Annotated in this window: 34 protein-coding genes (2 of these 34 cut by a window edge); 25 read left to right on the forward strand and 9 right to left on the reverse strand. The window is 57.2% G+C overall.

The window, feature by feature from the left end; all coding sequences use genetic code 11:
- Nucleotides 1-1,563, forward strand: the 3' portion of a protein-coding gene (locus P8T57_RS00525) for an ABC transporter ATP-binding protein/permease (RefSeq protein WP_063093459.1). It extends 147 nt beyond the left edge of the window; 1,563 of the gene's 1,710 nt are visible here — the last part of the coding sequence; the start codon falls outside the window, past its left edge; the stop codon is at nt 1,561-1,563.
- Nucleotides 1,564-1,633: 70 nt separating this feature from the next.
- Here P8T57_RS00525 and P8T57_RS00530 read toward each other — a convergent pair whose 3' ends face one another.
- Nucleotides 1,634-3,133, reverse strand: a complete 1,500-nt coding sequence (locus P8T57_RS00530) for a CoA-acylating methylmalonate-semialdehyde dehydrogenase (RefSeq protein ID WP_341364253.1) — start codon at nt 3,131-3,133, stop codon at nt 1,634-1,636.
- Between the two features lie 147 nt (nt 3,134-3,280).
- Here P8T57_RS00530 and P8T57_RS00535 point away from each other — a divergent pair, with 147 nt between their 5' ends.
- From P8T57_RS00535 to P8T57_RS00550, 4 genes are all read left to right on the forward strand, one after another.
- Nucleotides 3,281-4,168, forward strand: coding sequence for a LysR family transcriptional regulator (locus tag P8T57_RS00535; RefSeq protein ID WP_341364254.1), 888 nt, complete (start codon nt 3,281-3,283; stop codon nt 4,166-4,168).
- A 359-nt stretch (nt 4,169-4,527) separates the two neighbouring features.
- A complete protein-coding gene (locus P8T57_RS00540) occupies nt 4,528-10,935 on the forward strand; it encodes an amino acid adenylation domain-containing protein (RefSeq protein WP_341364255.1) in 6,408 nt (2,135 codons plus the stop codon).
- Nucleotides 10,935-26,504 carry an amino acid adenylation domain-containing protein gene (locus P8T57_RS00545; protein ID WP_341364256.1) on the forward strand — a complete coding sequence of 5,190 codons (15,570 nt, stop codon included), beginning with the start codon at nt 10,935-10,937 and terminating at the stop codon, nt 26,502-26,504. Before P8T57_RS00540 ends, P8T57_RS00545 begins: the two co-directional genes overlap by 1 nt.
- On the forward strand, nt 26,504-30,025 hold the full coding sequence (locus P8T57_RS00550; RefSeq protein WP_341364257.1) for an alpha/beta fold hydrolase: 3,522 nt from the start codon (nt 26,504-26,506) through the stop codon (nt 30,023-30,025). The genes P8T57_RS00545 and P8T57_RS00550 overlap by 1 nt, the downstream gene beginning before the upstream one ends.
- On the opposite strand, the gene P8T57_RS00555 is transcribed toward P8T57_RS00550, so the two are convergent.
- The 5 genes from P8T57_RS00555 to P8T57_RS00575 all read right to left on the reverse strand — a co-directional run bounded on the left by P8T57_RS00555 (nt 30,022) and on the right by P8T57_RS00575 (nt 33,740).
- Nucleotides 30,022-30,795 (reverse strand): hypothetical protein, encoded by a 774-nt coding sequence (locus P8T57_RS00555; RefSeq protein ID WP_341364258.1) that lies wholly within the window; start codon nt 30,793-30,795, stop codon nt 30,022-30,024. The two genes, P8T57_RS00550 and P8T57_RS00555, sit on opposite strands and share 4 nt — an antisense overlap.
- Nucleotides 30,796-30,894: 99 nt before the next feature.
- Nucleotides 30,895-31,455: a DUF697 domain-containing protein gene (locus P8T57_RS00560; RefSeq protein WP_114094871.1), complete on the reverse strand. Its 561-nt coding sequence runs from the start codon at nt 31,453-31,455 to the stop codon at nt 30,895-30,897.
- A 101-nt stretch (nt 31,456-31,556) separates the two neighbouring features.
- Nucleotides 31,557-32,810, reverse strand: a complete 1,254-nt coding sequence (locus P8T57_RS00565) for an SPFH domain-containing protein (protein WP_341364259.1) — start codon at nt 32,808-32,810, stop codon at nt 31,557-31,559.
- A 181-nt stretch (nt 32,811-32,991) separates the two neighbouring features.
- Nucleotides 32,992-33,189 (reverse strand): hypothetical protein, encoded by a 198-nt coding sequence (locus P8T57_RS00570; protein WP_037992693.1) that lies wholly within the window; start codon nt 33,187-33,189, stop codon nt 32,992-32,994.
- A gap of 44 nt (nt 33,190-33,233) precedes the next feature.
- A complete protein-coding gene (locus P8T57_RS00575; protein ID WP_063094787.1) occupies nt 33,234-33,740 on the reverse strand; it encodes a DUF697 domain-containing protein in 507 nt (168 codons plus the stop codon).
- Nucleotides 33,741-33,946: 206 nt separating this feature from the next.
- Between P8T57_RS00575 and P8T57_RS00580 the strand changes: the two genes are divergently transcribed.
- The 4 genes from P8T57_RS00580 to P8T57_RS00595 are packed head-to-tail and all read left to right on the forward strand — an operon-like array spanning nt 33,947 to nt 38,458.
- Nucleotides 33,947-34,741: a hypothetical protein gene (locus P8T57_RS00580; protein ID WP_341364260.1), complete on the forward strand. Its 795-nt coding sequence runs from the start codon at nt 33,947-33,949 to the stop codon at nt 34,739-34,741.
- On the forward strand, nt 34,738-36,768 hold the full coding sequence (locus tag P8T57_RS00585) for an MFS transporter (protein ID WP_341364261.1): 2,031 nt from the start codon (nt 34,738-34,740) through the stop codon (nt 36,766-36,768). Before P8T57_RS00580 ends, P8T57_RS00585 begins: the two co-directional genes overlap by 4 nt.
- Nucleotides 36,765-37,790, forward strand: coding sequence for an ABC transporter substrate-binding protein (locus P8T57_RS00590; protein WP_341364262.1), 1,026 nt, complete (start codon nt 36,765-36,767; stop codon nt 37,788-37,790). The genes P8T57_RS00585 and P8T57_RS00590 overlap by 4 nt, the downstream gene beginning before the upstream one ends.
- A complete protein-coding gene (locus P8T57_RS00595; RefSeq protein WP_341364263.1) occupies nt 37,787-38,458 on the forward strand; it encodes a GNAT family N-acetyltransferase in 672 nt (223 codons plus the stop codon). The genes P8T57_RS00590 and P8T57_RS00595 overlap by 4 nt, the downstream gene beginning before the upstream one ends.
- Before the next feature lie 9 nt (nt 38,459-38,467).
- Here P8T57_RS00595 and P8T57_RS00600 read toward each other — a convergent pair whose 3' ends face one another.
- The gene (locus P8T57_RS00600) at nt 38,468-39,733 is read right to left on the reverse strand and encodes a TAXI family TRAP transporter solute-binding subunit (RefSeq protein WP_341364264.1); all 1,266 of its coding nucleotides are present in this window, start codon (nt 39,731-39,733) and stop codon (nt 38,468-38,470) included.
- A gap of 271 nt (nt 39,734-40,004) precedes the next feature.
- Between P8T57_RS00600 and P8T57_RS00605 the strand changes: the two genes are divergently transcribed.
- From P8T57_RS00605 to P8T57_RS00615, 3 genes are all read left to right on the forward strand, one after another.
- Nucleotides 40,005-41,087: a diaminopropionate ammonia-lyase gene (locus tag P8T57_RS00605; protein ID WP_341364265.1), complete on the forward strand. Its 1,083-nt coding sequence runs from the start codon at nt 40,005-40,007 to the stop codon at nt 41,085-41,087.
- A gap of 133 nt (nt 41,088-41,220) precedes the next feature.
- Nucleotides 41,221-42,870, forward strand: a complete 1,650-nt coding sequence (locus P8T57_RS00610; protein WP_341364266.1) for a cyclic peptide export ABC transporter — start codon at nt 41,221-41,223, stop codon at nt 42,868-42,870.
- A 2-nt stretch (nt 42,871-42,872) separates the two neighbouring features.
- The gene (locus P8T57_RS00615; protein ID WP_341364267.1) at nt 42,873-44,546 is read left to right on the forward strand and encodes a cyclic peptide export ABC transporter; all 1,674 of its coding nucleotides are present in this window, start codon (nt 42,873-42,875) and stop codon (nt 44,544-44,546) included.
- A gap of 4 nt (nt 44,547-44,550) precedes the next feature.
- Here the strand turns inward: P8T57_RS00615 and P8T57_RS00620 are convergent, their stop codons facing one another.
- Together P8T57_RS00620 and P8T57_RS00625 are read right to left on the reverse strand one after the other, a co-directional pair.
- Nucleotides 44,551-45,291, reverse strand: coding sequence for a thioesterase domain-containing protein (locus P8T57_RS00620; protein WP_341364268.1), 741 nt, complete (start codon nt 45,289-45,291; stop codon nt 44,551-44,553).
- Nucleotides 45,292-45,372: 81 nt separating this feature from the next.
- The gene (locus P8T57_RS00625; protein ID WP_341364269.1) at nt 45,373-45,909 is read right to left on the reverse strand and encodes a hypothetical protein; all 537 of its coding nucleotides are present in this window, start codon (nt 45,907-45,909) and stop codon (nt 45,373-45,375) included.
- A gap of 141 nt (nt 45,910-46,050) precedes the next feature.
- On the opposite strand from P8T57_RS00625, the gene P8T57_RS00630 reads away from it, so the two are divergent.
- The 13 genes in view from P8T57_RS00630 to P8T57_RS00690 are tightly spaced (at most 8 nt apart) and all read left to right on the forward strand, a layout consistent with a single transcriptional unit that may run on beyond the window.
- A complete protein-coding gene (locus P8T57_RS00630; RefSeq protein WP_341364270.1) occupies nt 46,051-46,452 on the forward strand; it encodes a hypothetical protein in 402 nt (133 codons plus the stop codon).
- Nucleotides 46,453-46,460: 8 nt separating this feature from the next.
- Nucleotides 46,461-47,219 (forward strand): beta-ketoacyl synthase chain length factor, encoded by a 759-nt coding sequence (locus P8T57_RS00635; protein WP_341364271.1) that lies wholly within the window; start codon nt 46,461-46,463, stop codon nt 47,217-47,219.
- The gene (locus P8T57_RS00640) at nt 47,212-48,039 is read left to right on the forward strand and encodes a lysophospholipid acyltransferase family protein (RefSeq protein WP_341364272.1); all 828 of its coding nucleotides are present in this window, start codon (nt 47,212-47,214) and stop codon (nt 48,037-48,039) included. Before P8T57_RS00635 ends, P8T57_RS00640 begins: the two co-directional genes overlap by 8 nt.
- Nucleotides 48,014-48,277 carry a phosphopantetheine-binding protein gene (locus P8T57_RS00645; RefSeq protein WP_007090636.1) on the forward strand — a complete coding sequence of 88 codons (264 nt, stop codon included), beginning with the start codon at nt 48,014-48,016 and terminating at the stop codon, nt 48,275-48,277. Before P8T57_RS00640 ends, P8T57_RS00645 begins: the two co-directional genes overlap by 26 nt.
- Nucleotides 48,278-48,279: 2 nt before the next feature.
- Nucleotides 48,280-48,528 (forward strand): acyl carrier protein, encoded by a 249-nt coding sequence (locus tag P8T57_RS00650; RefSeq protein WP_341364273.1) that lies wholly within the window; start codon nt 48,280-48,282, stop codon nt 48,526-48,528.
- The gene (locus P8T57_RS00655; RefSeq protein ID WP_341364274.1) at nt 48,509-49,108 is read left to right on the forward strand and encodes a hypothetical protein; all 600 of its coding nucleotides are present in this window, start codon (nt 48,509-48,511) and stop codon (nt 49,106-49,108) included. Before P8T57_RS00650 ends, P8T57_RS00655 begins: the two co-directional genes overlap by 20 nt.
- Entirely contained in the window at nt 49,105-50,787 is a 1,683-nt protein-coding gene (locus P8T57_RS00660) for an AMP-binding protein (protein WP_341364275.1), read from the forward strand. Before P8T57_RS00655 ends, P8T57_RS00660 begins: the two co-directional genes overlap by 4 nt.
- Nucleotides 50,784-52,505, forward strand: a complete 1,722-nt coding sequence (locus P8T57_RS00665) for a glycosyltransferase (RefSeq protein ID WP_341364276.1) — start codon at nt 50,784-50,786, stop codon at nt 52,503-52,505. The genes P8T57_RS00660 and P8T57_RS00665 overlap by 4 nt, the downstream gene beginning before the upstream one ends.
- On the forward strand, nt 52,498-54,060 hold the full coding sequence (locus tag P8T57_RS00670) for an aromatic amino acid ammonia-lyase (protein WP_341364277.1): 1,563 nt from the start codon (nt 52,498-52,500) through the stop codon (nt 54,058-54,060). Before P8T57_RS00665 ends, P8T57_RS00670 begins: the two co-directional genes overlap by 8 nt.
- Entirely contained in the window at nt 54,057-54,464 is a 408-nt protein-coding gene (locus tag P8T57_RS00675; RefSeq protein WP_071240649.1) for a thioesterase family protein, read from the forward strand. Before P8T57_RS00670 ends, P8T57_RS00675 begins: the two co-directional genes overlap by 4 nt.
- Nucleotides 54,461-55,096 carry an outer membrane lipoprotein carrier protein LolA gene (locus P8T57_RS00680; protein WP_341364278.1) on the forward strand — a complete coding sequence of 212 codons (636 nt, stop codon included), beginning with the start codon at nt 54,461-54,463 and terminating at the stop codon, nt 55,094-55,096. The genes P8T57_RS00675 and P8T57_RS00680 overlap by 4 nt, the downstream gene beginning before the upstream one ends.
- Entirely contained in the window at nt 55,096-57,423 is a 2,328-nt protein-coding gene (locus P8T57_RS00685; RefSeq protein ID WP_341364279.1) for a hypothetical protein, read from the forward strand. The genes P8T57_RS00680 and P8T57_RS00685 overlap by 1 nt, the downstream gene beginning before the upstream one ends.
- Nucleotides 57,423-57,671 carry the 5' portion of an NAD(P)/FAD-dependent oxidoreductase gene (locus P8T57_RS00690; RefSeq protein ID WP_341364280.1) on the forward strand. It continues 990 nt past the right edge of the window, so the window shows 249 of its 1,239 coding nt (coding positions 1-249); it begins with the start codon at nt 57,423-57,425; its stop codon lies off the right edge, out of view. The genes P8T57_RS00685 and P8T57_RS00690 overlap by 1 nt, the downstream gene beginning before the upstream one ends.

The following is a 57,671-nucleotide window of genomic DNA, read 5'->3' on the forward strand; positions in this document are numbered from 1 at the left end:
AACTTTTATAACGCCTTGCAGGCTCTGGATTACGATGCTTTCCTGATCAGTGGCGGCCAGTTCATCCTGTTACAAGTCGCCCTCACGACCTTCACTGTCGCAGCTTTTCACTTTCAACAAAAACTGACGATCCGGTGGCTGCGCTGGTCAATCACAAACACGCTTCAGGATTGGCTGAAAGATCAACGATACCTTCTCTTGCAACTGGACTCTCCGGAAACAGACAACCCGGATCAACGGGTTGCCGATGACATCGACATGTTCATCGTCATCTCGCTCAAACTCGGTCTTGGGCTGATGACTGCTTTGGTGTCGCTCTTCTCTTTCCTGAATATTCTTTGGAACGCATCAGGCCTTGTGACAATTCCATTCGGAACCGAAAGTCTGGTAATCCCCGGACTACTGGTCTGGGTTGCATTGCTTTACTCGATTGCCGGGACGGGTGGTGCATTCTGGCTGGGGCGTGCCCTTCCCGGGCTTAATTTCTTGCAGCAACGCCGCGAAGCTGATTTCCGGTTTTCCCTGATGCGCCTTCGTGAACATGCGGAATCAATTGCGCAATATCGTGGCGAAAAAGCCGAAATGCGGACCTTCTCATCACGATTGGAAGCCGCCCTTCAGAATTTCTGGGAGCTGGTCAAAAAACAGAAAATCGTGCTCGGCTATTCCACATTCTATATGCGTACGGCCACCGTGATCCCAATGTTCATCATGGCACCGCAATTCTTTGCCGGGGCATTTCCCCTTGGCCGCCTGACCCAGATCAGCGCCGCCTTCGGCGAAGTTCACGAAGCCATGGCATATCTTGTCCGGGTCTTCCCGCAAATTGCCGAATGGAAATCTGTCGTCGACCGATTAACCGGCTTCCAGAACAGGCTCGATGCGCTTTCTTGCAATTCCGGCGTCAATATCCGCCATCTACCACATGCTTTCGAAATCAAGAAACTCAACCTATGGCTTCCCGGTGGCGAAAAAACGCTTCTGCGCGATTTTTCCCTGCAACTGACACCGGGGGATAGCCTTCTTATCCGTGCGCCGTCCGGCTTTGGAAAATCCACAATGATCCGTGCTGTTTGCGGCTTGTGGAAACACGCCTCTGGCAGCGCTGCTTACGACACGGAAAACGCTCTTATCCTAACCCAGAAACCATATTTTCCACTTGGAAAGTTGCATGATATTCTCTGGTATCCGCAAATTGCTGATGCCAATAATGATCCGGCTTTGTCGCATGCATTGCAACGGTTTGAACTGGGGCACCTGATTGAACAGCTTGATAGCGAAACCGACTGGTCAAAGAAACTCAGCATTGGCGAACAGCAGCGATGCTCCTTTGTGCGCGCTGTACTGCGAAAACCGAAAATTCTCTTCCTTGATGAAAGCACATCCGCACTTGATGAAAACGCGGAAACCCTCTGTTACCGCTATCTGAAAGAAGAACTGCCTGACACAATTCTGATCAGCATCGGACACCGTGCTTCACTGGAACAATTTCACTCCAGAATTCTGGAACTTGATAAAGATACCATTGCCCTTTCTGCCACCAGTCGCGAAGCATTGGTGTAAAGCAAGACATATCAAAAAAAGTGACAGCCCCTCGGGACTGCCACCTTATGTCTTCACGATCTTGCGAAAATCACTTCATCGTCGGCATGACGAATTCCGCACCCTTGCGAATGCCCGTCGGCCAGCGCGAGGTAATGGTTTTCAGGCGGGTATAGAACCGCACCCCTTCCATGCCATGCATGTGATGGTCACCAAACAAGGATGCCTTCCAGCCACCAAATGAATGGAACGCCATCGGAACCGGGATCGGCACATTGATGCCGACCATGCCGGTCTGGGTGCGGTTGGCAAATTCACGCGCCGTATCGCCATCGCGGGTAAAGATCGCGGTGCCATTGCCGTATTCGTGGCTATCAACAAGATCAGCCGCGGTTTCGAAATCATCGGTCCGTACGATCGACAGGACCGGGCCGAAAATTTCTTCCTTATAAATCGTCATGTCGGGTGTGACATTGTCAAACAGGGTGCCGCCAACGAAATAGCCGTCTTCATAGCCCTGCAAACGAATGTCACGGCCATCAACAACCAGCTTCGCGCCTTCTTCAACGCCCTTGTTGATTAAACCGACAACCTTGTCGCGATGCTGCGCCGTCACAAGCGGCCCCATCTCGGCGGCCGGATCTGTCCCCGGTGCAACCCGAAGCTCGTTAATGCGCGGGACAAGCTTTTCAACCAGCGCATCCGCCGTCGCCTTGCCCACCGGCACCGCAACCGAAATCGCCATGCAGCGTTCACCAGCCGACCCATATGCCGCCCCCATCAGGGCATCAACCGCCTGATCCATATCGGCATCGGGCATCACGATCATATGGTTTTTCGCACCGCCCAACGCCTGGCAACGCTTGCCCTGCGCAGTCGCGGTTTCATAGATATATTTCGCAATCGGGGTCGAACCGACAAAGCTGATCGCGCTGACATCCGGATCAAACAGAAGCGCATCAACCGCTTCCTTGTCGCCCTGCACAACGTTGAAAACGCCGTCGGGAAGACCTGCTTCGCTCAGCCATTCGGCGAGTAGAAGCGACGCAGACGGATCGCGTTCGGATGGTTTCAGGATGAAACAGTTACCGCAGGCAAGGGCGACCGGGAACATCCACATCGGCACCATGGCCGGGAAGTTGAACGGCGTAATACCGGCCACAATACCAAGCGGCTGACGCACCGAATGGCTGTCAACCTTGGTGCCGACATTTTCGGTGAACTCGCCCTTCAAAAGCTGCGGCGCGCCGGTGGCAAACTCAACAACCTCGATCCCGCGGGTGACCTCGCCCAGCGCATCCGAAAGCACCTTGCCATGCTCGGCAGTGATCGCGGCGGCCAGTTCTTCGGAACGGCTTTCAAGGATACCAAGAAATTTATTGAGAATACGGGCACGACGCAGCGGCGTGGTGTTGGCCCATTCGGCGGCCACTGCACGTGCGCTTTCCACTGCGGCACGGACATCGGCCTTTGATGCAAGGTCAACCGTCGCACTCTTCTGGCCGGTGGCCGGGTTGAACACGGCCGCTGTCCGGCCGGAAGTCCCGGCGACACGTTTGCCGTTAATGTAATGGGTGATCTGGCTGGACATTCGGCTTCTCCCGATAATCGTGATGATCTTTTGTTGCGGATCATAAGAAGACCGTCCGCAAAGTGGTTTAATTATGGATATGCATATGGATGCACATCAATTATCATTATTGCAAATTCGATGTGCAATTTTTAAAGTCGATAGATCATGGATTGGGACCGCATTCGCATCTTTCTGGCCGTCGCACGCCAGGGGCAGATCCTCTCGGCGGCCCGTCAGCTTGGCCTGAACCATGCCACGGTCGGTCGGCAACTGACCGCACTTGAACAGGAACTCGGCACCAAGCTTGTCGAACGGCGCACCACCGGATCGGAACTGACAGAGGCAGGAAAGGCATTAATGGGTGCGGCAGAGGCCGCTGAATCCGCCTTCCTTAAAGTCGGCACCGCCTTCCCCAGCCGAGCAGAAGGCATCGCAGGCACCGTGCGCGTTGGCGTGCCCGATGGACTTGGGAACTATTTCCTGGCGCGTGAACTGGCGGGCTTTGCCGCAAAACATCCCGATCTGGTGATCCAACTGGTGCCCCTCCCGCGCACCTTTTCGCTGTCCCAACGCGAAGCCGACATCGCCATCACTCTTGATCGCCCCAAACAGGGGCGGCTGGTGATCAAAAAGCTCACCGATTACACACTCAGCGTCTATGCCTCCCAAAGCTACATAAAACAGTATGGTGCCATCCGGTCTGAACGCGACCTGACCGACCGGCTGTTTGTCACCCATATCGAAGACCTGATTTACAGCCGCGCGCTTGATTACGCCGCCCGCCTTGGCAAACTGATGAAGCGCCGATTTGAATGCGGCAGTGTCGTGGCCCAGATGGAAGCAGTGCGCAACGGGCATGGCATTGGCATTCTGCATGATTACGCCACCCGTGATGTGGCCGACCTAGTCCGTCTGCTGCCCGATATCCGCTTTACCCGAAATTACTGGATGCTGCTGCATCCCGATACCAAGGATACCCGCGGGGTCGCCGCCGTCGCTGACCATATCAGCCGGGTCGTCCGCGCCGCGCGTGATCTTTTCGTCGCCGAATGATCAGACGCGAAAATCTGCGAATCTGATCTTCACATATGCACCCAACGGGCTTGCCACGATCAAATCCGGATGACATCGCAACACTATACGAACAGAAATAACCCGGTGCAAAATCCCCCCAGGAACAAGAACCATCAAGCTGTTCAGGTATCTAACCGGCATACCTTTGATTGTATTTTCACAGACTTAACTTGCAATTTTTTACTATGACCACTTGCATTCAGGGCGCGTTCCCGGGCATATTCTTTCGGATATGGTTGGGGATGAGCCATGTGGTCGGGGTCACACAAAAAGCCTGTTGAACAGGATTTCAAAAACCGCTTGCTGCATGGCGCAATCAACGTTTGAAAGGTCAGACGTTGCAGAAGCGCACAAACACGTTTGCGCCGGGGACAGAACGGCAGGGAAAACCGCTTACAACGCCGCAGTCGAGCATATGGCTTGACTGGGCCGAGGGCGACGATTGCGCAAATTACAATATTTGCAGCGTCATCCGGTTCGAGGGCGATCTTGATATTGCAGCCCTTTACAAGGCCATTGTCCAAACCGATCAGGAAAATGACGCCCTGCGTCTGCGCTTTGCATCAGAAGGCGGCAAACCGTTTCAGACCTTTGCCGATGACTGCCGCGAAACTGATTTCAGCGTCATCGATTTAAGTTTTACCGATGATCCGGTTCTGATCGCCAATAACGAAGTCGAAGAAATCCGCCGACGGCCACTTGACCCGGAAAACGGATATCATTGCCGCCATCGCCTGTTGCAACTTGGCACGGGACGTTACTGGTGGGTTCGGGTTTATCATCATCTAGTCTGTGACGGTTATGCCGGGCATTTGATGGCGCAACGCGCGGCGGAAATTTACAGCGCACTTAAAACCGGTACTGCCGTCCCCGAAAGCACATTCGGGTCCTATGGCGACTTTATCGCTGCTGACGCGACCTATCCCGAAACACCGGCCTATCAACGTGACCTTGCCTATTGGCAGGAACGCCTGCAAAACGACCACGCGATCACGCGGTTTTCATCGGACAAACCATCCGGAAAATTGGTTCAGGCCCGGCTGGAACAGACGCTGGATGGGCACGACCTTGCCAGACTGATCCACACGGCCAAAGCCTGTGGCACATCGCCCACCGCGATCGTCATGGCCACCTATTTCATCCTGCTGGGTCAGGTCACCCATATCAAACAACCGACCGTCACAATGCCGCTTCTGAACCGGATGGGACGGACTGAACGCCAGACACCGGGTGCCTTTTCCTATATCGTACCCTTCGATGCCGATTTAAGTAAACACACACGTTTTTCGGAACTGGCCCGCGATATCTTTGCCCGGGCACGTCGCGATGTCCGTCATATGCGCCTTGGCGCGCCGCGCATGCGTGCAGCACGTCTGGGTGCCCGGGGTCTTTCGGGCAATGGTGCCTTTTTCAACAGTCTGGACGGCGCAGAACCCTTATCCTTTGCCGGGCTGGATACACGCCGGGTCAATATCTATAACGGGCCAGTCACCGATCTTGGCCTGATCTATATGATGCAGGCCATAAGCCCAGACCGGCAGGAAGCCGAAATCATCTGGCAATATGACACCGCTTGCCACGACGTTAAATCCGTTACGCGCATCGCCGAACGTTTCCGTTATTTCCTGTCCCGCGCACTGGACGACCCGGAACAGGATATCGCGGCCATCGCCGCACCGCCGATGAACGAGCTTGCCATTATCCGCACGCTTGAAACTGGCCCGACATTCACAAGGTCGGCTCCGGGACGGCTCATTCCCGAACGCATCGATCATGCCATTGCATCACGCCCCGGCGAAATCGCCCTGATCACGGAAGATGATCACGAAGTCACGTTTGCAACGCTGGGTCATATGGCCAATGCCGTCGCCCACCACCTGAAACAATGCGGCATTGCACCGGGCGATTTTGTCGGGATGAACATTTCCCCCAGTGCGCAGCAAACGGCCGCTGTGATCGGTATCCTGAAATGCGGGGCAACCTGTGTGCAGCTTGATCCGTTGCAACCTGTCGCGCGCAATGCGTCGATGACCCGCCATCTTGATTGCCGTCTGGTTCTGACTAACAGCACCGACACATGGCGCAAAATCGGCGACACCTCCATCACGGTAAACGATATCAATGCCGTAACCGGCATTGACGGCAGCATCACCTTTGAAAATATCCATGACGATATTTGTGGCGACGATATTGCCTTTGTCTTCCATACATCGGGTTCGACCGGGCAGCCAAAACCGGTTCCCGTTCATCACCAATCCCTTGCCGATAAAATCGACGTCGCCATTGCGCAATTCGGTATCGGATCACATGAAAACGGCAACCCTGAAATAATGGGTCTTTTCCCGTCGCTCGGATTTGATCCCTGGATGCTGCAATTCTGCGTCGGGCTGATCCGTGGCCATCGCATGTGGCTGATGACCCACGCGATACTCAGTGACGGGCATAAATTCTGGAACGGTGTGGCACGACATCATGTCACCCACATCATGTCGGTCCCGTCATTTTATGAAAGCGTGATCGATGCCGTTCCGGCAGATGGCGCTTTCAAATTGCGCCGTCTGATCACGGGCGGCGAAATCATGCAGCCAACACTCGTCCGCAGGCTTTATTCCGCGTTCGAAACCGTCGATATCTGGAACTGCTATGGCCCGACCGAGGCGACAATTCATGCCGCCGTGTATCTGATACCAAGGGCCTCCCAAACCAAAAGCATCCCGCTCGGCCGCATCGACAAGGGTGGCTTTGTCCGGATACTTGACGAAGACGGAAAACGGGTACCGCTTGGCGTCCCGGGCGAGATTTACCTTGGCGGCGCAGGACTTAACCGCGGCTATATCAATATGCCTGACGTGACGGAGGAAAAATTCGTCACGGATCCGACGGGCGAGACCGATGAAACCTTTTATCGCACTGGTGATCTGGTTTCCTGGGGCGAAGACGGTTTGCTTTATTTTCACGGGCGCACGGACGAACAGGTCAAAATTCGCGGGCAACGCATCGAAATCGGGGAAATCGAATACCAGCTTTCGCGCCTGTCCGGCGTCGGACGGGCTGCGGTATTGCATGTCAAAACCAATCATGGTGGTGAACTGATCGGTTATCTTCTATCCAACGCAAACACGTCGAAACGCCCGGACGCAGCAACCGTGCGCGCAGAACTGGCGCGCCACCTGTCCGATGCGGCCGTTCCGACCCGCATTGAATGGGTGGAAACGCTACCCCTCTTGCCGTCGGGCAAAATCGACCGCAAGGCACTTGCCGAATTCGCCCGAAACCCGGATGGCAAGCAGCCTGTTGCGTCCAAAGCATCGCCCCCTGCATCCAGCAAACCCGATCAGGCGCGCATCCATCAACTGGCCGGTAAAATTGCCAGAATCTGGATGGAGCTGATCGAAACAGACGAAATTGAATTTGACACCAACCTGTTTGAAGCTGGCGCCCATTCATTGCTGGTACCGCGCGCCCAGTTTGCCCTGTCAAAACTCGCCGGGCGCAACATTGCATCGGTGGAAATATTCCAGCACCCGACCATCAATTCCTTCGCACGTCACCTTTGTGCGGGTGATCAACATGCCCCCGAAACCGCACAAGCCGAACCGGTAAAGCCCCAACGCAATGTGTCTGAAAATCACGACATTGCGGTTATTGGCATGGCGATGCGCCTGCCCGGCGCGAATGACCGCGACGCATTCTGGTCGATGCTTGAAAACGGTATCGATCAGATAAAGGACGTCGATATTTCCCGCTTGCGCGCAATGGGCAGCGATCCGTCGGCGCTCGAAGACGCCGATTTCATCGCCCGCCATGGGATTCTTGACGATCTCGATATGTTCGATCCCGCACCGTTTGCCATGACCGCGGGCGAAACCATCGAAACCGATCCGCAACAACGCCTGCTGCTTGAAGTCGCCCTTAGCGCTCTGGAAGACGGGTCTTGCGATCCGGCGCGTGACGGCCCGGTCGGTGCCTATGTCGGCGTCGGTTTCCCGACCTATCTGGTCGACAGCCTGCGTGATCGCCTGCGTGCCCGCCCCGATGCGATCCGGTATGGCATGACACTCGGCAATGACAAGGATTTTGCCGCAACAAGGCTTGCCTACAAGCTGAACCTGACTGGCCCCGCCATCGCATCCTCGACCGCCTGTTCGACCGGGCTTGTCAATCTTGCCCTGGCCGTCAATGCCTTGCGATCCGGTCAATGCCGCGTCGCCCTTGCCGGTGGGGCGGCCCTTGGGCTTAGCCCGGCTGGCGGATATTATTTCACGCAGGGCGGGATCGGATCACGAAGCGGCGTTTGCCGCCCGTTTGACAGCAAGGCAGACGGCGTTGTCGGCGGCAGCGGTGCGGCCATTGTCCTTTTGAAACGCCTTGATGATGCCATTGCCGACAGGGACACCATCCATGCGGTGATCAAGGGTGTCGGCATCAACAATGACGGTTCAGCAAAGGCCGCCTTCACCGCGCCCAGTGTCGATGGTCAGGCAAAGGCCATTCAAACGGCCCTTGACGATGCCCAGATCAATCCATCCACCATCTGCTTTGTCGAAGGCCACGGAACCGCAACAGCCCTTGGCGACCCGATAGAGATCGCCGCACTGAACAAGGTTTATGCAAAAGCCGATGCAACGCCAACGCATCCGATCTGGCTTGGCTCGGTCAAGGGCAATATCGGCCATCTGGACAGTGCCGCCGGAATTGCAGGCCTGATCAAGGCCGTATTGGCAATCCGCCATCGGGTATTTCCGCCGACCTGCCATTTCAATCAACCGAATGAAAACCTTGGTCTGGATCAGGGACCATTTCAAATAAACAACACTGCTCAACCATTATCGAATAATGATGATGAACCGCTGCGCGCGGGCATCAGCAGCTTCGGGGTTGGCGGCACCAACGCGCATATCATCATCGAAGAAGCCCCCCGTTTCGATGAACCGGCATCATGCCAGACACAAAACGATATTCCCCATATCCTGCCCTTCTCGGCGGCAAGCGAACCCGCCTTGCAAAAACTTCTGGAAAACACAGCAAGCTGGCTTGACCGCAACGGATCAGACATTGCGATATCCGATGTCGCAAACAGCCTGTCACGGCGTCACGCCTATCGTTTCAGGGCCGCCATCGTTGCCACGAACATCAAGGCTGCGGTTTCAGCCCTGACCCATCCGAAATCGACCGCCCGCCATCAGGCCCTTGCCCAACGCAATGTCCCTTCCATCGCCTTCCTGTTCCCCGGTCAGGGATCGCAACGACCGGGCATGGCCAAAAGCCTTTATGAAGTGGATCAAACATCGGCAGAGATCATCCGCGATGCCTGCAAGCATGTGGCACAGACGGGCGGCCCCGATGATCTTTTTGAATTGCTGACCGTTCCCGATGAAAGCCCGGCAACATCAAGCCGCATGGCACGCACCGAAATCGCCCAGCCCGCTCTGTTCATTTATGAATATGCGCTGGCAAACTGGCTGATCGAAAACGGCATTTTGCCCGCAGCACTGGCCGGGCACAGCATTGGCGAATATGTCGCGGCCTGCATTGGCGGGGTCATGTCCTTTGAAGATGCGCTTCGCCTTGTGGTGATGCGCGGTCGCCTGATGGGGCAGACCGAACCGGGATCAATGTTTGCCCTGTCCATGACCGAGGCCGAAGTCGGTGATCTTCTGTCGGCCTTTGGCCCCGATCTGTCGATGGCTGCAATCAACGGCCCGCGTCAATGCGTGGTGGCGGGCAGCACCGAATGCATTGATGCGCTTGAAGAATACATCAAATCACAGGGTAAATCCGGTCGTCGGCTTGTGGTCTCCCATGCCTTCCATTCACGGATGATGGAACCGGTTCTGAATGAATTCCGCCATGTCGTCGCCAACATCCGGTTGAACGCGCCAACCCTTCCGATCCAGTCCAACCTGACTGGCAACTGGCTGCCCCCCGAAGACGCCACCAATCCCGATTACTGGGTTCAACATCTGCGCAATGCGGTGCGCTTTGCCGATAACATCAAGGGACTTCTGGCCGAAATGCCCGAAACGATCATGGTCGAATGCGGCTTTGGCAACACAGCAAGCCGCCTTGCCATTGTTAATGGCACAGCGACCGGCAACAGCATTGCCCTGCAACCTGCCCCCGGCCCCGATGCCGCCCGAAAAACGGATGCCGCAATCACCGGGTCAAACGCACTGGCCGATGCGATTGCCCGGCTTTGGGTTATGGGAACATCGCCCGATTGGGACAGGGTCAACCAAACCCGTGATGCCCATCGCATTCCGTTGCCGACCTACGCCTTTGACCGACGCCGCTTCTGGCCGGAGAAGGCAACAACCGTGAACGCCGATCCCAAATCTATCGCCGTTGCCGCTGCCCCGGTGGAGGCCACATTGCCCCCGGCACAAAACCCGGCACAAAATACGTCCGATGCCCAAACTGAAACACACGCGCAATCCGCCATTCTTGCCGTCTGGCGCGATATGTTTGGCGATCCGGCAATCGGCCCCGATGATGATTTTTTTGAACTTGGCGGGGACTCCTTATTCGCCGTGCGGATCGCAACACGGCTTTCCGAAGTCCTGACTGCCGAAATTCCCGCCGCCGTAATGTTCGAAGGCCGCACTGTTTCAGGTGTTGCCAACCTGCTTGCATCCTTTAAGACAAACAGCCCGCCGACCAATGCCCCATCCGCACCAACAGCACCGGCAACAGCAAAACCGGCCACAACAGCCCCCCGCCCGTCACGTGAACAGGGAGTTCTGTGATGAATACCGATCAGCTGTCACGCCGTACTCAAACCGCGCGCAACCTGCTCGACAAACTCCGTCAGCGCGACATTGTGCTAAACCTGCATGCCAACGGGCACGATCTTTGTTTTGATGCACCGACCGGTGCATTTGACGACGCCCTGAAATCCGAAACCCGTGACCTGAAGGCCGAAATCCTCAGCTTGCTGCGTGAACCTTCCGATGCCGAAAGTCATGACACCAAAGCAGGTCCGATCCTCAAATCCTTCCCGGCCCATCCCGCCATCGAAGGCCAATGGATTGCAAGACGTGACCAACCGGCAAGTGCCAATTACCATATCGTTACAGGAATCACCCTTCCCAAAGGAACCGGTTTCAATGCGGTCCGCGATGCGATTGCCGCCATCGTCAAACGCCATGATGCCCTCCGGTCCACCTTTGTCGAACAGGACGGGCAGCTGATCCAGCGCGTACATGCCGATATGCCGGTCACTGTGCGCAAAATCGACACCACCCGAGAAATCCGCCATGATCTTTTTGATCTCGCGACGGGTCCTCTGGCCCGGTTTGGCTATATCGAACATGACGACGGAAAAGCCCCGCAACTGGCCATGGCGATCGATCATCTGTGCTTTGATGGCCAATCGATCATGTTGCTGCAAAAAGAGCTTCTTGCCATCCTTGCCGGAAACACGCCCGGAAACGTACCTGATATCGAAAAACTTGTGCGCAATGCACATCGCAATCTGGATCGGGAACGCGGCGAAATCGCGCGGAAATTCTGGTCGGCCCGAACCGATAAACTGTTATCTGCCGGGCTGCCTGACGACCCGGCAGCAGAACGGAATGGCGGCGGCAAACGCCTTCTGATCAAACTGACCGGCAAAGACGCCGAGGCTTTCGCAAAGCTTGCCAGTCATATCCGCAAAACGACCCAGACCACCCTCTGGGCCGCCCTGACCATCGCTGTGATCGCGCGGCACAAGGAAAACGCCACAGCCGTCATCGGGCTGCCTTTTGCCGGTCGCAGGGACAAGGAAACCATGCAGTCGATGGGCTGCTTTGTGAATGTCCTGCCCGTCGCGATCAAACCGGATATGGCAGATAATCTTGATGCCCTGACCAGACAGGTCGGGCACGAAGTTCTTTCCATGCTGGACGTGCAGGATTACCCCCTGTCGCGCCTGATGCATGATCTGACACAGGCGGCACAGGGCCCGACCGGCCTGCCATTCGATGCCGTCCATGTGATGGAATCCAGCGACAGCCCCTTCGTGATCGAAGATCTCGACTTCGGGGCGGGCAAATTCCCCCTGATGGTCGGCATGATGAAAAACGGCCCGGAAACATCTCTGGCTGTCGAATATCAAAGCCACGTCTTTGGCGAAGAATGGGTCGAACGTTTTGCCAAACGTTTCCTGACCTTTGCGCGTGCGCTTGCCAAAAACCCGGAAATGCCGCTTGGTCTTGTTGATCTGCTACCTGAAGACGAACATGATCACCTGACCGTAGCACTTAACGATACCGCATCGGATTACCCGCGCGACTGCGGCCTTGGCGAATTGCTCGCCGGTCAGGTCACCAACCCGGCCAACGCGGATAAAATTGCCCTGCAGGATCGCGACCGAAAAATCACCTATCGCACGTTGGGGCAACACGTTTCCGCCATTTCTGCCGGTCTTGATGCCCTTGATGTTGCCCCCGGGTCGATTGTCGCCCTTGCCGCGGATCGTACCCTTGATGCGATTATCACCCTTCTTGGTATCGCATGGCATGGAGCGGCCTATCTGCCGATTGACAAATCTCTGCCTGCCGATGCCATTGCCGCCCTGATGTCAGAATGCGGTGCCCGTACTTTGCTGTGTGACAACGCCGAATTTGAACGCCTGTCGGGGCTGTCTGATCGCGTTCGTATTGCGCAAATGCACGACGCCAATGCAACATCGGATGCGACCTTCGCCAAACGTGCAGGCGATGATCTGGCCTATGTCATGTTCACGTCCGGCTCCACCGGTGCAGCCAAGGGGGTGCTGATCCCCAACCGGGCTGTTGCACGACTGGTGTTGAACAATCGGGAGCTTGCGTTTGATGAAACCGATGTGATGGCACAGGCCGCATCACTTGGCTTTGATGCTGCAACCCTTGAAATCTGGGCACCGCTTCTGAATGGCGGCAAACTGGTTCTGATCGATAACAAAACCCTGTTTGATCCAACCGCCCTTCGCAATGCCCTTAAAGGTGGCGGTGTGACCACCATGTGGCTGACCGCAAGCCTGTTTAACCGTATTGCCGATGACGCGCCAGGTTGCTTTGCCCCGCTCAAACGATTGCTTTCCGGGGGGGAGGCACTAAGCCCCCCTCACCTGCAAAAAGTCATGGCCGCCTGCCCGGACCTTACCCTGATCAACGGCTATGGCCCGACGGAAAACACGACCTTTACCTGTATCCATCCGATCACGCCACATGACGTAAATTCGGCAACCATCCCGATTGGCCGGCCGATTGGCAATACGCGCACCTATATTCTTGATACTGGCGGGCAACCGGTTCCGACCGGGGTCTGGGGTGAACTTTACGCCGCGGGCGACGGGCTGGCGCTGGGATATTCCGGCACGCCCGAACGCACCGCCAAGGCATTCGTCACGTTCGATCATTTACCCGAAACCCGCCTTTACAAAACCGGCGACCGCGCGCGTTGGCGCTCAGATGGGATGATTGAATTTGGCGGCCGCGGTGACGGGCAGGTCAAAATTCGCGGACACCGGATTGAAACCGCCGCCATTGAAAAACGACTGAGCCAGATTGACGGCATCCGCAATGCCTGCGTGATGCCGGTCGGAAATGGTGCCGATGCATTCCTTGGTGCGGCCGTCGCCGCCGATCAGGATAACAGCAATGTCTGGATGCAGATCCTTGGCCGCAATCTGCCCGATTACATGATCCCCGAACGGTTTGTGGTGCTGGATCATCTGCCGGTCAATGTGAATGGCAAGGTAGATCGCAAACAGCTTCTTGGTGCCCTGGCCAATACGGCACCGCTTGCTCCCCAAACCGACAACACCGCCACTAGCAACGAACTGGAACAGATCGTTGCCGAACAATTCAGAACCCTGTTTGGCAACAGGGACATTACCGCATCGTCGGATTTCTTTGCATTGGGCGGGCACAGCCTTGTCGCCATGCGCCTTGCCGGATTGCTCGAAAAATCCACCGGCGTCCGCCCGAAACTTCAGGATATCTTTGTCGCCCGAACAGTCGGCGGGATCGCAACCCTGCTTGCCGAACATAAACAGGATGGCAGACAATTCCTGATCCCCAAGGCAGATGGCCCGAAATTCCCGCTTTCAAGCGGACAGGCCCGCCTTTGGGTTCTGCAACGCATGCAGCCCGACATGGCGGTCTATTCCGTCCCGGCCGCGTTTGAAATCAATGGCCCGATTGATGCCGATGCCTTGCAGGCCGCCCTCCATAAACTTGAAGAACGGCAACATGCGCTGCGCCTGCGTTTCAAATCCGATCCCCATCATCCTGATGGCGTCAGCCAGTATCTGGCACCGGTCGGTTCATTGAAACTTGGTCGCCATCAAATGGACGAAGGCCCCGCCCGCCTGTTCATCGCACGCGAAACCGTCCGTCCGTTCGACCTTGAAAACAAACCATTGGCACGGGCCGATCTGATCACACTTGCACCCGACCGTCACTGGATGCTGGTTTCCCTGCATCATGCGATTTGTGATGGCTGGTCGATGCCGAAATTACTACGCGATCTTGCCGCCCTTTATGCCGCCGAAACCGGCGGCCCCGCCGCGCTCTTGCCGGAGCTCGACCGGCATTACGAGGATTTTGCAAGCTGGCAACATGGCTATTTAAGCTCGACCGGCGGCAAGGATCTATTGGCCCGCTGGAAAGAACGGCTGTTGCCCCTGCCTGAACCGCTTGCCCTGCCAACGGATCGCCGCCGTCCGAAGGCCCGCGGTTTTGCGGGCGATTTCCATGAAATTGCCTTTGGCGAGGACACCGCGCGTCTGATCAATGATGCGGCGGATCGGCATGGCACAACCGCCTTTTCCATTCTGACCGCTTTGGTCCAAATCCTGATGTACCGCCAATGCGGGCAGACCGACATCCCGCTTGGCATGCTGGTGGCGGGCCGTGAACAGACCGCTCTTGATGATGTGGTCGGCTTCTTTGTCAACACCGTTGTCCTGCGTCAGAATGTCGATCCGAACGCCGGATTTGACGATCATCTGGCCCAAACCGGCAAAACCATCATCGATGCCCTGTCCGATCAGGCCGCCCCGTTCGAGGATGTTGTGGCCGCCGTCAATGCGCCACGCGATCCTGCGCGCAATCCGCTATTTGATGTTCTGGTCGCATGGCAGGACAGCATCCCCAACCTTGGAAAACTCGGCGATGCCGAACTCTCGCTGCTGAAAACAGAATTCCCGTTCTCGAAATTCGATCTTGCATTCTATTTCAGCAAACAGAACGACGCCCTGCTGTGTCAGATCGAATTTGATACCGACCTGTTTGACAAATCCACCATTCAGGCGATTTTCAACCGGCTTGAAATCCTTGCGGCTGCTTCCCTGTCCACGTCATCAAGCGCCAAAATCGCCGAATTGCCGATTTTGCCGGCCGACGAACGCGCCCGGATCGATCAATTCAATGCCACCGGTCTTGACCTTGCGATTGAACGCAGCATTTCCGAACCGTTCATCGATCAGGTCCGCGCCACGCCAAACGCACCGGCGGTTATCGGAACATCTGCAACGCTAAGTTATGAACAATTCGCCCGTCGTGCGTCCGGGATTGCCGCAAAACTGCGTGCGACATCGGTCGGTCCGGGTGATGTCATCGGCGTTGCCGTGCGACGCTCAATCGATATGCTGGCCGCCATTCACGGGATTCTTCTATGCGGTGCGGCATATAGCCCCCTTGACCCCGATCATCCCGAACAGCGCCGCACGGATATGCTTGATGATCTTGGCTATCCGCGCGTCATCACCACCGCCGATCTGGCCGATCTGTTTGACGCAGATAAAGTCCTGATCATCGATGGCAGCGAAGATGCCGATATCCCTGATGCAATCAACGCCCCCGATGACCTTGCCTATGTGCTGTTCACCTCCGGCTCGACCGGTCGCCCGAAAGGTGTCGAAATCGCCCATCGGGGTGTTCTGAACCGTATCCTCTGGATGCAGGACGCCTTCCCGATTGGACCCGAAGACGTCATTTTGCAAAAAACCCCAATCACATTCGATGTGTCGGTCTGGGAACTGTTCTGGTGGTCATGGACGGGCGCGCGCGGTGTTCTGCCCGATCCGGGTGTTGAACGCGATCCGCAACAGCTGGCTCAGGCCATTCGCGATCATGGCGTAACCACCATGCATTTCGTGCCTTCGATGCTGGCAAGTTTCCTGTTCTCGGTCGAACACGGGCTGGTCGATATCGAACATCTTGGCAGCCTCAAACGCGTTTTCGCCAGTGGCGAGGCGCTCGACCCGGCACTGGTAAAGCGCTTCAACGATCTGCTGTTTGATCGCTTCGGGACCGAACTGCATAACCTTTACGGCCCGACCGAGGCGACGGTGGATGTCACCTGGCATGCCTGCTCGCCGCTTGAAAATCCCGATATCGTTCCGATTGGCAAACCGATTGCCAACACCACCATTCGCATCCTTGATGACAGGCTTGGCGACATGCCGATTGGCATTGCGGGTGAAATCGTGCTGGGTGGGCCGCAAATCGCGCGCGGTTATCGCAACCGCCCGGAACTGACCGCCGAAAAATTCCCCGACGATCCCCACAATCCGGGCCATAAACTGTATCGCACCGGCGATCTGGGGCGTTTCCTTGCCGACGGATCGGTCGAATATCTTGGCCGGATCGATCATCAGGTCAAAATTCGCGGCTTCCGTATCGAATGCGGCGAAGTCGAAACCACGACTGAAAGCCACGATCTGGTTGAACGCGCCCTGGTCAAGGCGGTGCGCATCGGCGACCTTGATGAATTGCATGCGTTTGTGCTGGGCGATGGCGACCTAACCATTGGTGTCCTGCGCGATCATCTGCGCACCCGCCTGCCCGAATATATGATCCCGGCGCGTTTCTTTGCCCTTGATCATCTCCCGCTTACCAGCAGCGGCAAGGTCGACCGAAAGGCCCTTTCGGGAACACCGATGGCCGGTTCACCCAAAACCGCCAGCCGGAAATCAAAACCGGCTATCGCGGCAAAGCCCGACGCCGAAAATCATGATGTGGCAAATCTGGAACGCGTTCTGCAACGATTGTGGCAGGAAATCCTGCCCGGTGTGATGGCGGATCGCGAAGACGGTTTCTTTGATGTCGGCGGCAATTCGCTTTTGCTGCTGCGCCTGCATGAAAAGATCAATGCCCGCTGGCCCGGCAAGGTCAGCATTGCCGATCTGTTCGCCAGCGCCACCATCGCCCGACAGGCCGAACTTCTGGCCGGACTGGATATCGCAACCGATGATCTTGCACTGGCAAATAACGTCCAGCTCGCAACCGACGAACCGATTGCGGTGATCGGTATCGGACTTCAGCTTGCCGGGGCGGACGATATCGAAACATTCTGGGCCGATGTTGCTCGCGGGGCGGATCGCGTCCGTCCGCTTCCGCCCGAACGCGATCATGAAACCCGCGACATGATGGCCGCCATTGGCCGTTCGGTTCCGGCCCGCTTCCGCGAAGCCGCCTATCTTGACCGCATCTTTGATTTCGATCCGGGCCGTTTCCGCATGGCACCCGCCGATGCCGCCCTGATTGACCCGGAACAACGCCTGTTTATCGAAACCGCCCTGATGGCGATGGAAAATGCCGGCTACGGCGGGCAGGCCCTGCGCGGGAAAAAGGTCGGGATTTTTGCCGGTGGCGGGGCAAACCCGGCATGGCGCGTTGCGATGGAGCATGTCGCACGTGACAAGGCCGAACAGGTCTTTGCCCTTAACGTACCCTCGAACATGGTCACACGCCTGTCCTTCCTCAAGGACTGGCACGGTCCGGCAAATATCATCGATACCGCCTGCTCGTCATCCTTGGTCGCCGTCCATCAGGCCTGCCAGAATTTGCGAAGCGGCACATGCTCCATCGCCCTTGCCGGCGGTGCAAAACTGATCCCCTGCCCGCCCGATGCCGACGGTGGCTTTACGATTGATTCTTCCACCGCACGTACCCGCGCCTTTGACGATACTGCGGATGGCACCGGCATGGGCGAAGGCAGCGTTGTCTTTGTCCTCAAACCGCTTGGCAACGCCATCGCCGATGGCGACCCCGTCCATGCCATCATCCGCGGCAGTGCCGTCAATCAGGATGGCGCCTCAAGCGGGGCGGCCGCCCCCAACCCTGCCATGCAGGCCGATGTCATCCGGCAGGCGGCCCGAACGGCCGACATCGAACTGGGTTCACTATCCTATATCGAAGCCCATGGCACCGGCACGTCGCTTGGCGATCCCATTGAAATCGATGGCCTGACCCGTGCCTTTGCCGGAAGCACGGATGAACATGGCTTTGCCCTGATCGGCTCGGCCAAGGGTAATTACGGCCATCTTGATGGGGCGGCTGGGGCTCTTGGTCTTGCGCGCGCCATCATGGCACTCCGCTTTGATCAGGCCCCGCCACAACCCTTCTTTGAAACCCCCAACAGCAGGATTGATTTCGCCCGGGCCCCGGTGCGCCCGACCAACCGCCTTGAACCCTTGGCAGATCGCGGCGCGCCCAAACGCGCCGGTGTCAGCTCCTTCGGGCTAAGCGGCATCAATGCCCATGTGATTCTTGAAGCCGCCCCGAAACGCAGTGCAAATCCACAGGATGGAACACAGGATGAAACCGCGCGAAACGGGACCTTCATCCTTGCGCTGTCTGCTGCCAACGAGGCGGCATTAGCCGACTATGCCGCCAAACTGCATCGCGACATCGCCAGGGACACCTCCCTTGATGTCCGTGACATCTGCCACACGCTTGCCAACGGTCGCGATCAGCTAAAGCATCGCTTCGCCGTTGCCGTGTCGGATCGCGACAGCGTTCTTAACGCTCTTGCCGGATTGATCGCCGGTGAAACGGCAAATTGCGCGGCCCCCAAACCTGCCACTGGGGCATCATCGGTTTCTGCGGTTTCGACCAATCCTGCCGATGCAACCGCCAACGCTCGTGAATGGCTGGCCGGTGCGAACCTGATCTGGCCCGACGACACGCGCGCGCGCCGCGTGTCCCTTCCTCATGCACCTTTTGCGAAAATCGTTTGCAAACCGGTCTTTGGCGACACCCGGGCCCCTGATACCACCATCATGACCGGCCCGGTCGAAACCGAAAGGGGCCGCTGCTTTGCCATTCCGGTCGCCTCCCCGTCCTTCTGGCCGACAAATGAACATCACCTGAACGGACAACCGACACTGGTCGGCATGGCGGTTCCCGCCATGATCGCAACAGCGGCCCGAAACGGGACAGGCGACCAAACCGTTCATATTTCCGACCTTAAATGGCAAAAGGCCCTTCTTCCCAATGCCCTGCCCGATGGTACGGCAACGCTTTTGCTTGGAAATGATGGTCTTGTCGAACTGGGTGGCCGCCTGAAAAACGGCAAATGGTCTGTCTTTGCCACCGCGCGCTGGGCCAATGATGCACCGGAAAGCAGTCATCACGACAGTTTGCCGTCGCTCGACCATGCGCGCGCAAAATGTACCCTTACGGCCAATATCGCCCCCTATGCCCCCGAGATCGGGCCGATCACGATCAGCGACCGTTGGGATTGCCGGGTGTCCATGCAATACAGCGCGGACGAAACCACGGCGATCACGCATCTGAAACTGAAACCGCAATATCATGCCGACCTGCGCGACTGGATCATTCATCCGGCCATGGCCGATATTGCCTGCAGCATGATTCTGACCGCCGAGGATAATGGCTCTCTCCCCGTCGGCATTGACGAAATCACGCTCCACGCCCCGTTTAGCGGCGATATCATTGTCTGTGCCGAACGTCGTCATCCGGGCCAGGCCGACTTCACCTTCTTTGATGCCGACAGCCAAAAACTGCTTCTGACCATACGCGGCATTCGTTTCTCGGGGGATGTTAACGGCAAAGCCGCATCCGCCATGCCGGAACTGCTCGAAATTGACTGGTTGCCGGGCACGGTTGAAATGCAACCGGTCCCCGAAAACACCATCATGATTGCCGATGGCGATTTCTGGCCGATCCCGCCCGCCTGTCAACGCGTCCATCCAGATATGCTCGGCAAGGATATGCTGGCAAAGGCACAAAACGTCATTCTGGCGTTGCAGCCGGGCGAAGACATCGCCCTTCGCACCGCCCGATGCCTGCGCGATATCCTGCGCTCGATGCGCGGACGGATGCGGCTTGTCGTTGCCGGAAGCGGTGCCTATCAGATCGACCGCGATACCATTCCGGCCTCCCCGGATCAAAGTGCCGCGGCCGGTGTTGCCATCGCCGCAAGCACCGAAGAACCCCGACTTGTCCTGAGCTTTGCCGATATCGCACCGGCTGATTTCATCGCGCATATCGGTGGTGAACTGGCAGCCGATCCTGGCCGCGATCCGGTTTCGGTTTATCGCAATCAGGTCCGTTATCGCCGAAAACTGCGCCCGATTTCAGGGCACGATAACCTGCCGCAACCCAACTGGCCCGATCATGGCGTCTGTGTCGTGACCGGCGGCACCGGTGGCTTTGCCATGGCCCTTGCCGAAGAAATGGCTTTGGGCGGCAAAATCACGCTTGCCCTTCTTGCCCGTCGCGGTGAAGACGGTCTTGATGCCATTGCGCAGTCTAAACTGGCCGACCTGCGCACCAAGGGCATTAAGGTATCAATCCACACCTGCGACGTTGCCGATAAAAACGCCCTGTCCGATACCCTTGCCACGATCCGAAATAGTCTTGGCCCGATCACCGCCATCGCGCACGCCGCCGGGCTTGCTGATGGCGGATTCCTTGCCGTGCGCGACATGGATGCGTTCGACGCCATCATGACCGCCAAGATCAACGGCGCCCGTCATCTTGACGCCCTGACCCTAAACGACCCCGTGCAGGCCTTTGTCATGTTCGGCAGCCTGACGGCCATCGTCGGTGTACCCGGTCAGGCCGCCTATAGTGCGGCCAACGCCTTCCTTGACGGTTTTGCCCGTTACCGCAGGTCACAGGGTCGCCCGGCCCTGACCATCGACTGGTGCGCCCTTGCCGAGCAGGGCATGGCCGCGCGTCATAATGTACCGCTTCAGGATGGGGCCAGCGTCACCCCGCAACAGGCACCGATCTTCTGGCGCGATGCCATGTGCAGCACCGCTGCACAGCTTGTCGTGCTTGATCCGGCCCTTGCCGGTGAAACAGCTGCACAACCGGAAAAACCCGTGACCACACCGGCATCTGTATCCGTCACGGCAACGGATATCTCGCAAAAGATCGCGGCCATCTGGGCCGAAACACTCGGCTATGATGCCATCGCACCGGATGATGATTTCTTTGCCCTTGGCGGCGATTCCATTACCGGCATGCAGATCGTTGATCGCATGAATGCCGAACTGAAACTGTCGCTGGCGATTTCGGACCTGTTTGCCGCACCGACGGTATCCGATCTGACGGCCCAATTCGCCCCGTCACCGGCGGGCGATGTCAACATACCTGAAATATCCGATCATCGTGACGCGATATCGGACGAAAAGGCCACTCCTGCGGAAAAAATTGCAAAAATCTGGGCCGAAATCCTTGGTTATGACACCATCGACCCGGACGAGGATTTCTATGCCCTGGGCGGCGATTCCATCACCGGCATGCAGATCGTTGATCGCATGAATGCCGAACTTGCCTGCAATATCGGTCTTGCCGATCTGTTTGAAACCCCGGCGATCACCGCCCTGGCCGCAAAAATATCGCCATCCGTTGAAACGGCGGAACTTCCCCAGTCATCGGCAAATCCCCCAGCCGAAGAAACATCTCTGCCATCGGCATCAAAACCCGTAAAGGCAGCAACAGAAACCGGGATCGAAACCGGTCCGCGCCGCGCGCCTGAAATGGAATTCTATCCGCTGGCCCCCGAACAGGTTTCCGTGCTGCATGCCGAACATAGCGGCAATATGGGTACGGCCTTCAACCTGCCGCATGCCTTCATGCTTGATGACAGTATCGATCTTGATCGCCTGCGCGATGCCATCTCCCGCCTGACGGAACGCCACGAAATCCTGCGCACCCGGTTGATTGCCGATGGCGATGACTGGGCGATGAAAATTCTGCCACTTCATGACGCCCTGCCCGATCTGACGCCAATTGAACTTGATGCTTCGCTATCGCTTGAAGATGTCGGCGCGGACCTTGTCATGCCGTTCGATCTGGCAACGGAAATCCCCGCGCGCTGGCGTCTGATCTGCGCTGCCAACGGTCAAAAGGCACTGTTCTTTGATATCCATCACACGGTTTGCGATGGCTTTACCATTGAAATGCTGCTGGGGGATTTGCTGGCCCTTTATCGTGGGCAGGTCTTGGGCCCACTCCCTTATCAGCTTCGCGATTACGCGTATTGGAGCCAGCAACCCGAAAGCCTCAAGCGGCTTGAAACGGCACGTGATTACTGGCTTTCCCTCTATCAGGGGCCGCTTCCGAAACTGGATCTGCCGTCTGATCGCAGACGCCCGGCCTTCCACAGCTTCAGGGGCGAAATCGTCGCGTTTGATATTGATCCGGCCTTGCTGAAATCGGCACGGAAATTCGCATCAGATCAACGCGTCACCATGTTCTCGCTCATGATGGCGACGTGGTTTGCCGTGCTTGGCAGGATCACCGCAACCGACGATCTGGTGATCAGCGTCCCGGTCAACCAGCGCGACGGGACGGGGTTCCGCAATGTGCCGGGCATGATGGTGTCGCTTTTGCCGCTTCGCATGCAGATTGCCAATGATGAAACCTTCGCATCCCTACTGCACAAGGTGCAAAACCATCATATCGATGCGCTGCGCCACCGGGCCTATTTCCTTGATCTGCTGCTCGATGATCTCTCGCCACTTGCCACCCCCGAACGCACCCTGCTGTCCGAAATATCCCTGTCTTACATGAACTATGCGCAGGGCGATTACGGACCGGATGATCAGGCCAAAGCCATGCTCCCCATCGGCCTTGGCCGGCAGCAATGCAAAAACGATCTGGCGATCTTTGTCCGCGATCTGCCCGAACGAATGTCCATCTCGTTTGACTATTATGCCGATATGTTCGATCAGGCGCGCATGATCGAACTCGGTCACATCTTCACAAAAACCCTGCAAAAACTGGTTACGACGGAAACTACCGCGAAAACCATACCGATTGCCGATCTTGATCTTCTGCCCGATGATCAGAAAACAAATATCGAAATCTGGGAACAGGGTCCGCAACCGGAAACCAGCCTTGATGCGGACGCGAATGCCGGAATCTTTGCGATATTCGCCAATCAGGCCTCCGTCATCCCCGATGCCCCTGCCATCCGCGATAACAACGGCACATCGACCTTTGGGGAACTGCATGCCGATGCGCGCGCCATTGCCCACTGCCTGCAAACCGCCGGGGTCAAACCGGGCGATCTGGTTGCGATGCATATTGAACGCGGTCGTCCGGCCATTGCGGCAATTCTTGGGATTACCGCCATCGGCGCGGGATATGTCCCGCTTGATCCGGCTTATCCGGCGGCGCGCAATCAATTCATCCTGTCAGACAGCCGCGCCAAACTGGTTCTGGTCGATGACATCGGATATGACGCGCTTGATGCCCTGTCCGAAACCGGCGGTCCATCTCCGCAACGGATAAATATCGCTGGCATTGCCCCGGCACCGGGGGACTTCACCCTGCCCGAATTGACCAACCCTGACAGTTTGCCTGCCTATATCATGTATACCTCCGGCTCGACCGGAACGCCCAAGGGGGTTCTGATCGAACAGGGGGCCGTGCGTCGGCTAGCATTTGGGGCGGATTACGCCAAAATCGTCGCTGGTGATGTGGTGGCACAGGCGGGGCCGCTGGCATTTGATGCCTCGACCTTTGAAATCTGGGCGACCTTACTGCGTGGGGCGGAAATCGCCGTAATTGACCGGAATGACCTGCTTGATCCGGCCAAATTCGGCGATGCTCTGTCGCAATTTGGTGTCACGAAAATGTTCATGAGTGTCGGCCTGTTCAACCATCAGGTCGATCAAGATCCCCGCACCCTTGCCGGACTTGATATCCTGATGATCGGCGGGGATGCCATCAGCAAACAGCATGTCAGAACCTTTATCGCCACCTGCCCCGATGTCACGGTTCTGAACGGCTATGGTCCGACCGAAAGCACCACCTTTGCCGTTGTCGGCCCGATCGCCGAAAATGATCTGTCGGGCGATACCGACGCCACCATCATCGGCAAACCGATCCCCTTCACCAAAACCCTGATCCTTGATCAGAACGGTCAACGCGCGCCCGTCGGCGTCTGGGGCGAATTGATGATTGGCGGGTCACGGCTGGCGCGCGAATACTGGCAACGTCCCGACCTGACCCGCGAACGGTTCATCGCTGATCCTGATCAACCTGGCGAACGGCTCTATCGCACAGGCGACCTTGCCCGCTGGACCCGCGATGGCAGGATCGAATTTGGCGGCCGCCATGACAATCAGATCAAATTGCGCGGTTTCCGCATCGAACTGGATGAAATCGAACAACAGCTTCAATCCGCACCCGGCATCAAAAATGCCGTTGCCCTGTTTGATGCCACCGCCCCTGACGGCGGGGCAATCATCGGCTGTATTCAGACGGCACAGGGGCAGGATATCGATTTCCCTGCCCTGATGACGTGGCTTGGCACACATCTGCCCGGCTACATGATCCCGGTGAAATGGCATATCGTCGATACCATCCCGATCACCGCCAATGGCAAGGTGGATCGCAAGACATTGCTCGAAACGGTGCGCATGCAATCAAGTGCGCTGGCCCTTGATAACGGCACAGATACCCCGCCCGCCACCCCGGCCGAGGAACTGGTTGCCGATATCTTTACCGAGGTTTTCGCAAGCCCCATCCGTAACCGGCACGCAAGCTTCACCCAGCTTGGCGGTCACAGCCTGATGGCAATCCGGATCGTGAACCGCATTGCGGACCGGACCGGCAAACGCATCAGCATGGCCGACTTCTTTGCCGATCCGACGGTTGCGGGGCTGGCCCGCCGTATCGAAAATGCCACCCTCGATATCGCCGCCACCGGCAATGGCCAAATCCCGCGCGCACCGGCAATGGAACATTACCCGGCCAGCCACGCGCAAAAACGGCTTTATCTGCTCTCAAAGATGGACGGCAACAGCGGTGCCTATGGCATGCTTTATGTCTTCCGCTGCACCGGTGATTTGCGGGCCGATATCCTGCAATCCGCCCTGACCCGTCTGGTGGACCGTCATGAAACATTGCGCACGGGCTTTGCCGAACAGGACGGCACGATCACGCAGAAAATCCACGCCACCACGCCGCCTGCCGTCGCGTTTGATGATCTTTCCGGTCATGGCGATCCGGCCCGCGAAGCCCTTCGCCTGACACGGCTTGAAGCCGCAACACCGGTCATCCTTGACCAGCCGCCCCTGATCCGCGGGCGTGTGATCAAGGTGGCGGCAAATGAATGCCTGATGATCCTGATGACCCATCATATTGTCGGCGATGGCTGGTCTTCGCGCATCCTGATCAATGAACTTGGCGCGCTTTATGACGCCGTTGTCCATGAACGGAACGCTGCCCTGCCGCAACTTCCGATCACGTATAAGGATTTCGCCCATTGGCAATCCAAACAGAACTGGGCCGATGCCGCCGATTACTGGCGTCAACAGCTTGCCAATGCCCCGGAACAGATCAATCTGCCAACGGATCGCCCTGTACCGGAAAAACAATCCTTCCGCGGCGCGCATGTGCATCTTGCCCTGCCCGATGATGTTTTATCAGGCCTGCATCGGCTTGCCAGCCTGAACAAAACAACCCTGTCATCGGTTGGTCTGTCGCTGTTTTCCGCCATGCTCTATCGCCTGACGCGCCAAACCGATATGGTCATCGGCATGGGCGTTGCCGGGCGCGAACGCATGGAAACCGAAGGCCTGATCGGCTTCTTCGTCAATGTCCTGCCGATCCGCATGCAGCTTGACGACGACACCGATCTTGGCGATCTGATCCGTACCACCCATATCAATATTGCCAATGCGCTGGACCGGCAGGATTTCCCGTTTGATGAACTGGTCCGCGCGGTTGCGCCAAAACGCAAATCCAACCGCCAGCCATTGGTCAATGTGGTGTTCGAATATCAGCGCTTCGAAGCCGTAAGCAACTTGGCACAAACCGACGGGACACAATCCGGCCTGCCGATGCTTGCCCCCGATGCCGACGGCATACTGCCATCCAACATGGATGCCTTTGTCGATAACACGACGGCCAAACATGACATCATTCTGTTCCTGACCGAAGAAGCCGGTCAGGCACGCTTCACCCTTGAATATGATACCGATCTGTTCGATGCGGAAACCATGCAGCGCTGGTTGGCCTTCCTTGGCAAATTCGCCGCTGCTGCCGCACAAAATGCCCAAAGGGACGCATAATGAAAATCGCCGATTTCGATTTCGAAACCCTCGATACACCACCCGGGGCAGACAACCAACCCGATCACCAGCCATTGGCAACAACCGGCAGCATCACCGATCGGTTTGCGAAGATTGCCGCGGCTCATCCGCATCGCATCGCAACCCGCGATGAAACCGGCGAAATCAGCTATGCCGGACTGGACCGCCAAAGCAATCGTATCGCGCATTTCATTGTCGGACTTAACCTGCCCGTCGGCGCGCTTGTCGGTGTGATGACCGGGCGCAACCGCCATTACATCTCAGCAACCCTTGGCGTCCTGAAGGCAGGCCTCGCCTTTGTGCCGCTTGATCCGAATGTGCCGCTGATCCGCCGCACCACACTGGTCCGCAATGCAGCGCTACCGCTGATCATATCCGAAGGCGCTCATATCGGCGATCTGCACCAGTTGCAGTGGCGCTGCAAAACCGTCACCGATATTCTATGCCTTGACCATGACGATATCGATACCCTGACGGAAAATCACGGCTCCCTGATGTCGGTCGAACTGTGGGATCATCTGGCGGGTGACGATGCCGACAACATTCTGGCTGGTGGCTGGAAAAGTGCATTTACCGGTCAACCGATTGCGCAAAGTGCGATGGATGCCTTTGGCGCAAATGCGCGGAACAAGGTCGCCGGTCTGGTATCGCGCGATGCCCGTGTGCTTGAAATCGGCTGTGCGTCCGGCTTCACCATGAAACACGTCGCTCCCGTGGTCGGCACCTATGTCGCGACCGATCTGTCGCGCCGCAACGTCGAACGGACCGAGGCCCTGGCGATCAATCTTGGCATGACCCATGTCATCGGTCGGCAGCTTGGCGCACATGATATCGATGTTTATGAACCGGGCTCGTTCGACCTGATCATCATGAACAGCGTCATCGAAAACTTCCCCGGCTACGGTTATCTGCGAACCGTCCTGGCAAAGGCAAAAACCCTGCTCGCCCCCGGCGGGGCCATTTATCTTGGCAATGTCTGGGATGCGGATCGCCGCGACGATTACCTTGCCGATCTGGCGCAGTTTGCCCGTGACACGGCGGGCAAAGGCTACAATACCCGTCTCGATTTCCTCGAAGACCTGTTTGTCCCGCAATGCTTCCTTGAAGACTGGGCACGCGAACAGGGCGGCTTTGCCGCCAAACGATCCGCAATCGATGCGGACGGGTTCGACCCGGCCCCCTACACATTCGATTTCGTCCTGACAACGGATGCGGCCCAACAGCCCGCCCCGTCGCAAAAACGACGCCACGATCTGGCCGTCCTGAATGCCGCAAGTGATGCGCACACTGCAAGCATCACCAACGCAAACGATCTTGCCTATGTCCTGTTCACCAGCGGCACCACCGGCACGCCCAAAGGTGTTCAGATCGAACATGGCTCGGTTGTAAACCTGGCCCAGTCGGTTCTTGATACGCAGTTAAAACAGATCGGTGCCGATGATCCGGACCGCGTCCTGAACCTGACCTGTATCGCGCCTTTTGCCTTTGACGGCTCCATCGTTCAGATTTTCGCCGCCATCCTGAACGGGCACTGCCTGAATATCACCGGATCGGCTACGCGAAGCGACCCCGAAGCCCTGCATAACCTGATGGTTGCCAACGCCATTGATCAGCTTGACGCAACGCCAAGCCTGTTTTCCCTGCTGCTCGACTACTGGGAAGAAAACAGGCTTTCCTGCCCTGCAAGGATGGTGGTTCTGGGCGGCGAAGCCGTGTCCACCCGAATGGTCGAACGTTTCTTTGCCCTGCCCGGTCAGACCGACCGCAAACTGGTCAATGCCTATGGCCCGACAGAATGCTGCGTTTCATCGGCGCAATATGTAATGACCGCGCACAACCATAAACAGATTCTGCCGCCCCCCATCGGCAAGGCCATTCAGGGCGTTCATATTGAAATCTGCGACGATATGGGCCGTCCGTTACCCGATGGGGTTCCGGGCGAAATCCGCATTGGCGGTGCCGGTGTCGCGCGCGGCTATCTGAACGACCCGGCCCTGACCGCACAGAAATTTGTCACCGATCCCAACGGCAAACGGTTCTATCGCAGCGGCGACATGGGTCGACGGCGCAGTGACGGCGAAATCATTTTCCTTGGCCGTGAAGACGGTCAGATCAAGGTCCGCGGCAACCGCATCGAACTGGGCGAAGTCGAACATGCCCTGCTCGCCCATCCCCATATCCGCCGTGCGGCCGTGGTGGCCCATGACCGCCACCAGAACGGCAATGTTGTTCTGGTCGCCTATGTCGTCACCGATGACGATGCCCATGCCGATTTCGATGTCGCGGCATGCCGGGCAAAACTTGAACAGGCCCTGCCGAACTATATGGTGCCCAACCACCTGATCACGATGGATGACCTGCCGCTGACCGTAAATGGCAAGATCGATCTTTCACGCCTTCCCATCCCCGAAAATACCGATCATGCCACAAGCACCACCGCAAAGCCGCTTGGCAGCGACCATGAACGCACCGTTGCCCGCCTGATGGGCGAAGTCCTTGATTGCACTGTGGATGACGCCACCGCCGATTTCTTTGAACTCGGCGGTCACAGTGTTCTTGCGGTTCAGTTCCTGTCAAAAATCAACAAGGTTACCAATGTCAAAATCCCGCTCGGTGATCTGTTTACCTGTGCCTCGGTCGAAAAACTCGCCGCGCGCATTTCCGAACGCGAAAACGAAAGTGACGCCAAAAGCCCGATTGTCACCGTCAATGCATCGGGCACCAAACCACCGATGATCTGCTTCCATCCGGTCGGCGGCAATGTGCTGTGCTATCAAAACCTTGCCCGTGAATTCGGCCCCGATCAGCCACTTTACATGGTCGAAGCCCAAGGCCTCGAAGAAGGCCAGAATTTGCAGCCAACGGTCGAGGAAATGGTGGCTGCCTACATGCCCGCCATCCGCGAAACCGTTCCCGACGGCCCGATCCATGTCATCGGCTGGAGCTTCGGCGGATTACTGGCGTTTGAGGCCGCCTTCCGCATGCAGCAGGCCGGCATTGATGTACGCAATGTCATCCTGCTCGATGCGATTGCCGTGCCCGATGCGGTCCGCGCCATCCTGCGCAAGGGCGAGGCAGAATATCTTGCCGATATCTTTGCCGAGCTCGGCCTTGTCACGGTTGACGAATTGCGTCCGTTAACGCCTGAGGAACGCATCGACCTGTTGCTCGAACGCGGCAAGAATTGCGACCTTCTGCCCGACGAGGCAGATCGCGGCACCATGCGCCGCCTGCTGGCCGTGTTCCAGAATAACGCACTCGCCGCCGTCCATTATGTCCCGCCGAAAATTGACGGGATTGATGTCCTGCTGCTGCGTCCGACAACCGGAACCCGCGCCGCACCCAGCATCGAAGGCGATCAATATAGCGGCTGGCAAAAGGTCGCGGGCGACAATCTGACCCTTGAATGGGTCAGCGGCACCCACGGATCGATGATGTTCGATCCCCATGTGATCGAAGTCGCCGAACGCATCCGCCTTCATATTGAAAAAAAGCTCTAACCCCAGAGCATGCTTGAGAGCAGGCTTGCCGGATCGAACTCCGTTTGATCCGGCAATGTCAGGCCAAGCCACCCCTGCGCACCGGGCCAGATGAGGGTGCGATACTGGCCGAAATTGGCATACCGCACCTCAAAACAGGCCCCCTTGCGATCAATCGATGACGGCGCGTAAAGTTCAAGCGGCGTCATCATCCCCGTGGTAATGGTCTTGGCTAGGCTTTCGCGCGCCACCCAAAGCAGGCAGGCCGCCCCGTGGTCGTCAAGATCATGGGCGCGGATCATGTCCCGCACGTCGGGGGCGATCCCGTCAAGAATTGCGGGCACATCCGTGATCGTCGGCAGATCGACATCAATGCCCAACGGATGGGCACGATGAAAAACAAGGGCAACCGCAAACCGATCCGAATGCGACAGCGAAACCGACATGCCCTGCAAATCATCCCCGCCGCCAACAATTATCGGCTGATCAAACACCCCCGATCCGATTTCAATCGATTGCGGATCAATCCCCGGAAAATACGCGCTCAACGCCGCCTTCGCCGCCAACCGTCCATGAATAAAACTTTTCCGGCGGCGGTCATGCCGGAACCCCGCCAATCGGGTCTTTTCGGCGTCGTTCAACTGGCTTTCTGCCAGTGCGGTACACCTGGCATCGTCAAGCCCCTCCAGATCAATAACCGCCAACACCGCGCACAGGATATCGGACGGTGCAAATGTTCCCGTGCCTTTCGGGCGCTGGAACATAAGGCGATGGGTTGTGATCGGGGACATCCGGGTGGCCTTTTATGCATCATCAACAACAGACAAAAAAGAATGCCCAAAGCACGCTTTGGGCATTCTCGAAATATGGTCTGAAAACCCGACGATCAATCAGGCTTTGGCGGTCGTTGCACCCGCTGCCGGTTTGGCCGTGGTTTTGCCGCCTTTGACAAATTCGGACGCCTTGCGTTTGCCGTCTTCGAATTCGTCCTTGAAACGACCCTTCATTTCATCGGCATCGAAATCATCAACCGTTCCGCCCTTGGCAAAGTGCCAGGCAAAAACACGCCCCAGCGCATAGGTGCAGGCACCGGCAAAGGTCGGCATTGCGACAACGCCAAAGATCGTGCCAACAACCGGAACCTTGCGAACCAGTGCCGCCGTTGCATAACCGACACCGGTCATCGGCAGGACCGTTGCAACCAGGGTCGAAATCGAACTCTTGATCGCGTTCTCAGAGAACGGAACACCGTAGATGTCGCAAAGCTTTGCAAGCATCCGCACCTGGATCGTGCTGCTGGTGGCCATTTCAAGGAACGGGATCGGGACAAGACCACCAACCGCAGCATAAACGCTATGACGATGGATGCAGTCACGGGACTGGGCACGAATTTCATCCGCCTTCGCGACGGCCAGTTCTTCAGTCTCTTCGATGGTTTCTGCTTCGCTCATTATCGCCTCTTGAATTTGTACCTGTAAGTTGATGGTCTGCACGCAAAATCTATTCTTCAACTTTACCTGAACTAACCTGAAGTAGCAACGTGCAACACCCTTTATTTGCTACCGGTTTTTGAAATTTCAGGCTGCCCTGCACTCTCACGTGTCGCGGCAGGTTCCATGTCGCTCTGTTTGACAACACCACCCCCGTCACCACTGGACGGATCAAACAGCGGGGCAATCGATTTCAGGACATCGCCGGCGGTTTTACCTGCTGTTGAAACATCCTCCGACGCCGCCGCTGTCGGGGTTGTCGGCTTCATCGACGGTGTTACCGGCGTGTTCGAATTCACCGCACCGGGCCGCTGGCGTTTACTCACCGGATCGCCCGCCGGTTCGCGAACGCCCGGCGAAATGGCATTTTGCGGCGCGACTTCCTGCGACCGCGCATTAAGCGCCCCGGAATTCGGCAGGCTTTCCGCCGTATCGTTCACAAGCTCCGCCCCCGAATCTGAATCCGGGGTGCTGGCCGTCGGCGAATCTGCGGTATTGAGGATCACGGGCAGGCCATCTTTGCCACCAATGATGATCGTCTTGCTGTTTTTCGATGTCGCAAGCGTCATGGTGGCTTCGATACCGCGCAGGCGAAGATATTCCTCGGTAATCGTTTTGGCGACGATATCCTGGAATTCCCGAATACCTTCCGCCTCGATCTTCTTGCGTTCCTTTTCCTTTTCCTCGCGCGCCAGACGGAAATCATATTCCAGCATGGCCTGATATTGTTCAGCCTTGCGTTCAATCGCATCCGCAACGCGTTCGGGCAGGATCACGGAACGGATCAGAACGTCTTCAACCGTCACCAGCCGCCCCTGAAAACTCTGATTGACCAGTGATGATCCAAGCTCGTTGACCATCCGTTCAAGGATTTCGGCCTGAATGAAGGCACGGGTTTCGGTATAAAGCTGTTCAGGCGTGTAACGCGAAATCAGTTCACGCGCATGCGATCCGATTTCCGGATACACAAGGATTTCCGCATAATTCGGCCCGACAAGCTTGTGCAGCATCCCGACCGCTTCGCGATTGATCCGATACCGCACCGCAATGTCGACTTCCATCGACAGGCCGTTCGATGAAATGGTGTCATAAACCCTCGCCTGATTTTGCAGACGCGCGTCATAGATATACATTTCATCCCACGGGAAGATCATGTGAATGCCCTCCCCATAGCTTTTGTCAACCACCGTCCCGCCAAAGAACCGGTACCACATCACCGCCACATGCCCGGCAGGCACGGTAATGAAAATCTGCGGTGCCAACGCGAAAATCGCGATCAGCAGGAACAGAATCCCGATCAGAAATGTCGTGCGCAACCGCCGCAGGCGTTCCCCCGCGCTAATGAAAAAGCGCAGCCAAAAGATCGACCACCGCCCTCTTTTGCGGGCGGTTGCGTTTTGGTCTGGTGCACCGGGTGCGACTGTCGCGCTATCAACCATTCATCATCTCGTCGTCGGATTTATCGTGACGCATGCTGATCGCCCGTCAGTCATCATCTTATTCATAATCAAGGTCTTTAAGCTTTTCACGAAGCTCCCGCGACGGGCGCGCAACAATCTGAACCAGAAAATCACCAATCGGGGTGATCACAATCGCCAGCAGGAAATGCCCCAGAAATCCGAACGATGTCCGGCGGCCAAGCATGCCGCAAACAATGCAGGCCAACAGATAAATTACAATCAAAATCAAATGCATCGTTTCGCCACCCGAATTCCTGTTATTGCGCGATTACGCGTTCTTCACGCCGTTTTCTCGTCCTGATCGAATTTCAGGCCTTCCTTGAATTTCCGGCGAAAATCGGCCTCTGCCTTTTGGGCGTCAAAATCCGCCATCGTCCCGCCGGCGGCGTAATGCTGCTGAAAAACCCGACCAAGCGCATAGGTAAATGCCGCATTGAAACCCGGCATGGTCACGATGCTCAGCGTCGATCCGACAACCGGCATCACCTTGGCAATATTGGAAAATATCCCCGTCCCCAAAAGAGCCCGCCCCAAAACGCCGCTGGTAATGCACGCGGTTAAGGCCGCAATCACGGATTTGCCACTGCTTTTATTGAACGCAACACCGTAAACATCGCTCAGTTCCGCCAGCATTTTAAGCTGCACGGCAACCGTCGCCGCAGAATCGAGAACAGGAATCGGAACAAAACCGGTTCCCGCCGCCCAAAGGGCATTGCGTTGCACAACACCACTTGCAATCCGGTGCTGTTTGCGCCGTTTCAGCACTTCAAGCGTTTCAGCCCCCATAACGTCCCCCGGTTTATTGTCCCGCGCCAAATCATAATCGCTAACTATCAGCACTGCAAACCGAATCAAGGTTTTATACAGCCTTGACCCCAACCCCGATGCAATCAACCATATGGTTTGTGAAAGCCGCTTTCTGAGGATATAACCGGCTTAACAGGATCATGTTTTGAAAATATTTTGAAAATATATCTCGCCGGAGACACGTTTTGAAGCTGTCTACCAAGATCGGGCTGGCCCTTTTACTTGTGCTTGCAAGCGCACTGAGCATGACCACGGTCCTGAATTATCTGCGATTCGACCAGACCCTGCACACTCTTCTGGCCCAGCGCATGACCGTGATCCTCAATGAAACCAGTCAGGATGTCCTTGCCGGGATCGATCTGGGCTTGCGGCTGGAAAACATGGAAAACCTTCAATCGGTCCTGAACCGGCGTCTGGATATGGCCAACGATATCCGCAATGTCGCCGTTCTGGACTGCAACGGCACCCCAATCAGCAACGCCACCCGGTCCCCAGACAGCCCCCCCAATGATCAGGCACTCTCTGGCGCGGCAATATCGCAACAGACACGTGATCATTGGATCGATTTCACACCGGGGATCGCCACCGCCGGACAGGTCCTGCGCGACAGCCTTGGCCAATGCGCGGGTCTGGTCGTCATCACCGCAAACTCGCAGGCCTCCGAAGCCAAACTTGCCAATGCCTTCTCTGAAATGTGGAAATCGGCGGCCTTCGGCATGGGCATGATTGTGCCCATCCTTGGCGTCCTGTTCATTCTGATGCGCCGTCGCCATCGCGTTTTCGAAGAACTGCACGAAGATCTGGCGCGCGCTGTTGCGGGCAAGGCCCCCAATACCCGCCCCCATGATGGCGATGTCCTGACCCAAAGCGAAATCGAACTGATTTCCCTTTACCGCGAAATCCGCGATCAGTTGCCCCACGATACGCAAAATGACGGCACCGAACACACATCGAAAACCCCGGCGGAGCCCCTGAAATGACCCCCTCTGCCAATCCGAAAACCAAACCCGATACCCCTGCATCCCCTCATGGCGGCAATATCCGAAGCCGCCTTTTCCCCAAGGGCACGATCTGGATTCTGCTGCTGTTCAGCACGATCTCGCTTTGCATTGCCTTGGTCGGGATTTCTTGGCGGGCCGCCGAACTGGCGCGTGCTGATCTGCAAACCGAAATCCGCGAAAAGGCCGAAATCGAAGCCCGGGTTCTTGGCGAAAAAATCGAAAATGCCCTGCGGCTCGGCATTCCGCTCCGCGAGATTGTCGGCTTTGAAGCCGTCGTCTATCAGCTTCGCGATGGCGACCCCGATCTGGTTTTTGCCGCCATCACCGACATGGGGGGCGACATCCTGCATGCGGGCGGCCTGCCATCGGATGAAATCGCCACCGCCCTAACGGCCCCGTCGGGCAACGATACCGCCTATATCGTGACCCGCCTCAACCTGCTCCGCGCCGAGGGGCGCGACGATATCGAGGTGGTCCTTGGTCATGCCCGTGCCGCCCTGATGCGCCCGGTTACTGATAACCTTTATGACATTGCGATCATTTTCATCATAACCCTCGCCCTGTCATTTGAACTGATGTTGCTGGTGTTAACCGTCAATGTCGCCCTGCCAGTAAGGGTTGCGCGCAAGGTTCTGGGCAATGTGCGCGACCGCAAATTCACCCTGCTGCATGGCCAAAGCACCCATGACGAAATCGGCCAGTTCATGGAACGCATCAATTCCCTGATCAACACCACCGCCAAAAAGGTCGGCACACATCCCCAACGCGAACGGGAGGTAAAGCTGATCGGGGTTCGCATGCTGGCCTTCATGTTTGTCCTGGCCGAAGAACTGGCCCGTCCGATCATGCCTGCCTTCTTTAGCCAGGTGACATCCCATAGCATCGACGGGCAGCTTGGCGCAGGTGTGGTCATGGCGGTGCATCTTCTGATGGTTGCCCTTGCCATGCCAATCTGCAGCCTGTTTCAAGAACAGGTCGGGTCACTGCGCATGTATCTGTGTGGTGCGTTTCTGGCGACACTTGGTCTGATCGGTACCGCCTTTGCCGTTGGCATCTGGGATCTTGTCCTGTGGCGCGCATTATCGGGGATCGGTTACGCCACCACCTTTGTCGCCTGTCAATCCTATGTCCTTGATGCCACCAATGACAGCAACCGCACACAGGGAACCGCCATGATGGTCAGCGGCATCATGCTGGCTGATATCTGCGGCCCGGCCATCGGCGGGATTGTCGCTGGCCATTTCGGCCCGGACATGACCTTTATCGCCGGTGCGACCATTGCGTTTCTTGCCGTCCTTCTGGCCTTCTTCCTGATGGATAATATGGTGCGTGGCAAAACCCCACCGCCGGTCCCGACCAGGGCCGCCCTTCGTGCCATGCTCGGCAATCGCCGTTTGCAGGTGCTGATCCTGTTTGCCGCCATCCCCGCCAAACTGATCCTTAGCGGCTTTTTATATTACCTGACCCCGATGATCTTGCTGCAATCGGGTGCGACCACGGCTGAAACCGGGCGGGTGATCATGCTTTACGGGCTGGTCGCCATCCTGACCGGCTGGGCGGCGGCAAAATGGACCGACAAAAGCCAGAACGAAACCCGCGCGGTCGGCATTGGCGGTGGTTTGACCGCCGCCGGACTGTTGCTGGCGGGCTGGCTTCCCGAATATGCCCTGTTTGCAGTTGCCGTCGCCTTGCTAGGCCTCGCACAGGCAACCTCAATCCCGGCACAGCTTTCCGCCAGCCTGAAACTCAGCAAGGATTTCACCAAGGATCACGGCACCGGCCCGGTCCTTGCGGTCCTGCGTCTGGCAGAACGTCTGGGCGGGGCGGCCGGTCCGTTGCTGGCCGCCGGTCTGACCCTTCTGGTCGGAACAACGCAGGCCGTCCTGATTTTCGGGGTCTTTGCCGCCGTTTCGGTTCTGTGCTTTGAACTTCTGATCGGTCATGTGCCGCCAGAACAAAAGGGCGAACAAAAAAGCGAACAAAAAGCACAAGGAGGGACGAAATGACATTCCCCCGTCCTCCGGCTTTTCGTCTGCTTGGCATTCTTGCGGTCTTGATCGTCGCACTCAGCGCGACGTTATTGCCAACGGCATATGCGCAATCATCAAAGGCCCCGCTTAAAATCGCCATGATCCTTTGGCGGGGTGAAACCAATGTCGAACAGGGATTTCGCGCCTATTTCGACGAAAACAACATCCCCGTCGATCTGACCATTCATGACGTTGCGCGTGATCTGTCGCGCGTGCCCGCCATCATCGATCAGATCCGCAAAGACCCGCCCGATCTGGTTTACACATGGGGCACCGGGATCACATCTTCTGTCGTCGGCAAATATGATGCCGTCGATCCGGCGAAAAACATCACCGATCTTCCGGTGGTCTATGTGATGGTTTCATCGCCTTGGAAAACCGGTATTGCCGCGCCTGCGGGCCAAAGCCGCCCCAATGTCACCGGGGCAACCCACATCGCCCCGCTTGCCGCCCAGATCAATGCCATCCGCGCCTATCGCCCGATGGATAAACTCGGCGTGGTCTATAACAGCCGCGAAGACAATTCCGTTTCCAACGTCGCCGATCTGACCGAACTGGGCCGCGAAATGGGGTTTGACGTTCTGGCCGCCCCCCTTGGCACTGACGGCGAACCATCCGCCAATGACATCGCCCCCGCCGTTGCCGAACTGGCCCGCAAGGGGGCCGATATCCTGTATATCGGGCCGGATAACTTCATCGGCAATTATCGCGATACCCTGACCGATGCCGGTTTTGCCAACGGGCTTGCCGCCTTTAGCGCGACCGAACTTGAAGTCCGCGACGGTCACGCCATGCTGGGCCTTGTCAGCCGCTATGAACTTGTCGGCCGTCTCGCCGCCAGCAAGGTCGAACAAATTCTGATCGGTGGCATATCACCCGCCGATATCCCGGTCGAAACGCTTGACCGGTTTTCCTATCTGATCCGGCTGTCATCGGCGCGCAAACTGAAACTCTATCCGCCGCTGTCGCTGCTGGATTACGCGGAGGTCATCGAATGACCCAACTGACCCGGCTTGGTCCATCCCATCTTCCGGCTATCATCACCCTGCATCACAGGGTAATTGCGGACCTGCCGCCGGGCAATGCCGCCAGCGAAACCGATCAGTTCTTTGCCGATCATCTGGATGCCTGCGGGCAGATTTTTGGGGCCTTTGACGGGGACCGTCTGATGGCCTATTGCGTGCTGGGATTACCGCGCGAAACCGATCCGAATTTCGGCACCGACCATCACCTTCCCCCCGATCAGCTGGGCAAGGTCGCCCATATCGACGGGGTCGCGGTTGATCCGCAATGGCGCGGACAGGGGTGGCAACGCCGGATGGTCGAACACCGCATCGAAATCGCCCGGAAATGCGGGCGCACCATCGCACTCAGCACCGTCGCCCCAACCAATTTCCCAAGCCTGATCAGCACGGTCTCAACCGGCCTTGCCATTCATGGATTGATCGCGAAATTTGGCGGGAACCGTTTTCTGCTGCGCCGGGATATCGACCCCGATCAGGATGCAAAATTCCCATCCGCACCCGATAGCGCAATCTGGTGCGCCAGTGACGATCTTGCGACCTGCCGGAAATTGCTCGATAACGGGTTGATCGGCCTGTTTTGCCAATCATCACCCCATGGCACGGCGCCGCGCATCGGCTGGGTTCCGGCCATACCCGCTTAATAACGCGGCTTATTGCTGATAACTGTAATTCCATTTGCTCGGCCCTTTCGGGTCGGCCTGCTGATAATAGGGTTGCCAGTCGCAGGCATGCGCATCGGTTTCCCAATAACATGCCGCCCCCTTATGGAACGGCAGGAAATTGCCCTTTTCATACATATCGTCTGCAACCACGCTTCGGAATGTCGGATACATTTCCTTCATCCGGTCGATATTTTCATGAACGATCCGCGTGATCCAGTACACCACATACGGATCGGCCGGTTCATAGGCGATAAGGGATGCCTTGAACCCATAGGATGCAATCGCTTCTTCCTGCGCACTATATGTCTTTGCTGGCAAAACCTGATTAAAGAAATACTGGTTTGCCCGCACCATCTCATCGGTCAAGGGGCCGCCCATGCCGACAACCCGCGCCCCGCAGCCAAGCGTATCTTCAATCAGCGTCGCCGGATGCCCGATCCACAGACCGAACGCATCGATATAATTCTCGCAGATGCCAAGTTCGTTATAATCCTGCGCAACATTGTAAACGGTATCAAGATCCTCAAGCGTGATATCGTACCGCGACAGAAGCTCAAGCCACAATTCCCGCGATGCCGACCCTTCCGGCCCGATATTGATCCGTTTGCCGCGCAGATCGCCAATCGATTCAATGCCGGAATCATTGCGCACCACCAGCAACCCCATTTCATCATGCAGCGACATCACCGACCGCGCACCGGGGATCGGCGCAATGCCCTTCTGCGCTTCCCAGTTATTGTTCGACTGCACGATGGCAAGCTGCACCCGTCCTTCCTTCATCAGGCGGATATTGCTGCCGACACCCTGGGATCGCAACGGCACGCAATGCACGCGATGGCGCTCAAAGGTACGGCTCATCATCTCGCAAATCTGGGCTGCAACCTTGAAATACACGCCACTCGTGCTGCCGCTGTAAATCGCCGCGTAATAGGATCGTTCGGTCTGGCCATCACCGGCAATCACATCGGTGTTGCTCAACGCCGCCAGACTTTCCGGGTCGGTTGTCCGGCGACGATATTGTGACAACGGAATGGCATCGGGCTTGTAAATCAGGCCATCAATCAGGTCCGGGTTGGATTTTGCCGGGTCGATGATCGCATCGTCATATGTGTCGACATCGATATCAGGCAGGACGTCAACCGGCGACATATCGGCACTTGCATCCTCGGCAACGGTGCCACTTTGCTGCGCATACGCACCCGCCGCCCCCGCCGACAGCAGAACTGCCAGCATACCGGTCGCAATCATTCTCATGCCGATCTCAAAACGCAAAACCGTCCACTCATCGTTTGTGATGAACCAATCCTCGCATCCCAACGGCCATCCTAAAGGATCGCCCGGAAGCCCGTCGAGAGCGAAGATGAATTAATACCCTTATTCTCAGCGATTTAACACAATCGTCTTCACCACGATCCTCACCGATCGTCGATATTCAGATTGTGTTTGACGCAACATCATACGCCCCTCATAAACCAGAAGACCATATAACAGAAAACCGGACCACGGCCAGATTTCGGAGAAGACGATGACGTCCATCATCGCCCTTGATCCCGGGCGCAACGATATTTATCAGGCGTTCGACCTGATATCCTCCTGGCCGGAATACCGCCAAAGCCCCCTGATCCGCGCCACCGGTCTTGCCCGCGAACTCGGTCTTGGCACTGTCTGGATCAAGGATGAAAGCAAACGGTTCGGTCTGGGCGGGGTCAAGGCACTTGGTGCCCCCTATGGCCTGAAACAGCAGCTTTTAAAACGCGGCCTCATCCCCGGAAGCCCGCAGTGCGCGGGCTATACCGCCGTTGCCGCAACCGATGGCAATCACGGCCTTGCCGTGGCATGGGCGGCCCAAAAATTCGGCTGTCATGCGCGGGTCTATGTCGGAACCGAGGTCGATCAGGCCCGCATTGCCCGCATCACCGATAACGGGGCTGAAATCGTCCGGGTGGATGGCACCTATGACGATGCGGTCCTTGCCGCCGAAAATGCCGCACAATCGCCCGACGTGCTTCTGATCACCGATACCGATTATGGCCATGAACTCGACGTTACCCGCGATATCATGGCGGGTTATGCGGTTCTCGGCATCGAATGCGCCCGCCAGCTTCGGGCTGAAAACATCACCCCCGATCATGTTTTCCTGCAATGCGGGGTTGGCGGCATGGCAGCGGGTTGCGCCATCGGGCTCTGGCATGAAAGCGGTCAAAAACCGAATGTCTGCACGGTGGAGGCAACAAACGCCGCCTGCCTTCAGGCAAGCCTTGCAACCAGCGAACTGACATCGGTTCCGGGCAAGCTCCTGACCCGCATGATCGGACTGTCCTGTGGCAAACCGAGTCTCCCGGCGTTTGAAATCCTGCGCGAAGTATCCACCCACAGCATCGCGATTGATGATGACGTGGCGCTTCTGGTCCAAAACACGCTTTCCGCCGGGATCAATGGCGACGCCCCGCTTGAAACATGGGATACCGGCATCGCAGGCATCGCCGGGCTTTGGCATGTCGCCAAAAACCACGACCTTCGCGCCCGTTTTGGCCTGAATGCCCAAAGCAACGTGCTCGTGATCAACAGCGAAGGCCCCATTCCATTGCCATACCGCGCAAATATCTGAATTCTTTCGACGCGAAAAAGGCTTTCCGTTATGCCACCAACTGGACAGCGACTGGACAGCCCTGCCGGGCATCGGTACAGTCGCGCCAGACCGTACAAATGCCCACGTCGGGTTCTATGGGGACTGCAAACAGATGAAATTGCTCGAACTGTTGTCTTGGGGGGATAACAGACTGATGGCCCGGCTTGCCTTTGCCGGTGCGCTATCAGGTGCGGGCAGTGCGGTCCTGCTGGGGCTGGTCAATACCGCCGCCGAAGGCATCGCCGATAACGGTGTCGATCAGGTCGACTGGCTTCTGGCCGGCGGCTTCATCGCCCTTGCCGTGGTCTATTTCCTGGCCGAGGTTTTCCTTCTTGCCAATATCTCGACCCAGATCGAACAGGGCATCGACAAGGTCCGGCGAAAACTGCTGGGTCAGATCGCCCATGCCGACTTTGCCCGGCTTGAAACCTTCGGTCAGGCCCGCCTGTTTGACAGCATCACCCAAAGCACTCAGGTCATTTCGCAAAACTCGCACATGATCGGCATGTCGTTCCGATCCCTTCTGCTGGTCGTTGCGGTGATGATCTATGTTTTCTGGCTGTCCACGCTGGCCTTTTTCCTGATCGTGATGGTGATCGGGGCCGGGATTGTCATTTACCTGCAGATGGGCAAACAGCTCGGCATGTGGTTTGGCAAACTCCATCTCGCCGAAACCAGCCTGTTTGGCAAGGTCGCCGATCTGTTTTCGGGCATCCGCGAAGTTCGCATGTGGTCATCGCGCAGCAGCACCCTTTTCAATGCCTTTTCGGCAAATTCACTGCAAAAGGAACAGATCACGGCGGAAACCCACAGCCTGATGTTCCGTCAGATGATCATGGGCATGACCGCCTTTTATGTCCTGCTTGCGGTGATCGTCTTTATCGTGCCGGTCTATACCGATAATTTCGGCTCCACGGTTTCCAAGGTAAGCACCGCCGTCCTGTTCATGATCGGCCCGATCAGCACCGTGGTGCAGGCAATGGCGGTTCTGGGGGCGGCCGAACAGGCCGCCGCGCGCATGGTAACCCTGTCACAGGATCTGGACGAAATTGCCGAACCGATTGACGAAAACGGCACAAAGCTGCCCGATACATTTTCAAACATCGCGTTTGATGATGTCTGCTTTACCTATCCCAACCGCGACCCGCGCCACGGCTTTGTTCTTGGCCCGATCAGCCTTTCGGTAAAAAAGGGCGAACTGATTTTCATCACCGGCGGCAACGGGGCGGGCAAATCCACCCTGATCAAGCTTCTGACAGCCCTTTATCGCCCGGTATCGGGTACCATCCGGTTTGACGATATCCAGCTTGGCGCGCAAAATATCGCGTCCTTCCGCGATAAAATCGCCACCGTGTTTTCCGATTTCCACCTGTTTTCCGAACTGCACGGATCGGCCGAAATTGATCCCGACGAAGCAGATTACTGGCTCAACCTGTTTGAACTGTCCCATGTGACGGGTATTCGCGACGGCAAATTTGTTTCCATCGCCCTGTCTGCCGGGCAACGCAAACGTCTTGGCCTGATCACCGCCATTCTCGAACATCGCCCGATCCTTGTTCTTGATGAATGGGCCGCTGATCAGGACCCCTATTTCCGTAAAAAATTCTATTACGAAATCCTGCCACAGATCAAAGCACGCGGCATAACCATCATCGCCGTCACCCATGACGACCATTATTTCGATGCCGCCGACCGCCGCCTGCATCTCGAAGCCGGCACCCTGCTCGAACTTGACCGCAACGACCCGCGTGGAAGGATCTGATCATGCTGCTTATTGATCTTCTGCGATCCCGAACCCGCATCGATCTGCGCCATGCCGTGGGCCTGCTGTCGCTGGCATCGATTGCCACCACCATGGTGCTGATCATCGTCAATCTGGCCGCCGAACAGGCCGAAGACGGTGTGGCCAGCATGCGCTATCTCGGCATGATGGCTCTGTCGCTGATCGGCTATATCTGGGCCCAGAAAAAATCCAGCGACATGATCGCCGCCGAGGTAGAACACATCCTCCATCAACTCCGCCTCAGCCTGTTTGATCGCGTGCGAAAAGCCGCCCCCGATACGCTGGCCAAGGTCGGACAGGGTGCGGTTCAAACCGCCCTCACCCAGGAAATGCAAACCGTATCGGCCGCCCTGCCCCTGATGCTGAATGGTGTGCAGCAGGTGGTCCTGATCATCTGTGTCGCGGCCTATCTCGCATGGCTGTCGACCTTCGCCTTCGTGATGATTTCCGTTCTGGCCGTTGTGGTTTCAACCATCCATCTGCAACGCATGCGCAAAATCAACGCCGCCACCCGTGACGCGATTGACGATGAAAACCTGCTTTTTGGCGGCCTGACCGATCTGTTGCATGGCTTCAAGGAAGTCAAAATGAACAGTCGGCGTCGCGATGCGCTGCTCGGCGCACTCAATGACCGCTCCATCCGGGCACGCGACACCAAATCCGTGGTCAAGGCCCAATGGTCGCGCGAATTCGCCCTGATCCAGCTGGCCTTCTACGGGATGATGGCGGCAATGGTATTCATCGTTCCGATCTTCACATCGGATTATCACGACGTTGCCGTGCAAACCACGACCGCGGCCCTGTTCATGATCGGCCCGATCGGGGCTGTGGTTGCCTCTGTCCCCAGCTTCACCGATTCCGATGTGGCGCTCCGCAAGATCAACGATATCGATCACCAGCTCGAAGACGCCCTTGACGCCCAACATGCGAACGAGGCCACAAACGGCACCTCATCGCCCGAAACCCTTGATAAATTGCGCGGTGCACTTGGCAATATCGCCGAAATCAGCCTGCGCGACGTTCGTTTCGCCTATCCCGGCACGACGGATAGCCCCGGCTTTGCCGTCGGTCCGATCAATGCCACCTTCAAAAAGGGCGAAATCACCTTTATCACCGGCGGCAACGGGGCTGGCAAATCAACCATCATCGCCGTTCTGACCGGCCTTCGCCCGGCGGCAGGCGGTTCGATCATGGTCAATGATTGCCCGCTCCCGACCGACGCCCTGCAGCTTTATCGCGATCATTTCGCGACTGTCCTTTCGGACTATCATCTGTTTCGCGAACTTTACGGCATTGATGATATCGACCCGAAACGGGTTGAAACGCTGCTCAAACAGATGGAAATCGATGACAAGGTCGAAATTGATGACAACGCCTTTTCAACGACGTCACTGTCACAGGGGCAACGCAAACGCCTTGCCCTGATCGCGGCCCTGCTTGAAGAAAAGCCTGTTCTTGTCCTTGATGAATGGGCCGCCGATCAGGACCCGCATTTCCGCTCGGTCTTCTATGAAAAAATCCTGCCATCCTTACGCAAGCAGGGCAAGATCATCATCTGTGTGACCCATGATGACCGCTGGTTTGACGCGGCCGATACGATCTATCACGTCCGCGACGGCGAATTTGTCGACGGGCGTCAAACCACCTCCGCCTGATCTGTTACGCCACCATCAGCGCGTCCCGGACCACGCGCAAGATGTCGTCCCCGCCATCGCGCAGGAAAAAATGCCCGCCGGGCAAAACATGCTTGGCAAAATCACCCGTGGTCGCCGCCGCCCAGTCATCCAGTTCATCCGGCACCGGGTTCGGATCATCCGCCCCGCCAAAGGCGGTAATCGGGCAGGACAGTTTGGGCAATCCGGTCGAAACCGCGGTTTCCGACAATCTGAAATCCGCCCGAAGGCTGGGCTCAAACAGGGCGCGATATTCCGCATTTTCCAGAATTTCGGTGGGTGTCCCGCCATAATTGGCAATCCCCCGCCAGAACTCATCCGATGACAGATGATGCAACGGCGCCCGCTGCCCGGCCACATTCGGCCCCCGCCTTGCGGCAACAAACAGATGAACCGGCACAGCCATCCCCGCCTGTTGCAGATGACAGGCCAGATGATGGGAAATCAGCGCCCCCATCGAATAACCGAAAAACGCAAATGGCCGATCCATAACCGGCTTTAACCCATCGGCCACCGCCGCAACCATCGCCGAAAGATCATCAATCACCGGATCACCAAACCGCTGCTCACGCCCCGGCAGATTGACCGGCACCACATCAATGTCATCGGGGAATTGTGTCAGCCACGGCCGATAGGCCAACGCACCACCCCCGGCAAACGGAAAACAGAACAGCCGCAACCGGGCACCCGCCGTGATATTCTGACCGACCCAGACATTTTGCGTCATGTTTCTTTCCGCCCCAATTGCCGACAGCTTTACCTGTCGCAATATTATCGCGCAAATTCAAGCGGCTAAAATCCGGCCTCATCAAACCCGCGCCAGCGCCCCGGAAAATCCATCAATGGTGTCAATCGCGATCAATGTGGCGCGTGCCTGTGCCAATGGGTCGGTTTCGCCCGTTGCCTTGAATGCCGCCTCGTAATCGCACCAGCCCTGATAAAAATCCCGCCCCATCGCATCCCCGTCAAACAGCCAGCGTGACAGGGCGTCGATATCACGGCTCGGGTCGCGATATTCGATATCGATGCCGATCATGGCATCCGGGTCTTTGGCAATCGCCACCGCCACAAGGTCGCGGCTGTGGCTTATACTCGCACAATGGATCACACCATCAATGATCAGGCCGGGCCGGCCGGAACTTTGCCGCACGGTTTCATATGTCCCATCCCCGTCGATATCCAGCGAGATATAATGTCCAAGATCGCCCAGCATCTGCCACGCGCGGGCCGAACTTTGGCGGCGTTTTTCCGCGCGATCCCCCTTCAGGTCATCGATCCGCTGCCAGCACCATAAAACGTTGCCCCCAAACGTGGTCTTGACATCGATGATTGCGTTTTTTTTCATGTATCTGGCAAGTTTTGGTTGTTTTGTTGGCGACAGGTTCATTAAATCAGGGGCATCTGCCCGGCTCGGGCAATAAAAAACGCGATAATTGATCCGATCAACCGGATCAATCGGATAATATCAATAAAAGGCAGGTTGGATATGCGCAGTTTGAAATTTGCAGTCGTCGGTTTGCTGGCACTTGTTGTTGCCGCGTGCCGCACCGCCCCGGTTCAGAATGTCAGCAGTCAGCCCTTCCCGGCTGATGCGTCAAAACTCAGCATGGCACAGATCGAAGAAAGCATCATCAAGGCCGCCGGTGAACGTGAATGGATCGTTCAACGCAAGGCCGAAGGTGAACTGATCGCCACCTATTCCCCGCGCGATCATCTGGCCAAGGTTGAAATCGATTTTGACCAGTCCAAATTTTCCATTTCCTATGTCGACAGCACCAATCTGAACTATGATGGCACTTCGATTCATAATAATTACAATCGCTGGGTCAACAATCTGAGACAGGATATCTTGCGCGAGGTATCGGCAAAGGCCGTACTCGCGAACTAGGTTTGGATATGAGTTTGCTGCACGCCAGAATTTCGCACTGGGCTTTCTGGGAAGACCGCGATGATCGCGCGGTCCTGAAATCCGGAACAGCCGGGCATACCGAAATCCCGCATACCGCAATCCCGATTGACGATATGACCGGTGCCAATCTGGCGCGCAGCCTGAAACCCGCCTGGCGGCGGCGCCTTGACCTTTATGGTCGCGCCGCCGCCGAGGTGCTCGGCCATACCATCCGTGATGGCGATAACCCGCATATCGTTTTTGCCTCCCGCCACGGCAATATTGACCGCACGCTGAAACTCCTCAATCAGGTCGCAACAAACGAAACCCTTTCACCCGCCGATTTCAGCATGTCGGTGCATAACGCGCTTGTCGGGGTTGCCTCGATCAACTGGTCGATCACCCAAAGCCACACCGCAATCTCAGCCGGCAATGACAGCCTGATCGCGGCCCTGACCGAAACATTATGCCAGCTCACCAGCGAAGATGGCCCCGTCATCCTGTGCTATGTCGATCTGCCGCTGCCCGACATTTACCACGACGAAGACCCGGACGACATTTCCGGCACCGCCCTTGCCATCCGCTTTGACCAGCCAACGAAACCGGACGGCAAAATGTTCTGGTTCGATCCGATCCCCGATCATGATCCCGCCCCCATGCCACACCGCCAGGCACGCGCCATCGCCGCCTGCCTTGGCACCTCGTCAAAAACCGGGTTGAACCTGCCGGGGAAATCCGGCGGCTGGGCCATGCAACCGCATGGCTGATAAACACAGCAGGCCGACACGGTCGTCAAAGGGCTTTAACTGGTATTGGCGGCTGCTGGCGACCGGCTTTGCCTTTTCGGCCTTTGGTCTGGGCGGGCTTTTGATGGCCATCACCATCTTCCCTGCCATGATGATCATCCTGCGCGACCGCGCCAAACGCCGCCGCTATGCGCAGTTTGTCATCTGCCGCGGTTTTCGCCTTTTCACCTGGATGCTTGATGTCACCGGTGTGGCGGTTGCCGAAACCGAAAATATCGAACGCCTGCGATCCGCGCGTGGGGCGCTGATCATCGCCAATCACCCGACATTGCTTGATGTCGTGATGATCCTGGCCCAGATGGATCGCTGCCAGTGTGTCGTCAAACACGAACTGTTTCGCAATCCGTTCATGGCCGGTGTGGTACGTGCGGCTGGTTTCATTCGCAATAATGATGACCCGGAAAACCTGATTTCGCAGGCGCGCGATCATCTGGCAACCGGTGCCTGTATCCTGATTTTCCCCGAAGGCACGCGCACGCCCAGCCGCCGCAAACTGGGCCAATTGCAACGCGGGGTAGCGAATATCGCGATAGAAACACAAGTCGACTTGATTCCTGTGGTTGTGCACTGTAATCACGATACCCTGAAAAAGGGGGTACCGTGGTATCGCATTCCGCCGTCGAAAATCCGTTTTCGCCTCGTGGTCGATGCACCGCTATCATTTGGGGACATTGCTGATCCGACATTAAGCCGCGCCAGACAGGCCCGTTTGCTGACCCGGATCATCAAGGATTATTATCTGGACAGACTGACGCATGACTTCGCTGGAAACAGAACTTAAAGCCTTCATTATCGAGACGCTTAATCTCGAAGACATAAGTGTCGAGGATATCGACAGCGAAGAAGCCCTATTTGTCGATGGGCTCGGCCTTGATTCCATCGATGCCCTTGAACTTGGCGTTGCGATCCAGAAAAAATACGATGTCAGGATTGATGCGAAGAACGAAGATGTGAAAACCCATTTTGCATCCGTGCGCAATCTGGCGAAATTCATTCAGGCATCGGGCAAGGAGGGGTAATCATGCAAAGTCGCCAGGACGTTTATCAGCAGCTTCACGATTACCTTGTCGAACTTTTCGAAGTCCCGTCCGAGGATATCACCCCTGATGCCCGCCTGTTCGAAGACCTTGACCTCGACAGCATCGATGCCGTCGACCTGATCGTCAAATTCCAGGAAATCACCGGCAAGAAAATCCCGGCCATGGAATTCCGGTCTGTCCGCACCGTCGATGACGTCGTCGAGAAGATCCATGTCCTGGTCAGTTCCTAAACGGATCGCGGCCCTTCTGCTTGGCGTACTGGGTGTTGCCTATCCGGTTCTGGTCTATTTCGGACTGACGGTCTTTTCCCCGCAGATCATCCTGATCGGGCTTCTGATCCTCGTTCTGTTGCGTGCCGCTTCATTTGCGCTGCAAAAACGTTATGGGCCTGCCGGTCTTGCGGTTCTGGTCGCCGTCATTGTCGCCGCAGGCGGCATCGCAAGCGAACTGGTCGCCATCCGCTTTTATCCGGTGATCGTCAGCCTGACCATGGGCACGGTTTTTACCGTTACGCTGTTTACCGAACGCCCGATGGTCGAACGCCTGGCACGGCTTAAAATGCCTGATCTTGATGCCTATTCGGTTGCCTATACGCGCAAACTGACCAAAGTCTGGATCGGATTTTTCGCGCTCAACGCGATGATTGCCACATGGACAGCACTTTATGCGAGCATGGAAATCTGGACGCTTTATAATGGGCTTCTGTCCTATGGCCTGATCGGCATCCTGTTCATTGGCGAATGGCCGGTCCGCCGTTTCTTGCGCGCCCGCCATGATCGCAAAACCGGAAACAATATCGAAACCCCATGACCGGCTTTATCGCAAACCTGCATGATCCGAAAAACGCCGCCACCGCCCTTTGCGTCGAAGGCGGCCGGGTCTTCTGTGCGGGTGACATCCTGACCGATATCGACCGGCTTTGCCCAACCTTGCGGTCATCAGCGCGCATCGCCATCCATTGCCAGTCGGCCCGCCTGTTCCTGATCGCGATCACCGCCGCATGGCGTGCGGGTGCCACCGTGATTTTACCCGCGACCGACCGACCGGCCTATCTTGATGGCATTGCCGATCAGTTCGATCTCTATCTCGACGATACTGCAATCCTTGCAAAGCTCGCCGAAGGCAACGACGCGACGCTGTCAACCACACTGCCCGCCGCATCCGATTGCAGAGCGGTGTTCTTTACCTCCGGCTCGACCGGGGATGCCAAACCCATCGCCAAGACCCTCGCCCTGATCGAAGCCGAAATAACCATACAGGAACCGCTTTGGCAGCCGCACATTCCGAAGGGCGCGCGCATTGTCGGGCTGGTATCGCATCAGCATATCTATGGCCTGATTTTCCGCATCGTCTGGCCGGTGATGACCGGGCGCGTTTTCACCGCCGATCCCGCCCCCTATTGGGAAATGATGCAGGGCGATATCAATAATGGCGATGTCCTGATCACAAGCCCGGCCCATCTTAAAAACCTGCATCCCGATCTGGCAGATGTGCCGCGCCCGTCCCTGATCTTTTCATCGGGTGGCCCGCTTGACCTTGCCGCCGCATCCGAAACCACTGCGATGCTCGGCACCTGCCCGACCGAAATTTACGGAAGCACCGAAACCGGCGGCATCGCCCATCGTCAGCAGACCGGCGATAGCTGCCCATGGCGTCCCCTACCGTGGGTAAAGGTCGCACTAAATGATGCCGGGTGCCTTCGCGTGCGCGCCGCCCACATCGCGGGCGATGACTGGTATCAGACCGAAGACATCGCAAAGATCAATGACGCAACCGGCACCTTCACCCTGCATGGCCGGGCCGACCGGGTGGTCAAGGTCGAAGGCAAACGCATTTCGCTGGGTGCTGTTGAACGCCATCTGCGTCAAAGCAATCTGGTCGAAGACGCCATTGCGCTGATCCCCGATGATAATGACCGTCGCCTTGGCGTGGTGGCCGTGCTGTCGCCCGCCGGCAGGGATATGCTGGCCGATATCGGGCGGTTTCGCATGGGCCGGCAATTGCGGCGTGAAATCGCCAAATTCGAAGACGACGCTGCTTTGCCGCAACGTTGGCGCTTTGTCGATCGGTTACCATCCGACAGTCAGGGCAAACGCCCGCTTCATTTGCTGCGCGCCCTTTTTGCCGATATGGAACCTGTGATACCTGAAATCGTTATACAAAATCGCGATGATGACCGCGTCAATCTGGCGCTGCGCCTGCCCAAGGATCTGCTTTATTTCCGGGGCCATTTCCCCGGCATGCCGATCCTGCCCGGCGTGGTCCAATTGCATTGGGCGGTGGATCAGGCCGCAACGCTTTTTGACGTACCGGTCACCATCGGCGAGGTGACACAACTGAAATATCGCAAACCGATTGCACCGGGGTCGAAACTGATGCTTGAACTTGATTGCGACCGGGAAAACAGAAAAATCAAATTCCGCTATCATTCCGACGCCGAAGGCGATCACAGCTCCGGTATTCTGAAATGGCGCGAGGCCCCCTTATGAAAATCTGTGCCGTCATCCCGACCCATAACCATCATGATGTACTTGGCGATGTGGTGGCGCGTCTGCGCGAATATAACCTTCCGGTGATCATCATTGATGACGGGTCAAACACGCAAACACACGATGTTGTCGCCGCCCTGCACGATCCCGAAAACGGCATCACCTGCATGCATCTGGATGAAAATGGCGGCAAGGGTGTGGCGGTAATGACCGGCCTTGCCATGGCCGAACGCGCCGGTTTCACCCACGCCATTCAGGTCGATGCCGATGGGCAGCATAACCTTGACCGGATCAAGGAAATGATCCGCATCGCAAACGAACATCCAACTGCGCTTGTCACCGGCCTTCCGGTCTATGATGACAGCATCCCGCAAAAACGCCGGATCGGGCGCTGGATTTCCCATGTCTGGGTCTGGATCGAAACATTGTCGACCCACATCCGCGACAGCATGTGCGGCTTTCGCGTCTATCCCGTCTCCGAAAGCCTCGCGGTCTGGCGCGAAGAAGGCTGCGGCCATAAAATGGATTTCGACACCGAACTGATGGTACGCCTGTACTGGCGCGGTGTTCCGGTCCATCACGTCCCGACCGAAGTCACCTACCCCGAAAACAACACGTCTAACTTCCGCATGTGGAAGGACAATGTCCTGATAAGCTGGATGCACACCCGGCTGTTCTTTGGCATGCTGGCCCGCCTGCCGGGATTTATTGCGCGTGGTGGCCATTTCGGGCAGAAACACCGCACTGGTATTGATCCCGAAAAACATCCCGAAACCATCGGAGCCCCCGCCAAACACTGGTCGGAAATTGACGAACGCGGCATTTACTGGGGCATCCGGTTCCTTGGCATGGTTTATCGTTATGGCGGGCGTCGGCTGTGTCTGGTGGTGATGTTTCCGGTCATCACTTATTTCTTTGCCACCGGACGGGTCGCGCGCCGCGCCTCACAGGATTTCCTGTCGCGCGTTGCCGCCATCACTGGTCAACCCAAACCGGGCCTGCGTGACAGTTTTCGCCATTTCATGAATTTCGGCGAAAGTGCACTGGATAAAATCGCCGCATGGTCGGGCGAAATGAAGATTGATGATCTTGATCTGCCCAACCACGCCGACAGCCTGTTTGCCTATATCCCGCGTGATCAGGCCGTCATCCTGTTCGTCTCGCATTTTGGCAATATCGAACTGGTGCGTGCGATTGCCAGCCGAGACCGCGATTTTCGCGTCAATGTGCTGCTGCATCAAAAAAACGCCGCCCGCTTTGGCCGCGTCTTGCAAAAATTCGCCCCGCAAAGCCAGGTCGATCTGATCGAAGTCACCGATATCGGCCCCGATACCGCGATGCTGCTGCGTGAAAAGGTCGAACGCGGCGAATGGGTCGTCATTGCAGCGGACCGCGTTGCCATTGGCGCACGCGATAAATCGGTGCGCGTCCCGTTTCTGGGTGATCCGGCTCCGTTCCCGCAGGGGCCGTTTGTTCTGGCCCATCTGCTGCAATGCCCGGTCTATATGGTTGCGGCATGGCGCAATGGGAAACGCTTTGAAATCGTCTGGGAAAAACTGGCCGATCAAATCACCCTGCCGCGCGCCAACCGCATCGGTAAAATCACCGAATATGCCGGGCAATATGCCAACTGGCTTGAAAAGCTTGTTGTTACAAAACCGCTGCAATGGTTCAATTTCTATGACTTCTGGGCGAAGAAAAAGGACGAGAATGAATAACAGCCGCACCACTGTGCAGTTTGGCGATGAAAACCTGCGCATCGAAGATATCGTTGCCCTTGCCGAACAGCGTGCCCTGCCCGTCCTGTCATCCGACCCGGAATTCACCACCCGCATTAAGGCCGGGGCCGATTTCCTTGATCGGGAATTGCGCGATCACGGCCATATTTACGGGGTTACAACCGGCTATGGTGATTCCGTTTCGCGCCGCGTGCCGCCCGAACTGGTCGCCGAACTCCCGCTTCATCTCAGCCGCTTTCACGGCTGCGGTCTTGGCGATATCCTGCGCCCCGATCAGGCGCGCGCTGTCCTTGCCGTCCGGCTTGCATCGCTTTGCACCGGCTATTCCGGTGTCAGCCTTGATCTTCTGCGCCAGCTTGCAGGTCTTCTTGAACATGACATCACCCCCCTGATCCCCGAAGAAGGATCGGTCGGTGCCAGCGGCGATCTCACCCCGCTTTCCTACGTGGCCGCCGCGCTCATTGGCGAACGCGACGTGCTGTATCGCGGTCAGAAAATGACCGCATTGGATGCCCTTGCCACCTCCGGGTTAACGCCGTTAACGCTCCGCCCCAAGGAAGCCCTGGCGATCATGAATGGCACATCGGTGATGACCGCCATGATGTGTCAGGCATTCGTGCGCGCCGATTACCTCTGCCGCCTGACCGCGCGCATCACAGCACTTGCCTCTATCGGGTTGCTCGGCAATCCCGCCCACTTTGACAAACGCCTGTTTGCCGCCAAACCCCATCCGGGGCAGGCCCGCATTGCCGCCTTTATCGAGGATGACCTTGCCGATCTGGGAGCGAATTATACCCCGGCCCGGTTGCAGGATCGTTATTCGCTGCGCTGTGCGCCACATGTCATCGGTGTTCTTGCCGACATGATGCCGACCTTCCGCGCAACGCTTGAAACCGAACTGAACAGTGCCAATGACAACCCGCTGATCGATGTCGAAGGCAAAACCATCCTGCATGGCGGGCATTTTTATGGCGGGCATGTTGCCTTTGTCGCCGATGGCATGAAAACCCTGATTGCCAATCTGGCCGATCTGATGGATCGGCAGATGGCGCTTCTGGTCGATACCAAATTCAATCACGGCCTGCCATCGAACCTGTCGGGATCGGGTGCGGATCGTGCTTCAATCAATCACGGGCTCAAGGCCTTGCAGATCGGCGTTTCCGCCTGGACGGCAGAGGCATTGAAAAACACCATGCCCGCCAGCGTCTTTTCCCGCTCGACCGAATGCCATAATCAGGACAAGGTCAGCATGGGAACGATTGCTGCACGCGATTGCCTGCGCATCCTGCAACTGACCGAACAGGTCGCGGCTGCCAACCTTATCGCCGTCAAACAGGCGATCACGCTGCGCCTTAAAAACGGCGATCTCAAAACCAATCAGCTTGGCAGTGATATCACCGCCTTCCTTGATGCGCTTTGCAATGACATCCCCTTCATCGCCGAAGATCAGCCGCTTGAATCCACACTCCGCCTTCTGATCGGCCGCATTCAATCGCGCCACTGGGCGCTTTATGGCGGGGGTCTGGCATCATGATCAGTGCATCCGTCACCGAAACGGTGCAGTTCTATCACCTTGATCCGATGAATGTCGTCTGGCACGGCAATTACGTGCAGTTCTTTGAAAATGCCCGCTGCGCGCTGCTGGATCAGATCGACTACAATTATCCGCAAATGGATGCCTCGGGCTATGTCTGGCCGGTGGTGGATATGCGGGTCAAATATGTCCGCCCCTGTACCTTCGGGCAGAACATCACGATCACCGCGACGCTCCGCGAATATGAAAACCGGCTTAAAATCGACTACCTCATCAGCGACACCAAAACCGGTCAAAAACTGACCAAGGGCTTCACCATTCAGGTCGCGGTCGAAAAATCCAGCGGCGAAATGCTTTATCGCAGCCCCGATTTCTTCATCGCAAAGATGGAGGCCCTTGTTTGATCCCGATCCGCCGCCTGTTCGCATCCCTCGCAACCGCCGCCCTGCTGGCAACTGGCATGGCTGGCACTGCGCACGCGGATGATATTCCGGCCCCCACTACCATCAATCAGGATCAATATCTTGGCGGCTCCTTCACCATGGACCGCCATCTTGACGGCTTTGACAAACCGCTTTCCTCAAACGGCGATTTCATCCTGTCCCCGGCACGCGGGCTGGTCTGGCGCACCCTTGCCCCCTTCCCCGGCACCACGATCCTTGATGATCACGGCATCACCCGGATCGATGATCAGGGCAACCGCGATGAACTCGCCCGCGGCGATCAGTTCCGCCAGTTTGTCGAACTGATTTCGGCCGTCCTTGCCGGGAACTGGCAACCGCTGGAACAGCGTTTTGACATCACCAGAGACACAATCGAAAACGGCACATGGCAGGTCATCCTGACGCCAAAGGACGGCAGCACCATCCAAAACCAGATCAGCAAAATCACCGCCACCGGCACCGATTTTGTTGAAAATGTCCGACTGGAAAAACCGACCGGCGACCATGATGCCATCACTCTTGCCGATCAGGCATTGCAAAGCCTGCCGCTGCCGCCCGAATTTGCCGCCCTTCTGACCGGCGCGGATCAATAATGACATTGCGCGCAACCCTCTGGGCCCTTTGCCTGATCATGATGGCGGTTTTTGCCACCTGGCAATTGCGCGGCGGTCATACCGGGATCGATGCCGATATCCTGTCCCTGATCGGGCAGGAAAATGCCGACCCAAACACCCAGCAAAGCGATATCGCCACCGTCCGTCATCTGCTGGCAAATGATGGTCAGCAGGCGATCTTCATGCTCTCGCACGCCAATCGCGATACGCTTGAAACTGTCGCCACTGATTTCGCGGACCGGATCGCGGCCCTTGATGGCACGCAAACCATCACCCTTCCCGGTCACAACGACAATCGCTTCGCCGACCTGATGGCGCTTTATGGCCCGCACGCCAACAGCCTGCTGTCACCCTCTGATCGCGAAAAGCTGGCAAATGGCAACGCCGAAACCCTTTATCGCCGTGCGCTTCAGAACCTCTATTCCCCGGCAACGACACTCAGCAGCCAGTCGCTAAAACAGGACCCGTTTGCCCTGCTGCCCGCCTTCCTGTCCGACCTTGGCGCAAAGCTTGGCACCGGCAATGACGTGATCGCGCGCGATGGGCAATTTTACCTGCCGGTGATGGCAAGCCTGTCACCCGATCTGCGAAGCTCCGGCAACGATCAACGTTGGGTCATGGATGCCAACGCTGCCCTGCAATCCGTCACCGATGCCACACCCGGCCTGAGCACCGCCAAAACCGGCCAGATATTCTTTGCCGTGGCGGAGGCCACTCGTGCGCAATCCGATGTGCAACGCATCGCGATCATCGCGACCATCGGCATCCTTCTAATGATCGGGCTGGTGTTCTATTCACCCATCCCGCTTTTCGGTGCCCTTCTGGTCGTCGGCAGCGGCCTTTTGGCGGGGCTCGCCGCCGTGGTCGCGATCTTTCCGGCGATCCATGCGATTGCGCTGGTGTTTGGTGCGACCATGATCGGCATTTCGGTCGATTATGCCCTGCATTACCTTGTGCTGCGCTCTGCCGCCGGGTCGCCCACGGACCGGATGTGTAAAATCAGACCGGGGCTAAGCCTTGGCCTTCTGACATCCATCATCGGCTTTGGCGCGCTATCGCTCAGCCCCACCCAATTGCTCTCCCAGATCGCGGCTTATTCCATCGCCGGTCTGATCGCGGCCTATTGTTCGGTGCTGTTCCTGCTGCCCCTGATCCCGGCCCGCGATGTCCGGCCATCCTCGCCGATCCGCAAACTGCATGACGGGTTGCAAGCTATCCTTGGCAAAACATTTGCCCCGATCCGCGTTCGCCTGATCGCAAGTACCGCCATCATCATCACCCTTGCCCTTGCGGCCTTCGTGATCCCCGGCAATAACGATATCCGCCAGTTCGGTCACGGCAATGACGCCCTGATAGCGGATGCCGGAAACATTGCAGATATCCTCGGCCTTGGCGGCAGCCCCGTCTTCATCCGCATTGACGGGGATGATCCCCAAGCCCGCCTTGAAACCGGCGAAGCGGTACGCGATGCCCTGACACCGCTGATCACCGATAACCGGCTTGGCGGCATGATCGGCCTGTCTGATCTGATCCCCTCCATCACCCGACAAACCGAAAACCGCGATCTGGTCGCGACCGGCCTTTATGATCGCTTTGGCGCGGCCCTTTCTGATCAGTTGCCGGTCACTATCACCGCGCCGGATAAGGATGCTGATTACATCATCCCCGATGACATCGCGGCAAGGACATTGCCCGAAATCGCCCGCCTGCATTCCGGCGGATCGGACATCATCCGGCTTCGCAACGCCACCGATATTGACGCCATCCGCACCGCCCTTGCCGATATCCAAAACGTCACCCTGATCAACCCGCCCACCGCGATCAGCAATCAGTTCGCCGCCTATCGCCTGTGGGCATGGATTGCCTTGGGCGGTGCGCTTTGTGTTGCCGCCATCCTCGCGGTTTTGCGGTACGGGCTTCGCACCGGCACTTGCGTTTTTGCCGCCCCCGCCGGGGCCATCCTGTTTGCGGTGCTGGGCGGTTATGTCTTTGGCATCGGCCAAAGTTTCTTTACCACCATGGCGCTGTTTCTGGTCTTTGCCATCGGGGCGGATTACGTGCTGTTTCTGGCCGAAAGCCGCAACGGAACCCATGATGATGACACCCGCCTTGCCGTGTTGCTGTCGCTGATCAGCAGCGTCTTGGCCTTTGGCCTGCTTGCCACATCATCCGTACCGCTGGTGCGTGATATCGGATCGGTGATTGCCATCGGCCTGATCGGGGCGTGGTTCCTGGCCTTCTGGATGACCGCACCGACAGAAACCAATCATAACGCGCAAACCCAAAATCAGCGGGGACAAGAATAGTGAAACCCGATTGCGATATCGCCATCATCGGTGCCGGACCCGCCGGATCGGTCATTGCCAAATTCCTGCATGATGCCGGCATGGCCGTTACCGTGCTCGAAGCCGAAACCTTCCCGCGCTTCGTGATCGGCGAAAGCCTGCTGCCCAACTGCATGAATGTGCTGGAACGCGCGGGTCTTCTGGATGCCGTGACCGATGCCGGGTTCCAGTTTAAAAACGGTGCCGTCTTCGAATGCGGCCCCCAATAT

Source organism: Thalassospira sp. SN3W (genome assembly GCF_038070535.1).
Lineage (GTDB): Bacteria > Pseudomonadota > Alphaproteobacteria > Rhodospirillales > Thalassospiraceae > Thalassospira > Thalassospira xiamenensis.

What these genes read in the sequence shown, in the direction of transcription:
- P8T57_RS00545 (WP_341364256.1), top strand. Translation starts at nt 10,935, where the DNA reads ATGAATACCGATCAGCTGTCACGCCGTACTCAAACCGCGCGCAACCTG.
- P8T57_RS00595 (WP_341364263.1), top strand. Translation starts at nt 37,787, where the DNA reads ATGACCCAACTGACCCGGCTTGGTCCATCCCATCTTCCGGCTATCATC.
- P8T57_RS00555 (WP_341364258.1), bottom strand. Translation starts at nt 30,795, where the DNA reads ATGTCCCCGATCACAACCCATCGCCTTATGTTCCAGCGCCCGAAAGGC.
- P8T57_RS00560 (WP_114094871.1), bottom strand. Translation starts at nt 31,455, where the DNA reads ATGAGCGAAGCAGAAACCATCGAAGAGACTGAAGAACTGGCCGTCGCG.
- P8T57_RS00550 (WP_341364257.1), top strand. Translation starts at nt 26,504, where the DNA reads ATGAAAATCGCCGATTTCGATTTCGAAACCCTCGATACACCACCCGGG.
- P8T57_RS00535 (WP_341364254.1), top strand. Translation starts at nt 3,281, where the DNA reads ATGGATTGGGACCGCATTCGCATCTTTCTGGCCGTCGCACGCCAGGGG.
- P8T57_RS00645 (WP_007090636.1), top strand. Translation starts at nt 48,014, where the DNA reads ATGACTTCGCTGGAAACAGAACTTAAAGCCTTCATTATCGAGACGCTT.
- P8T57_RS00630 (WP_341364270.1), top strand. Translation starts at nt 46,051, where the DNA reads ATGCGCAGTTTGAAATTTGCAGTCGTCGGTTTGCTGGCACTTGTTGTT.
- P8T57_RS00590 (WP_341364262.1), top strand. Translation starts at nt 36,765, where the DNA reads ATGACATTCCCCCGTCCTCCGGCTTTTCGTCTGCTTGGCATTCTTGCG.
- P8T57_RS00585 (WP_341364261.1), top strand. Translation starts at nt 34,738, where the DNA reads ATGACCCCCTCTGCCAATCCGAAAACCAAACCCGATACCCCTGCATCC.
- P8T57_RS00530 (WP_341364253.1), bottom strand. Translation starts at nt 3,133, where the DNA reads ATGTCCAGCCAGATCACCCATTACATTAACGGCAAACGTGTCGCCGGG.
- P8T57_RS00660 (WP_341364275.1), top strand. Translation starts at nt 49,105, where the DNA reads ATGACCGGCTTTATCGCAAACCTGCATGATCCGAAAAACGCCGCCACC.
- P8T57_RS00575 (WP_063094787.1), bottom strand. Translation starts at nt 33,740, where the DNA reads ATGGGGGCTGAAACGCTTGAAGTGCTGAAACGGCGCAAACAGCACCGG.
- P8T57_RS00640 (WP_341364272.1), top strand. Translation starts at nt 47,212, where the DNA reads ATGGCTGATAAACACAGCAGGCCGACACGGTCGTCAAAGGGCTTTAAC.
- P8T57_RS00620 (WP_341364268.1), bottom strand. Translation starts at nt 45,291, where the DNA reads ATGACGCAAAATGTCTGGGTCGGTCAGAATATCACGGCGGGTGCCCGG.
- P8T57_RS00655 (WP_341364274.1), top strand. Translation starts at nt 48,509, where the DNA reads ATGTCCTGGTCAGTTCCTAAACGGATCGCGGCCCTTCTGCTTGGCGTA.
- P8T57_RS00610 (WP_341364266.1), top strand. Translation starts at nt 41,221, where the DNA reads ATGAAATTGCTCGAACTGTTGTCTTGGGGGGATAACAGACTGATGGCC.
- P8T57_RS00615 (WP_341364267.1), top strand. Translation starts at nt 42,873, where the DNA reads ATGCTGCTTATTGATCTTCTGCGATCCCGAACCCGCATCGATCTGCGC.
- P8T57_RS00635 (WP_341364271.1), top strand. Translation starts at nt 46,461, where the DNA reads ATGAGTTTGCTGCACGCCAGAATTTCGCACTGGGCTTTCTGGGAAGAC.
- P8T57_RS00650 (WP_341364273.1), top strand. Translation starts at nt 48,280, where the DNA reads ATGCAAAGTCGCCAGGACGTTTATCAGCAGCTTCACGATTACCTTGTC.
- P8T57_RS00670 (WP_341364277.1), top strand. Translation starts at nt 52,498, where the DNA reads ATGAATAACAGCCGCACCACTGTGCAGTTTGGCGATGAAAACCTGCGC.
- P8T57_RS00600 (WP_341364264.1), bottom strand. Translation starts at nt 39,733, where the DNA reads ATGAGAATGATTGCGACCGGTATGCTGGCAGTTCTGCTGTCGGCGGGG.
- P8T57_RS00605 (WP_341364265.1), top strand. Translation starts at nt 40,005, where the DNA reads ATGACGTCCATCATCGCCCTTGATCCCGGGCGCAACGATATTTATCAG.
- P8T57_RS00685 (WP_341364279.1), top strand. Translation starts at nt 55,096, where the DNA reads ATGACATTGCGCGCAACCCTCTGGGCCCTTTGCCTGATCATGATGGCG.
- P8T57_RS00625 (WP_341364269.1), bottom strand. Translation starts at nt 45,909, where the DNA reads ATGAAAAAAAACGCAATCATCGATGTCAAGACCACGTTTGGGGGCAAC.
- P8T57_RS00570 (WP_037992693.1), bottom strand. Translation starts at nt 33,189, where the DNA reads ATGCATTTGATTTTGATTGTAATTTATCTGTTGGCCTGCATTGTTTGC.
- P8T57_RS00665 (WP_341364276.1), top strand. Translation starts at nt 50,784, where the DNA reads ATGAAAATCTGTGCCGTCATCCCGACCCATAACCATCATGATGTACTT.
- P8T57_RS00675 (WP_071240649.1), top strand. Translation starts at nt 54,057, where the DNA reads ATGATCAGTGCATCCGTCACCGAAACGGTGCAGTTCTATCACCTTGAT.